Here is a 57,671-nt window from a genome sequence, read left to right as displayed (position 1 = left end):
AAGAGAAAAACAAAGAAGATTGAAGAAAATAACGCCAACGCCTTAACCCGCACAAAAAACAATAGGTCTCAAAGACTTATTGCTTTTATACCGTACCAAAGTAATGTTTCATAACGCAAGACATTATAGAGCGGAATTGTTCTATAATCCGACGTTATATAAAATAGCGAGAAGTTATTGTATATCATTAAAATTTACTAATCCTAAAAAATTTAAAATCAACAAATAAAATCGTAATCAACTTTGAATCTTCACATAATTGTCAACACTCATTTAAAATTTAAACCTTACTTCACATATTGGCAAGATTAGCAATTAAATAAACAATAGTTGTAAGGAAATTTATTCTTGTCTCAATTTCAAAATAACCTTTCCCACGTTCTTTTCTTCTAGTCTAGCAATAAGGTTGAGCATGTAGGAGATTATTTTAGATTTGGGCGCTTTTATAAATTCTCCCAAGCTTAAGACTATGAGGTCCATTTTATCAATAGCATCCTTTTGGTGATCTATACCGAGACCCCAAAGTAAATTTGCGTTATGCCATGATAATTCTCGTGCTTTACCTAAACTAAAGTTTATGATTTGTTCATCTGTATTTTGACCAGCTAAATCAAGTAAAAACAATAAGCTAGACACTCTGCTAAGTCGTTCTTGCATTTCATTAACAATGCTGCCGAGAATACCGTTGACTTTATTAAAATCATTTTCAATTTCCGCTATCTCCTTTCCATACATTTCTGCACTAACTGCTAACCCCAAGTCAAGATTAATATGCGTATTAATTCCCATCATTATATGTTGCAGAATGGTTAATGGCTCGTTTTTATTTTTAAAAGCAAATGCCCAAGTTTTACTTATTGGGGTATTATTTTTATAAGCGTAGTAAGCATCTAAATAATAATTAGCGAATGCCACATCAAATTTTTCCATGCGCTCATTGTCCTCAAAGTTTTTAAGTTGGACTTCTTCCAAGATTTGGGCAGTAACCCTTCTATACAAGTAAGCGAAAAAGCCTATGCGGTCGTTATTTGCAATAGCATCTTCTATGATACTATCTAATTGTTGTAAGACTTCTTGTATGGTAGTTGCGCGGTTGATGGTATTTTTAGTTTAGATTATTGGCTGTTAATACTTCTAATTAAGACCATTAAGGTAATAAAATGAAAGTGATGATTCACTAATGATTTCCTCAAAACCTATGTATGGTGCACGCGACAGCTTTCCGCAGCATCAAAATTTACAGACATTGTTATGCCTTTGATGAAGCACTTGTACAAAATCTAACATATATTGAAGGACCGAAAAAAATAATTACACGCAGGATAATTACTTTATTTATCTCCCTCCCCTAGTACGTAATTAAAATTGCTTAGGACTTGATGCTCTTATAATCTATAGAAATTTTAACTACTCTTTAATTATTTTACGAGTAAATGTCTCGTTACGAGTTTCGATTTTTAGAGTATATATTCCAGAAGAAAAACTGTCCATATTGATTTTTACAGCACCACTTACTACTACGGCAGTTTTTCCAAATATTTGTCTACCCTCTGATGTGTACAAAAACAATTGAACATCCTTTATTGAAGAATCTTCTAAAATAACTGTTACATCACCATTTTTTACTGGGTTGGGATATACGGACAATCCTAAAGTAATTAAAAATGTTTCTTCGTAGATACCCTGACATTCCTTATCTGTGCCGACGGTTAGACTATTTTCAATCTTAGAGAGCGGCAATTCGATTTCGTTATCGTCAGTATTATAAATAGTACCGTTTAAATTAACGCTATAATTAACACCACCACTCAAGTTAAGAATGACCGATTTGCCAGAAACATCCATCTTGGAACCTACGGACAAAGATTCGGGTTCAGTAATTGCAACAGAAAAACATTGTTCAAAATTAGGATGTTCAGTATTTGTGATACAAATATCATAGGTTCCCGCTCCTAAGTTTTCAAAATTGACCGAATTACCAAAGGACTTCGAGTTGCTGACCGAATTACCCGTGAGAACTGCGTTGTAGTCATAAGGCAGCTTCGCAATGATATCAACACTTCCGTTATTACTATTTGGGCAAGATGCCCCCGTAGTTTGGATGGTAAAATTATCGGATGGTAAAGAGAATACTAGACAACCATCTGTATCGACCAAACTTCCCAAAGGAGTTTCTAAACATTGGTCGTTTTCATTGGCAATTCCGTCACCATCAATATCATCATCACAGGAATCACCAACACCATCAATGTCAAAATCCGGGCTATTTAATTCTGAAACAACTACTTGAATGTTTTGAGTACAACCGCTGGCGTCTTTAACAGAAGCATCGTATGTTCTAGAAATTAGGTCGCTAAAACTATTGTTCGTGGAATAATTTGTACCATCAAGACTGAATTCATAAGGTGCAACTCCACCAGAACCGTTTACAACAATATTACCATCATTCAATCCTTTGCAGGTAATATCAGATTTATTTACTTCTATGGCTAAAATTGCGGGTTCAGTTATCGTTATAGTATTTCCAAAGCTTTCTTGGGCATCATCATCTATAACCTTGGTAATATAGTTCCCTGCTCCAAGACCATTAAACAAATTGTTGGTTTGATTAGTAAGTACGTTGTAACTTTCATCTAATAATTCATAAGTGTAAGGTGCTTTTCCACCGACCACATCAATTTGAATAGTTGCGTCCTGAGAACCATTGCACGAAACGGTAGAAATTTGTGATGCCGTTACTTGCAAAGGGGCGTTATTCTCACAAACATCGCCAACTCCATTGTTGTTCGAGTCTTCTTGCAGGGGGTTTGCGGTGTTTGGACAATTGTCATTTTCATTTAGTACAGCATCACCATCAATATCTTCATCACATGCATCGTCAATTCCATCGCCATCCAAATCAGTTATGTTTTCTTTTACCCCAATCGTAACTTGTTTATATACCGTACAGCCCTTACTATTTACTACTGCAATTACATGATTACCTTCTGAAAGCCCATCAATTATATTTAAAGATTGGAAATCCGCACCGCTAAGACCATAATTAAACGGACCGTCGTCTCCCATTACAGTTATCTCAACTTTACCATTTGTAGCACCGTTACAGCTTACGCCGGTGACACTTGTTGATACTTTAAAAATTTCAGGGTTTTCAATATTTATGTATGCGATGTGTTCGTCACCATAATCATCAATTACTTTGGTCGTGTAAAACCCAGCCTTTATGTTTTCAAATAAATTGCTAGTCTGAGTGGTTGTTGGGTTTCCATAAGCATCCAATAAGTGATAGGTGTATGGTTCTTTACCACCTGCTGCCTGCACTTGAATAATACCATCACTCTGGTATGGACAAGAAATAGGTTGAAACTCTACTATTACAGAATTCAATGGTAACGGATCATCAATAAATTCTGTAGTTGCCGTATTTGTAATGATAGGTGGATTGAAATCAAAATAAATATTTGCCAGACTCTCTATCTTATCTCCAATTGAGATATCATTTTTTGGTTTTATTTTAAAGGAAATGTAACCATGGCTTTCCGGTTCGTTGGATTCACTATCCGGCAGAAAAATGTTTTCAAAGAAAAATTCTACATCTTTACCGTTCGTAATTGTGGTTACATTAGAGTGACTAGAAGAAATTGGAACAAAAGTGTTCCAATCTAAGTTTGCGTCTAATTCATGATTAACTCTAACGTTTATGGCAGATGCAGTACCTGTATTTTGAAATCGAATCAAATAGGTCAAATATTCGTCAGCATCTCTAATGAAAATGGAATCGCCCTCTATGATTCTAATATCATTTGGATCGTAAGAACCAATAACAATTTCACGAAGCGTAAAATCATTATCCGGCCATGTAGCATCACCATTTTTAGGGTCAATGCTGGCCTTAAATGTTAAAACATCGAAAAGATTGACCTCGGGAATAGTAGGTATGTTAAAATCCAAAGCCACTTTTCTAGACTCCAAAGGAAGTAGTTGATCGTATAGAAATGTTATGGCGTTTTGCGTTTGAGTTTCAATGGCGGTATCTGCACCTAAAAATTGTAATCGATTATCAAATTCAAAATCAACAGATCCGTCTAAAATTGTTGTACCTGCATTAGTATAAATCAATTCGTAAGAAACATCAAAACCAGGTCTAGGCTCATTTAGCGGCACAATCCTGACATTTAAATCATTTATGGTTTGATTCTTTGTAAAACAGAGGTCAATTTGTTGAGTATTGCCTATACCTGTGAAACTAGTTGTTTCACTTTCTGGATTAGTTGAAAACCAATCATTATAATAGGGTTCAACCGAAACTTCATAATTTCCCTCATCAACAAAAAGTTGATAATATCCGTTACTCAAAGTATACGTGACATAACTATTATCGCCATTTGTTGCAACCACTTTATACTTTGCTATGGCTTTATCAGTATCGCTACAACCATTTTCATCAAAATCGAGTTGTACCTTACCTTTGATTTCATTTTTTTGTTGGCCTAAATTCTTGTGCAGAACAATAGAAAAATCATCTCTATAAAAACTATCATTTGAGTGTACCGTTAATATATCTATTAGACCATCTTCATTTATATCGCCTACAGCTGTAGCCTTTGGGTCTCTAAACCTAATGTTGTCACTCCAATTATCATTTGTAAAAGATTCAATAAAATGGTTCTGTAAAATCCCGAAATTACCAAAACCATCAAGGTTTTCAAACCATGCATAACCATAGTTATAAATAGATTCTCCATTTATAAAATCTTGTTTTTCGGTACTTCCATAAATATCCAGATCGCCATCACCATCTATATCAACAGCAAGCGTACTATTAAATTTTGAAACGGTAGTACTTTCTGAAGCCTCTATATATTTGATGGAACTAAAACTACCTATACCATCGTTTTCAAGCCAGCCTATTCTTTTACCGGTATTAAAAAGAATATCCAAATCACCATCATTATCTATATCTGGAGCGGTTAGGTTGTATAAACCTAAATTTACACCATAACTATCCCCAATGTTTGATATGATAACATTACCATCATTAAAATTGCCCTGACCATCTAAATTTTCATACCACAAAAGTCTTTCATAATTCAAACTAGATGGGCTATCGGAAACTGAAATTGTTGCCAACACATCTAAGTCACCATCTCCATCAAAATCTTCCAACATCATATTTGAATTGGAAAGCATACTATCATTTATGGTAATCTCCGATACACTATTTGACGTATCAAAACCATCGTTGCTTTTAAACCATGCAATTTCTATTGTTGAATTACCACTATTTTGACCACTAGCAGCTACTATGTCCATTTTTAAATCACCGTCTATATCTCCAACGGCGATTTTATAGTAACGACAAGAAGGTTTTTGAAAGATTGTTTTCTGCTCAGAAAAGCCATCAGACCCGTTTATATTTTTATACCAGAAAATACTAGACCCATTGACAAAAGGAGCTATCAAATCTTTATCCCCATCCAAATCTAAATCTTGAAATAATAATGGATTTCCACTAGTAAATGGAATAATTTCTTTTGAAGGACCGAATGTGCCATTTCCATCAATATTTTCAAACCATACCACCGGTTTTAAGTTATCATTTTTTGATGTAACCAAAATATCTAGATCACCATCTGAATCAATATCTTCCAAGAAAGCATCATGAAAACTTGTTCCAGAACCCTCATTAACGCTAAACAAAAGACCCTCTTGAAACTCTATTTGTGCAGATAAGCTAAATGAAATAAACAAAAACAGGAAAGATAGTAGTCGTATTTCCATAAGGTTTATGGTATGAAAGTTTGGTAGGTAGCAATTGCGGTTTTTTAACATATCCTTTTCAAAACGAAAATGTTAAAGGTTTATTTTAATAATTTTTGTAACACCATCAAAGTTCGATCAACTACCAAAGTGCTGAACTTTAGCAATTATTCTTTACTTGAATGAAAGTGCGGAAAATTTAAAAAAGGAATATATATTATTGGAGCTATTGCATAATTATTTACCACTCACACTTCACTTCCCTCCTAACGTCGGGTTATTTAATGAGTGTTTAGTCATTGCTTGTTTATTGTTTTTTAAGGCATTCATGAATCATAAATGAAGTTTCGCTATCGCTTAAGTTCATTCTTCGATTTCATAACCTTTAACAAAAAAAATAAAAAAGAAAAAGAATCAATGAAGATTGATTTCATATTGTAGCTATCAAGCTTCAATAATACAATCTAAAATCTAGTAATTTGCAGACATTGTAATGCCTTTGATGAAGCTCTTCTACAACATCTAACATATCATCGTCTTCTTTAAATAAGTTAAAGAATGCCTTGTCAAGGTTAGCGCTACTTACTCCGTTATATGCATTGCCGTAGCCAGAAATAGCTTTTGCATTAGTGATATCCAAAAAATATTGAGCTTCCTCTTCGTCTAAATCTAGGATTTTTGCATTTGAGAAATGTAAAATTTTTCCTTTTAACCGTCCCTCAAAAATTTCTGCTATTTCTTGTAAACTGTAGTAGTAGTCGTTTAAGCAAATACTATTGGCTTCGCCTGACATAACCAAGTAGATAATTTCATAGTCTTTAAAATTATGATCATCCAAGACCAAAGCATTTAAGCTATCTTCTAATCCTTCAATGGTATCGCAGGTTTTATAAATGCTTGCTATACCATATTTCATGGCCAATTGCACCAAATTTTCTTGTGCTTCGGTAACTTGGTCCGTTTCTATATCTTGAACGCCTTCTAAACAATAAATGAAATTATCTGCATCTATAAATTGTTCTTGGGGTACTTGTTGTCTTTTCTCTAGCAATATTCTGAAATTATATGAACCACAAAATTACGGTAACTCTTTTATTCTTTTTAGCGTTTTCAAATAAAATACAAGTCCATAAACTTGGGTCTTCCTCCTGTCTTTGGTCAGTTAATATGAATTTGTTTTATAAAACAAAAACGCACTTTATAATTTTATAAAGTGCGCTTAGATTATTATTAGCCAATAACAGTCATTTCGTTTAATTCGAAATCTTCAACAGCACCATCCGTAGCTTTCATATATTCAGCTAAATGACTATTGCCCATATGATCTTGCCATAGTTCGCGACTTTCCCAGTTTTCATGAAATAAGAATACATTTGGATTCTCATTGTCTTGATGCAAGACATAATTTATACATCCTTTTTCTGCTCTAGTTATAGGGATTAGTTTTAAAAGTTCTGCTAGTACAAAATCTCTTTTTTCTTCTTTAACTAAAATTTTAGCTACAACGGTTAATTGACTCATAATCTATTGTTGTTTTATATGATTTTTTAATTTACTAATTCTGTTCTGGTTACTACATACAAATATATATCCTTAAATAGTAAGCACTAACATAACCAATGGGTATTAACATTTTACGAGGTTTCTCATAGCTGTTTCATCACATTTAAACTAACTGTAGGTGATTCCGCTTTAAAAATAGATTAAAATATAGCTTTTGAAAGCTCAAAAAACTTTTAGAAGTAGAATTGAAAGAAGGAGAAACAATAATTGCTTTGCGCAAGGCATTATTAGGAATACACTTTGATTTTGAGGCAAACCTCGGAGCATTTAGTCTCGATTATGGAGTAAATTAGTTTTAGTGAAATTTTATGGATTTGGGGCATCGTTTTCTGAAACCAACATTCCTTTACCTGCGGTTACCAAAACAATATATTCTGCTGATACATCTATATCCGTAACAGGTGGTACTACTCTTTTTATCGTATTGTCGGCAATATCTATCCAGTCATTGTCATTAGTTTCTGGTTTTTCATTTCTATATAGAGCAGTATCTTCCTTATTCACATTTTCAGGTTCTGCAAAAACCAAAAGGCGACCATACGGGTCTAAAGCAATAGCTCCAGGGTTATCTGTTGGAACAGATAAATTAGTGGTGGCATTGGAAGTAGATGCATCATCCATTCTCAGTACCACCAATGGCGTTGCAATATACAAACGATCATTTGCCTTATCAAAAGCTAAATATCCCTGGTCTTCACCTGCAGGAGTTGCTAGAATTTGTATCCAGTTTTCACCGTAGTCCGTACTTTTCCAAACACCTGTTTTACGATCATAAACAAAAATGGTAGACCCGCCATTGGATACAACGGAGCAACGTAATCGTCCATTATCTTGAGCACCCATAAATGCCGTAGTTCTTGTATTCCAATTACTCCAACTTCCATTCGTTCGGTCTACGGTTCTAATGCCGCCATTGTCTATTGCCGCAACCAAGCGTTCGGTTCCATCTATCAGATTAATCCATTCCACACCAACGATTCTCTTGGGTGCCGCAGGATTATTTACTTCAATAAGTTCGGGAGACGATGGTGTCTCAGGAGAAGAAGCTACTGCCAATTTTCCTCCATCTGTATTATTATCTCGTTCGCCATCACCAAAAGCTAATTCAGAGCCGTCGGGCGAAAATGTGAGTCCATGGCCTACGGTTACATTGCCTAAGCCAACCGCTTTCCATTCTGACCCTCCATCAATGGACAAGACCACATCATGATCTACGTTACCAGCAGCAATAACACCAGTTGAGTTAATTTCTACATCTCTAAAGGTGAGTATTTGAAACCCGTTTGCAGGTCTCCAGGTAGCTCCTGCATCTACAGTTGTCCAAATGGCAGAAGTGGCACATACTACCCATGCATCTGGGTCATGCGGAGAAATTTGAATGGTTGCTATATCGCAATTTGAGCCTCCTAAAGCCCAACTTCCATGGGTTTCAAAAACAATCAAATTATTATTGCTTCCCCAAGGATTGATTGCTACACCAGATGATGTAGTATTCGTCCAAGTGGAACCGCTATCCTCCGACATCCATATATCACCATCACCCTCTGCAGTACCTACTACGATTCTATCTGTATCCCATGTTCCTTCAACACCATGAACAGCGGTAGACATTACAGATGTTCCAATAGGTCCTGTGATATCACTTAAATTATTGTTCGAGGGCACAAATCTTCTAAGTCCAAATGCTCCACAAGCCAAGTACATTCTATTTCCAAGAACTACAATGGACTCTACAACGTCTGGAATACCGGAAACTTTACTTGCTGATGGATTTCCATCTAGGTTATTAATTTGCCAGAGACCTTTATTCTCTATGGAAGAATCATCTCCCCACAAACCAACATAAACGGTATTAGGGTCCTCTGGAGACATTGCCATGGCACGTACAAAAACATTACCATTAAAAACATCTAATTTGCTCCAGCTAGTTCTGTTGTTTGTGGAAATCCATACGCCATCTTTGTAGGTTCCAGCAACCCAAGTGGAACCACTTACCCACTGAATTAAACTAGGGTCTGTGGATCGTGGTCTACCCGTAGGTAAAGGTGCATTACTGTTTTGAGCAGAAAAAGAAATATTGGAAGAATCGTGATGCCATGTATCGCCTCCGTTTGTTGAGGAAATCACTTCACCACCAGTACCTTTAAAACCAGTGCCACCAACGATTACCGTACTACCATTGACATTAACCGCATTTAGCGCAGCAATTTTTTGATGCGATTCTTCATATCCAAGTCCGCGACCAACTGATTCAAAGTCTTTACCATAATTTGTTGATCTACCGGTTCCACCAATATCGGAGCCATAATATAATTTGCCTTGCACATTAGGGTCCCAGGTTACTACATTAGGGTATCCCCCACCAACAGGACCAGCTTGTCTAAAACTAATAATACCACCTAAATTGGTATCATCATCAGCATTATCATTAATGCCATCATTATCACTATCGGTACCATTGTCGTCCACGCCATCACCGTCAACATCCACATCTGATCCATCGGCAATTCCATCATCATCGGTATCGGGGTCGTTAGGGTCCGGATCTAAATTATCCTCTAATTCGTCATCATCATTATCTGTTGGATCAAGTACATTATCATCAATACCATCTGCATCGGAATCCGTTCCTCCGGTTTCATCTACATCAGAGACATCATTTATGCCATCGCCATCGGAATCTGTACCATTATCGTTTGTACCATCACCATCTGGGTCTACGTCCATTCCATCAGGAATACCATCACCATCACTATCTGAATTGAATGGATTAGGGTCTAAATCATCTGCTAAACCATCGTTATCTTGAAGGACGGTCGTAGTTTCATTTACATATGCGGCAGATTCTAAATCTACATCCTTTTTACAGGCTGAAAATATAGCAGTGCTAATAAATAGGATTAAAAATGTACTTTTTAATGATGTTGAATGTGGTGTCATGCTTAGATTTAAAAGGATAACCAATACTATTAATTATCTATATTAATCTAACGGCCTTGTTTTTAGTTTATTATTAAACTGTTTAGCTATATAAAGTGGGCATAATGCTACTATTTGTCATATGCTGAAGTTTTAGCTAAGAAATTCGGAATTTTGTTATCTTTTGTCTGCTTTTAATACTCTTAAGTCATTACTCCCTTGCCTTAAAGTAGTTGTCTTAAAATCAGTTTAGCAATTCACTTCTGCTAAGTCTTCAAAAGCGTAAAATAAAACGTAGTACCTACGCCCTCTTCACTTTCTAACCAAATGGAACCGTTATAATATTTAATAATTCTTTTAACGATAGATAGCCCTATACCGGAAGAAGAACCGGTACTCTCTAATTTGGTAAAAATTTTAAATATCCGTTCAAAATAAGCGGCTTTGATCCCAATACCATTATCCCTTACAAAAAACTCATAATGGTCACCTTTATCCGTATAGCCCACTTCTACCCTTCCCTGCTCCTCCTTACCATAGTTTATGGAATTTTGGATTAGATTTTGAAAAACTTGTTTAAATCGCCACGTGTTTCCAAACAAACTTGGTAGGTTTTCTTGAACCTTAATTTCTACATGGCCTGGGACTAAAATGGTTTCTAGAACCTCTTCAATTAAAACATTAAAATCTACTTGCTTGTCTTCAGATTCAATTTTATCAATCGTTGAATAATCTAAAATTCCCTTTATTAAAAAGTTCATCTTTTCGACATTAAACAATGCTTGGTGCAAAGGTTGCATGGTATCTTCATCTATAGCATCTGCATTGTCATCTATAAACCAGCTCACCAAGGTGTGAATATTTATGAGCGGTGCTTTTAAATCATGAGATACCACATGAGCATATTCATTTAATTCTTCATTCTGGAGCGATAAGTTTTTTAGTAATTCTTCCTTTTTCTTCTCTTGCTCCTTTATGCGTTCTTCGCTCTCTTTTCGCTGTATGACATTAACCAACATATTGGCATAAACAAAAAGGATATCCTTTTCATTATCATCATACTTATTAATTTTTTTAACTGAATCAAAACCTATAAAACCAATCAGCTCGTTGTTCTTAATTTTCGGAATGGTAATCAAGCTTTTTATGCCCTGTGGTTCTAAAACCGCACGTAAACCATGTTCCCCGTCTTCTGGTAATGTACTTACATCTTCCACAAAGAATGGTTCCCCCTTTTTGTGTGCTTCTATCCACTGCGGAATATAATCTACGGGAATGTCCTGCAAATTATCTATTTCCGGTTCTATGCCTTCAGAACACCATTCATAGGTGTTAGAAGTGGTATTGTTTACAAAATCATAGGAGAAAATATAGCTTCGGTCAGATTCTACAAACGCCCCTATTTGCTGCAAGGAGGCCCTAACTAGCTTATCTATATCCGATAAATCCGAATTAATGTACTTAGTAGAAATACTAATTAAGAGGTCTTGAAAACGCAGTTGCCTTTCAATGATTTTATCTTTTTCTTTCTGATTAAAATCGGTACTGTTATCACTTTCATTCGTTTTTGAAAGTTGATTTTTATCCTGTAGGTCTTTTTTATTCATTCTGGTTTTCCTGATTTAAGATAAATGGGGACTCTTTTACCTCGTAGTTAGTGGTTACTTATCAAGGCATAAAAAACGTGTTACGTTACTTGATGTAATAAAAATAGGTATTTTTTGCACTAAAGCAGCATTAAAGCTGAAAACCGATAAAACGAAAATTGGCTGGTATTGAATTTTGTTATACTCTGTTTTATAGCTGCTCAATTTATATCATATAATAATTAGTATTCGGGAATTTAACCCATATGCTTGTTTCCCAAAAATCATTGGCTTAAAAATCTGCGTTAATATTAGTTTTGATTGGGTTAAGCGTCAGGTAGCATAACATATACCTTGCGTATCACTGTAGAATACCATCTAATTTTTTCGTTCATAGAGGTTTCCTATTTTAATTACAGCCCATCTCCAAGAGCTACCTATACTATCTATTGCTAAAGAACAGGTTATAATCATAGCCAAACCTTCTGGACTATATTGGTCTCAGCATATTGAAAAAAGAGTTTTAACAATCTAATATTATACTATGAATAACAACATTACAAAGTATTTCTTAGCAGGAATAGTAGGAACAATAGTCATGACTTTTATTATGATAATGGCGCCTAATTTGGGCATGCCCGAGATGGCTCCTTGGAAATTATTATCTGGCGCAATGGGCGTACCAATTATAGTTGGCTGGATTATGCACTTTATGATGGGGATTCTTTTTGCACTGGGCTACGGATTTGTTTTTGCGCCTAATGTACACATCAAAAATATTTGGTTAAAAGGGGTCGCTTTTGGTATTGCTGCTCTAGTTATTGCTCAAATAGGAATGCAAGTAATGGGTATGATGTTCAAAATGCCACCAATGGATGGCTCTATGCAAATGCGATTAGTAGCCATGCTTATTGGTCACATTGTATTTGGTGTAGTTACGGTAAAAATAATAGGAAAATAATAGCACAGAGAATTATGAAAAAAATAGACTTCAGTACGTTAAAAGCAGTATTTGTAAACTGTACATTAAAAAAATCGCCTTCAAAAAGCCACACACGCAATCTAATGGATGTATCCGTTAAAATCATGAAATCTGAAGGGGTTGATGTAGAAATATTACGCCTAGCGGATTATGATATTCCGGTTGGTGTGCAACCAGATATGACAAAGGAAGGCTATGATAAAGATGATTGGCCCGGTATTTATGCTAAAATTATGGCGGCGGATATCTTGGTTATAGGTACTCCCATTTGGTTGGGCGAACGTTCATCAGTAGCATCAAAACTTATTGAACGGTTATATGCCATGAGTGGCTACCAGAATGACAAAGGGCAATATGTGTATTACGGTAAAGCTGGAGGTTGTATTGTTACCGGAAATGAAGATGGTGTAAAGCATTGCTCTATGGGCATGTTATATGCGCTACAACATTTAGGATATACTATTCCGCCACAAGCAGATGCCGGTTGGATCGGAAAAGTGGGTCCTGGACCTAGTTATGGTGATACCGAATGGAATGGCGATAGTATACACCCGCCAGTAGGTTTTGATTCAGAATTCACAAACCGGAACACCACTTTTATGAGCTATAACTTAATGCATCTGGCAAAAATGCTAAAAGAGAACAGTGGGTATTCTGCCTATGGGAATTCTAGAAAAGAATGGGATGACGGTACACGGTGGAATTTTGAAAATCCTGAATATAGATAGAAAACGGATGCCCTTGATCATCTAATTTAAAAACATAAAGAGAACTATTATGAGCAAAAATGTATCAGAACAATTATTGGATATTTTAGAAAGTGTTGGTGTAGAAAAAGTATATGGAGTTACAGGTGATGCCCTTAACTTTTTTGTAAAAGCAATAGAACAAAGGGATACTGTGGATTGGATAGGAATGAAGCACGAAGGAAATGCCTCTTTTGCAGCTTTTGGACATAGCCAGACCACAGGTAATTTAGCGGTCTGCGCCGGAACGGTAGGTCCTGGAGCACTACATTTAATAAACGGACTTTATAATGCTAAAAAAGAGCGCACTCCGGTTATTGCTATAACAGGTCAAATCAATCAAAAGCAACAGGGAACTAGTTTCTTTCAAGAAGTAGATTTGAAAAAGGTCTTTGATGATGTTTGTGATTATCAGGCAATTATTGAAACTCCTGAGCAAGCCCCAATGGTCATACAACGCGCCATTAAAATTGCTATGGCCAATAATGCCGTTTGTAGAATTGAGTTGCCAGCAAATGTAGCTGAAATGAAAGCCGATAATCAGCAATTTGTACATCCTATTAAGCAATATGTTTCTCGTTTGGTTCCAGAGGAATCTGTAGTTGTGGAAGCTGCCCAGCTTTTAAATGGTGCCAAAACCGTAGGTATTTTAGCTGGTGATGGATGTCGGGAAAGTAGAGCTGCGGTAATTGAATTATCGAAAAAGCTGAATGCGCCTATAACTCATAGTCTACGTGCCAGTGATATTTTTGACCACGATACAGATAACGTAGTAGGATTGACGGGATTAATAGGAAACCCATCTGGTTACAATGCTGTCATGAAGTGCGATTTGCTATTGATGCTAGGGACCGATTTTCCTTATATTGACTTCCTTCCCCATGATACAAAAACGATACAAGTAGATATCCGACAGGAAAATATAGGTAATAGAACATCTGTATCTCTTGGAGTTTGGAGTGATATCTCATCATTCTTAGAAATCCTAAATCCAAAAATTGAACAGAAAGAGGATACCGGTTTTGTTACTAAGCTAAGAAATAGTTTTGAAGACTGGAGAAAGAATATGAAGGAACAAGCTTCTCCTACTCGTGAGAATGAACCTTTACACCCTCAGATTTTTGCAGATTTAGTAAATGAATATGCTTCCAATGATGCTATTTTTACTGTAGAAACAGGAACATCGGCAATATGGGCGGCTCACCATATATCTTTTCATAGCCAAAGACGCTTGATTGGGTCTTTTAATCACGGTTCTATGGCGGTGGGCTTGCCTTCTGCAATTGGAGCACAAATGGCCAATCCTAAGAAAGAAATTTGGTGTTTAAGTGGTGATGGTGCTTTTAATATGGCGATGCAAGATTTTATTACGGCCGTTAAATATGAACTCCCCATAAAAGTGCTCATCTTCAATAATTCTGAATTAAGCTTTGTAAAACTAGAAATGGAACAAGTAGGCTTAGCCGCTAGTTTAGACGCATTGCATGAAACCAATGTCAATTTTGCAGAGTATGCTAAATTATGTGGCGGAGATGGTGTACGTGTAGAACATGCCAAAGATATTGATGCTGCAGTACTACAGGCTAGAAATAGTAAAAAACCATTTATTATAGATGCTGTAGTTAGTAGCGGTGCTTTATCCCTACCTCCGCATATTGGTATAAAACAAGCTATAGGTTTTGGAACTTCTAAATTAAAAGAAGTTGGGCAAGTTATTAGTGGAGATAAAACCCAATGGGAGAATATGAAAAAGGAGCTACAATCATACTTTGATTAAGGTTGAAACAATATAGCAGTTTAGATAATAGTTTACTACCCATGATATCAAGATTCTTTATACCTGAATTTTTAGGGTGTAAAGAATCTTTTTTTGTTGCACATTGTTGTTGGTGTTGAATTCCTATTGATATAAATTCCCGCTGATGTACAGCTCTTTAAAGAGGCATTTCAACATATGAAGATAGTTTTCTGGCTATACATCCGAATTAATTTTTCATGAAGAGTTAATAGGGTAATTTGCACTCCTCAAACCCCAAATTTGACTTTTTTATGAGACTTGAATTAATTATTGTTGATGACTCTACATTATGGCTGTCATTAGCTGAAAAACTAGCCATAACACACCCATTAGTGCGCAGTGTACTCACTTTTGAAGATTCCTACGATGCATGGGTACACATACAAATAGCTAAGCCGCAAGTTGTTATGTCCGATATAGAAATGCCAGGTATGAACGGACTTTCTTTTCTTGAAATGTTCGGTAATCGCATGCCATTTATATCAAGTTCTACAAAACAGGATTTTGAAGCAGTGGCCAGGGAACTTGGCTGTGTAGATTTTATTAGTAAACCTTTTACGAAAAGTGAGTTTCATAAATCTATAGATTTAGTTTACAATAAGATTTATGGGAGAAAAGTTAATGTATAAATATTGACCTTGTGTGAGCCACGAATCACCTCGTATTTTCATTCTTCATATTTGTCCAAGTATAGCATTTTTCAATAAAGCCTATTTCCGCACATAAATAATTTAGTTAAAATAAAGGAAGCAGCACCACCCGCTTCTTGCTACCACATAAACGAAAGAGAATACTTTTATTTCAATTCAGATTCATGCTTGTATAGCTTATTTAATCTAGTCTTTCGCTATTAATTTGTTCATTAGTATTGGCTGAACAAGAAAACGCTGTTTTTTTAATTTCTGTTTGTACTTTTTTTATAATATAAGGTTCAAATGGCATCAATTATTACTTCTAAATTCATTTATCGCCCTTAAGTTTTTTTCTTTAAACCACCTATTTTAATTACTCCCCAAAATTAATAGTACCATTTGTGATAATTTAGTTTGAGAAGCAAGCAATTGCCGAAAACAAAGCTAGCGTCTTTAGCACGTTTTTGAAATGTAATATATGCTTTTAAGGTTATTTAAAAAATCGTATGAGCAAGTAGAATACTGTCCAATTCCTAACTTTAATCTGTATTACAAACATAAATTTAAAACGTTTCAGATGATTACAGAAAATAAAAGGTTAGATAAAGACAAACCCTATGGAGGCTTAGAAAATGATGTTCCTCAAAATCATGGTGTAAGTCAGGAAGAGTATATTAAAGAAACCAATGAAAAATCAGGTGAAAAAATTGGAAAACCCGTTAATAATGGCGGAGTAAATACAATGGAGTATAACCCACAGTTAGAAGAACAATGGCTGGCAGTTCGTGATGAATATCTTTCTCATTACCCAGATTTGGAAGTTGAAGACACCGTGTATAAGAAAGGAAGTTTTTACTCCATAATTGATAGTATAGCAGAAAGTAGAAAAAGTACACCAAAAGAGATTCATGATGAAATTATGGGCTGGCCCACAACTGGGTAAAAGCATATGTAAATAATAAGTACTTGGTAGTTGTTCTTAATAAGAGCTTACTATTATTTCCTATTAGCTCCAAAGCCTTATATTGAGCTGTAAATTACAATGAAGTACGTTAAAGGCAACAATCAAAGCATGGAGACAGAGCATAAAAACCAGGAAGATCACCAGAAAGAATTGGAAAAAAAATCCAATGAAGTAAAGGGTGGTAATGAATACAGCGAAATTCTTAGTCGTGTTATACATGAGGGAGAAGAGATATTCAAGGTAAAAAATAAAGCTATGTTTCTCAGTGCGTTCATTGCCGGGCTGGAAATTGGGTTTAGTTATTTTCTTATCTGCGCTCTATTCTTTTTACTGAACGGTACTTTGGAAACTGATATCATTTTCAAACTTTTTAGTGCCGTTTATCCCGTTGGATTCATTCTGGTAATACTTGGGAAATCAGCTCTATTTACTGAGCAGACATCCGTATTGGCATTGCCTGTACTTAATGGCCAGCGTAGTATTTGGGCGTTGTTTCGTATATGGGGTTTAGTCATTCTTGGTAATGTAATAGGAGGTATCATATTTGCCCTTTTTATAGGAATCCTTGCACCTCACCTTAATCTTTTTACACAAGAAACTATGGTAGAAATTGGTGGCCATGTAATTGACCAAGATTCATGGGTACTCCTACTGAGTGCGGTAGTCGCTGGTTGGTTAATGGGGTTGTTAACCTGGTTATTAAACAGTACCATGAATTCCCTTACGCGTGTGGTACTAATAATTATGATAACAGGTGTTATAGGTTTTGGAGGATTTCACCATAGTATTGTGGGCAATATAGAAGTCTTTGGAGCTTTTCTACATTCTAGTAGTATTTCTTTTTTGGATTATTTGTGGTTTCTCTTCCTCGCATTACTGGGTAATGGAATTGGAGGAGCAGTGGTCGTGGGTCTTTTCAAATACCGGATTTTTGAATCAAACTACGAGGAAAAAGTATAGCACTGTTTACCAAGCAAAATTGAAGTGAAAACAACCGTCTTTTTTATTATAAATCAATAAGCTAATCCTCTACTCTACCAATACTAAATATCAACAACCGTAATGTTAATGATAATTTGAAATAGACTGATAGGTTTAAAGTTTATAACGACTATTACAATTTATTGAATATTGGTTTAATTTTTTATACCATTTATGACGATGGTCAGACGCTCCAAAAACGGATTTATATAAATTTGATGTTCGGGCAAGTATATTTGAATACTCCCGGCAATCAATTTGTGAAATTACAATTACACAATCATTTGTTACTAGATTTTTGGACCTATTATTACGTTAATTAAAAAGAGTAAAAACATGAGCAAACAACACTTATTATTACCATATAACAAGAAGATTAACCTAGAGAACAGAGTGGTTATGGCTCCTATGACCCGCAGTAGAGCAGACAACGAAGGTAATGTACCCACTGATGATTTACAGGGTTTGTATTACGAGCAAAGAGCTTCTGCAGGGTTGATCATTACAGAGGGTTCACAAGTTTCCCCTGATGCTGTGGGCTACATTCACACGCCAGGTATTTATTCAGAAGAGCAAGTTGAAGGTTGGAAAAAAGTAACCAAACGTGTTCATGATAAAGGCGGAAAAATCTTTATCCAATTATGGCATGTAGGGCGTATATCTCATCCCGATTTTCATAATGGCAAATTACCCTTATCCGCATCGGCTATAAACCCAAACGCTAAATCATTTACACTGGAGGGGTTTAAAGATACGGTTATACCTAAGGAGATGTCTATTGAGGAAATTAAAACTACAGTTAAAGATTTTCAAAAAGCAGCAGAAAATGCGGTAAAAGCAGGTTTTGATGGTGTAGAAATACATTCCTCTAATGGTTATTTATTTCATCAATTTTTTAATGGATGTTCTAATACAAGAACGGATGACTATGGTGGTAGCATTGAAAACAAAACTCGTTTCTTTTTTGAAGTTCTAGATGCGATGAAAGAAGTTATTCCAGAAAATAAAATTGCAGCTCGTTTTAATCCATCATTAGATGGTATGTTTGGAATGACTGTGGATGAAGAAACTATTCCAACGTTTGAATACATTATTAAAAAATTAAACGATTATGATTTGGCATACGTGCATTTATCAGAACCGTTTACAGATGTATCAGAAGTACCTTTTGCAGTAAAAGAAATTGCGAAACATTTTAGACCCTTGTACAATGGAACATTGATGATTAACTCTGGATTTGACCAAGAAAAAGGAAATAAAGTAATAGAAGAAGGCTATGCTGATTTAGTGGCATACGGTAAACTATACATTTCTAATCCAGATTTAGTAGAACGCTTTAAAAACAACTTAGAGTTAGCAGAATGGGACCAAGATACTTTTTACACAACAGGTGCAAAAGGGTATACAGATTATCCAAAAGCTTCCAAAGAATTAGTTTAGTTCAAAAGTTTCTTCAGATCATTTTATAATTTATTGAAACCGGCCAATTCATAATACTCATGAATTGGCCGTATTTATGAACTATAATTTTATTAATATCTTTATCTTCTCAAAATTTTCACTGACATCTCCTGTCAATACTTTATTTACTAATAGCGGTTAGCTACAACCATTCTTCATTAGGGGTTAAAAAAGAAATTTTTATGTATTTCTCAGCGCTAGAAATCAAAATCTTTTCGACAAAAAGGCCAAATTCTTGTTAAGAAACGTACATAGGACGGAAAGTTGTTGTAATGCAATAGGTAAAAAACCATGATGTAATATCTCATTATAATATTTAATCTGCTTTTTTCTATATAATTTAGCAACTTTTTGCGTCAAACTGACGTTAATTTAATAAATAAAATCCCCCACCCCCGATGATTTCAAAAAAGTTTACGAAGTACAAACTCATTTTAGTATTAATGTTTTGTAGCATGACAAGTATTGTCTTTGCTCAAAATGACAGCTATGCTGTCATGGATATTGTTGAAGTAGAATTCAATAGCCAAGTGAATTACGGTAACGCATACATGGATGTAGATGTATGGATTGAATTAAAAAAAGAAGGTTCATCAAGTGAAGTATACCGTATACCCGTATTCTGGGATGGTGGAAATGTCTTTCGTGTTCGTCTAGTGCCTACTTCACCTGGTACCTGGACTTGGAAAGTTATCAATGAAACTGTTGAAAATGCGGATCGGAGTTTTATTGGACGAAGTGGTTCATTTACTGCTGTTGCCGCGAATGTAAGTAGTAACCCCAATAAAAGAGGTTTTATAAGAGTAGCATCCAATAATAGAACTTTGGAGTACGCAGACGGTACCCCATTCTTTTATACTGCAGATACTTCTTGGTCAGCCTTAACAGAAGTATTTGGTTTTAGTACAGCGAATAATATTAGCGGTATATCTTTTCAAGACTATGTGAAAACAAGAAAAGGTCAGGGATTTAATGGGCTTAATGTAATTGCTAGTTTTCCGAATGATAGCTATACTGAATTGTGGGCAGAAAAAACACATCATAAGAAAACAGGTCCCAACGGAGAGGGTCCTTTCGAGTTAAAAAGTACAGGGCAAGTAGACTACCTAAATATTAAACCTGAGTACTGGCAATCAGTGGATAAGCGAATGCAGCATTTATCCGATCAAGGATTTGTAACTTTATTTGAAACCGTAAGAAGAAGCGAACTTTGGTATTTAGGTACAACGCAAGAAAAAGCAGCTTTTTATAACTATGTGCGTTATTTGTGGGCGCGTTATGGTTGTTATAATATGATTTTTAGTTGGGTACATCATGACAGCCAGTCATCAATATATCCTAAATGGGAACAAATAGTTAGTGATGCAAATAGTAAGTTGTATGCTAAGATGGGTGACTATAGAATGCCTTATGGTCAGCCTAGAACGGCAATGTCTTTTAACACATCTCTAAATAATTGGGAAAGAGATATACCTACTGCTCTTGATATACAAAACGTTAGTAATGCAGAAAGAGATGAAACCATGCATGAGTGGCTTCGGAATATATATCATAATCAACCGGCTAAACCTGCTCTTAATTTGGAACCATTTTATCCAGGCTGGGGCTTACATTCTGGGAATGAAATCAATGCAGGTATGAATGATACCACCATGGCACAAATGCAGATGTATGGTTCCGTATTGAGTGGTGGCTTAGCAGGCCACGCTTGGGGAGATGCGTGGTATGCAGGAGCAGCAACTTCAACCTCAAGGAGTTCTGTAGATGGAGGTACCATAGTGCCTAGTAATGACCCTCAGGTTAATGCTTTAAAGCAATTTGAATCGCAGTCTATGGGTCATCTAAAAAGTTTTATATTAGATTCAGACCACAATTATGCTAAATTGGTACCGGCAGCAGATACGAATCTAAGCGACAGCGAAGACTATTTACATACGTTAGCTATAGCTGATGATAAATCGTTTGCTCTAGGATTTTTTACTGCTGATTCTAGGGATAATGCAAAAGCACTTCCCTCACTTAAAAATCTTATAGCGTCTACAACATATCAATATCAATGGTGGGACGTTACCAATGGAGGTTGGATTTCTGCAGGTAATATTACCACTAGTAGCAGTGGTACAATGAAACCACCTATTTTACCAAATAATGATCGCACAAAAAACTGGGCTTATCGAATTCAGTCAACTGATACTATAGAAGAGATTGAGGAAGAAGAAACTGAAGTAGAAGTACCAGTGGTAGAAGTGCCACAAGTAGAAGAACCAGTAGTAGAAGAGCCTAAGGAAGAAGAGCCTAAAGCAGAAGAACCAATAATAGAAGAGCCTAAGGAGGAGCCAAAAGCAGAAGTACCAGAAACTGAAACAAATAATGATTTTGTTCTACGAATTAATTCTGGTGGTGACGAGATGACGCTTAATGGAGATACGTTCTCTGCTGATAATTATTCTGATGCGGGTCTCACCTTAGACAGGCCGCAAACGGGCCTTAATGACCCATTCAAAACTTTCAGATATAGTCGTTCCCAAGTGTTGGGTTATGATATTCCTTTAAAAAATGGGGAATATACTGTGAAGCTTCATTTTGCGGAATTGTGGTTTGGAGCTACAGATGGCGGTAGTGGCGACGTAGGTAACCGGGTATTTGATGTACGTTTAGAAGGAGTATTGGCGGAAGACAATCTTGATGTTTTTGCCCAGGTTGGAGCTGAGGCCCTACTCACAAAGACGCATACGGTAAATGTTACTGATGGAAAACTAGATATAGATTTCTCTTCTTTATCCTCTGATGGAGGAACTAGACATCCAATCATAAATGCTATTGAAATTTTTGGAAACGAAGAAATCGCTCCAATAGTCGTTGATGATGTCATTATCGAAAAAACTACTGGATTAGTAGGTCATTGGCCGCTAGATGAATTAAATGGCATAATCGCAAACGATGCTAGTGGACAAGATCTTAATGGTGCACTTGATCGTGGCGTAACTTTCGATAAGGATAAGACCAATGGTAAAATAGAAGGTGCATTGGTATTTGACGGAGTGGACGACCATATTAATTTACTGGATATTGACAATAATTTGGAATCTAGTTTTTCTGTATCCGCATGGGTTAACCCTAGCAATGCAGAGGGTAGCTACCAAGGCATTATAGGTAGCAGTACTGCTGGCGGTTTTATGATGTTTATAGATAAGGGTCAACTTGCTTTTAAAGTCACTACCAATGAGAGTGGTAGAAAGTTAATTAGTGAAGGGACTATTCAAAACAATGTCTGGCAAATGATTACCTGCACATTTGATGGCAGTGAAATGCGTTGGTACATAAACGGTGAAAATATTCATAGCGAAGCGTTCTCTGGCACCTTGAAAGATAAAGATGTCGCTTGGATAGGATGGTCAGGTTGGAGCGATGAATATTTTGAAGGAGCTATTGATGATGTAAAGTTGTTCAATAATTCATTGACCAAACAACAAGTGTCTTCGCTTTTTGAAGAAGGAAATTCTAATGTAACTCGAGAGAATATAGCTTCCAAAATAGCTATTCCTATGGAAGGCGAATTAGATATGGAAGTGTTCCGTATTTTCCCTAACCCAACAAATGGTGTCATTACCGTTACTGGAATGTTGTCAGGAATGCAATTGGATCTTATTGATTTCTCAGGTAGAAAAGTAGCTTCCCAGACCGTGGCTGTAGATGGTGATATCCAGATGGATTTATCTCCATATGCAAAAGGTGCTTATGTGTTGAATATCTCTAATGGGAAAGAGGTTTTAACCGGAAAGGTTATTCTAAATTAATTTTTTTATTGAATTAGTAAAGGGGCCAAACATTGGCCCCTTTTTAATTTACAAATACTGAAGTTTCTACTTAAAGCAAAAAAAGCAAAGACCAATTAAAGTCTTTGCTTTTTTTATAAATTTACTTTTACTATTATCGTTGAATCAACAGTCTTTTATTGATTTCATCACCATTCATATCTATAGTTCTTACGAGATATAAACCAGAAGATAAATTAATGACGCTAAGCTCATAATTTCTACCCTTATTCACATCTTTAGCATTAACATGCAGAACTAACTTTCCGCTCATATCATAAATTGATATGGTGTCTAAGTCTACCACTTTTCCAAAACTAAGCGATACGTTAACAGAAGCTGGATTCGGAAATAACCTGAATTCCTTTAAAACTTCACTATCAGTCAAAGAATCATTTACGGTAATTGTAATCGAATCTGTTGCAACTTCACCATTATCATCAATGACGGTTAAGGTTGCAGTATAAACACCTGCTTCAATATAAGTGTGGGAAACTTCGAAACCAGTGGATAGAAGTGATTCATCTCCAAAATCCCAAGAATAACTTGCAATACCAGTATCATCCGTGGATTTATCTCCATCAAAATTAACCAATAGTGGACCTATTCCTTCTTTGATATCTACTGCAGCAAATGCCTTTGGTGGGTTATTATCTATTTTTTCAAAAACTACATGAATGCTATGGTTCTCTACTAAGTTTGCGAACTTATACTCTTCAACAAGGGCTGTTGAGACTTCGTCAATTAAAATATCCACCAAGCGGTAACCTTCGTTTGGTACTATTATAAAATCCTGTTCTTGACCTTTAGCTACTTCAATCGCACCATATGGAGAAAGCTCACCACCTTCAGTTCCTGTGGCAGTTATGGTATATGTCTTAATTGCTCCAGTATATTTAAAAACCGCATCAAACGTATGGTTTTCTGAAATATCCTCAAAAGTATACTCAGATAGACCTAGTAAGCTTTTACCGTCCACAATTAACTTATCTATTTCATACCCATCACTGGCTGTTACTGAAAAACGAATACTTTCACCTTCAACAACTGTATTCTCTCCATCGGGCGTTATCATTCCTCCCTCACCTGAAGTAGCTGAAATTGTAAACTGGTTAACACCAATTTCTGTAAACACAGCTTCAATAGTATGGTTGTCATTAACATTCTCAAACGCATAAGTAGGTTCTCCTACCGTAAAGCTATTGTCCACAATAAAATAAGCGAACTTATAACCTTCATTTGGAGCCGCGGTAAACCAGTGGTCTTCTCCTTGCGCAACAGAAACAGCACCACTTGGGGATATTGTTCCTCCTAAACTGGAAGATGACATAATTACTTTGAAAATTTCTTCGAAGGAAGCTTCAATAGTATGCTCAGAGGAAACCGCCTCAAAAGTGAAGCTTTCAACCGCTCCTTGTGATACCCCATCCACCAATACGTCAGCAATTTTATACCCCGCATTTGCAATTATATTAAATTGTTGATTTGCTCCATTTATTACTTCTACTTCGGCGTTTGGAGATATTACTCCATTTTCACCCGCAATTGCGGTAATAACATGAGATGTTGGTTCAGTAACAGTAATGACAAGAGCTTCCGTATTTTGATTACCGTTACCATCAGTAACCCTTAACAACACGTTGTATGTGCCTGCGTCATTAAACGTAAACGTAGGGTCTGCCAAGTCCGAAGTAGAAAAAAGTGCGTCGCCAAACTCCCAACTGTAATCTACAATTCCAATATCATCCGTTGATTCACTACCGATAAAGTTGACTTCTAACGGAGCTTGACCTTCAAGTGGTGTAGCACTTGCAATAGCTACAGGATTTCCAGTGTCATTTATAACCCATGTAAATTCAACATCACTTTTGTTTGTTGGGTCGTTATTATCTGTAGCGGTAACTGTAACATTATATGGACTATTATCACCAACGTTTGCATTGTCCCCTGCCCTACTAGATTCATTTGCAGACGTCAATTGGTTATCTGAATATGTAGGTCCATCTACTTTGTAAAGTGCCATTTTATCAATAGCATGCCCAGCCGAACGTTCCGAAACCTCCATGGTATACGTACCAGGATTCACAAACCAAACGTATACATCATGTGAATCGTTATCACTTGTTCTAGCCTGCCAATCATAAGTTTCAGAAAGACCACCGCTTCTGTATATTTTAAAATAACCATTACTACTACTACCTTCAGGAGTTGTGCCATCTGGTCCAACTGTAATTCTAGAGCTTCCTTTTGGGAAAACAACATTTAGTTGGTCACCCTGTACATTTGAGATTAGACTAGCCTCGTCTACAGGATTTCCTTTATATCCAAAGAACCAGACATCTTCATTGTTAGGGAAACGTAACCAGTTATCGTTCTCGTCCGTTGCAGATTCGCCACTATAGAAACTTCTCCAATCGAATTTATAAACACCTGGAGTACTTACGGTAATTTGATAAGGAATAGTTCCACCGTTTTGACTGTTAAAGTTATTTGTAGTTGCCAAGATTCCAGTAGCACCATTTAAGGTAGTTTCAACCCATCCGGATTCTAAATTCCCAGATTCTGCCTCAATAACAATTAGACCATTTTCCTCAAGGAAAGCTCCGTCACCTGAGTTATTAGAAGAAACTACTGTTCCATTTATAATACCAGTAGTTGCATCGATTATTAAGGTTGGAGGAAGTCCAGTTGCGCTAAATGTTACATTATTTTCTGTTTCTTCAGTTAGGATTTGTAATGATACTTCATCCCCTTCTGCATTGTACTGCGTTCCAGGATCAATAATATTAGAAACACTTTCTCCATTCCTTAGAATAATATCTACCGATGATGACGCTCCATAATGAATGGTTAAAATAGCATTTGTGTCCTCTCCAGAATCGTTCAAAGAAACTGTTAACTGACGTATACTTTCCGCATCTAAAAACACATTTTCTATATTACCAGAGGTAATTGTATAATTGGCGGCATCTGCACCAGTTAATTCTATAGAGCGGATAAACATTCCTATGTTTCCACCTGTTATTTCTATATCAAAGGTTTTAGAATCACCCACTTCAAGGTTGACAACCTCAGGAATGGATAATGCACTTGCTATACTAGCTGAACCAACAGGTAAATCTTCGCCTAAAAATTCCATATTTTTCTGGTTGCCTCCAGCTAGTTTAGGTGAACCGGCCAATACAAACAAACCGTTTCCAGAAACTATGGCTTGCGTACCATGCCTTGCGTTGTTCATATCTGGTAAACGTGTCCATGTTTGAGTAATAGGATCGTACTGCTCCGTAATCTTTAGCGCATTAGAGGTTACCTGACCATAGACCTCTTGATTCTCTACTTCTCCACCAGCAACGATAAGTTTACCATTAAATGTAGCTACTATAGGTGCTGCCCTTGGTGTTGGTATATTTTGATTTGTTGGAAGTGTGCTCCACGTACCTGAATTAAAATCATAAACATCGACCTCTGAAATTGTTGGACTAAAAACACCTCCGGCACCTCCTGAAAGACGACCTCCCATTAAATACATTTTATTATCAACTACACCTGCATGGAAATGGTCTCTTGCTCTTGGAGCATCACTTAAGGGAGTCCAAATACCAGTACTAGGATCGTACTCATCAAACCAGCTAACGTAACCGCCATTATGGCCAATGGTATTCCCGCCAGATATGTAAAATTTGTCATTGTAAACTACTAAACCAGTAGACCCTCTTCTTCTGTTTTCAGGTATTTCGGGTCCTTGAATCCACTCTTCATTAGCTGGGTTAAAAGCCCAAACATACTCAGTCGGCTCTTCGTTAGGATACGAATTACTCTTAAAAGCTCCTATCACCCATATCAATCCCTTATACTCAGTTGCCTGAAAATGGTTGAATTCTTCTGGAGGTGAATTTGGAATTTGGGTCCATGTATTTGTAGTGTAATCATATACATCAATGGTTTTTGCGTTCTCACGACCACCCATTAAATAGAACTTATCCCCTGCTTGTACCAACGAACATTCATGGCGAGCCGTATAATTTTCGTCTTCCTCTTTATCTTTCCACAATAGGTTCTCTATAGTCCATACAAAAGAAATACTCTTAGTAACAGACCCCGGTTTACTTACCACTATGGTTACATTATAGACACCATCATTGTTGGGCCCTCCCGTAATTGCATTTGTTGCTATTGTACCGAATATTTGTCCGTTGGTAGTCTCAACATCAATGCCTTCTGGTTGACCGGAAATAGCGTATGTAAAGTTTTCTTCCGAATCCCCACCTATTGCCGAAATGGTTAAGGCACTTTGGTCACCACTTGCGTTTAATTGATCAGCAATGGGAGTTATGGAAATAGGATCATTCGCCGTAGTACTTGCCATAACCTCTATGGCCTGTAAAACTGGGTTTTCAATTCCAATATGTTCGAATAATATATTCAGTTCTCCATCTGCTACCGTAACGGGATACGAGAGCATACCTGCATTGAACACGTTCCCATTACCTCCAAAAAGGGCAACTACATCTATATCATCTCCTTTGATTTCATTTTCTAATGATATATCAAATACTCGTGCGCCAATGTTATTTGTTGGGCCATATCCATTACCTGTATAAATATTTACTAGATAATTTCCATTGGGCACTGGCAACTTAAACTCCATTTCAGGCCCGCTAGTGGCATCATAACGTTCTTTGCCATACAATGCGTTGAATGTAGTTTCGTCTATATAATCAGGAACAGATGTATGTCTATTTTCATAAAGAAAAGTATTTGTGCCTCCTGGAATGGTTCCCGTATTTACGGAATAGCTACTTCCTGAAGCTGCGCCGTTACCTAAATTGGCTTCCCAGTCTATATTACCGTCAGTGGCGGTTACGGAGTTACCTCCTGCATTTATTCTAGCAACTATGGTATAATTAGGCGCTATAAATTCTTCTAGAATTGCCGTTAAGGGAACAATGAAAGGAGAGTTTGCGCCGTTATGAACGATTTGCAAATTAGCATTTTTGATTCCTGAAATATCATTCGGGAAAAAATTTAAGGGCAATGTTTTGTCTGCTCCAGGCCCTATTACTAATGGTAATGTCAAATTATGGCTAAAAAGTGTAGCATCAATACCTGTAATGTTAACCTCGGTAATTTCTATAGCTCCAGTTGATGGACCACCTTCATTTGTAAGCGTAGGAATAAGTTGCACTTGGTCTGATCCTGTTTCCAAAACACCGTAATCTACTGGGTTTTCTGAAAGTACAAGGTTTGCTTCCGCATCTTCGGTCACCTTTAAAAAGTCCCATGTTGCTGTAAAAGCTTCTCCAGACCCCGAAGTAGAAATAAGACCTACTGCCAGACCTTTGGCATCGTTTGGATTTAGTAACTCAACAGGCAATACAATAGGATTCCCCAATAAAATTACATTTTCACCACCGTCCACAGAATAGTACGGTTGAGCCGTATTTGCAGTGGGGTTTATATTAATGTAAATATCTACGGAAGTTGCTCCTTTGAGCCCGGTTACATCATATTTTTGAGAAGTAACGTTAGAAGCCCCATCTTCTTTTACAACCTCAAAACCATAAAGGTTATCATTCTCCGTTAAGCCATCTGCAACTACTACCTTTAAATAATGATCTTGGTCTCCGTTACCGATATATATACCATATGAAAGACCTGTTGCAGAAGAAACGTTTGCAAAAGGTGTCTCAATTTTGGAATGTATGGTAAACGGTTTTGAGTTGGTGGTTAAATTTACCCCAAACTGAAAAGCATTCTTTTGAGAGTTTGCACCTTCATATGCAGTACCAGATGTAACTGCATCAATTGTGGCTTTACCACCAGCCCCTCCAAAAGATAGATTGTTTTCGTCGTATTGATTAAGGTATTCGGTATTTCCACTTGTATCTAACATCAAACCGGTAAAACCAAGACCAAAAAATCCTGTTCCCGGATCATTGTTCCAAAACGGATAATCGATAGGTAGGTTTGTTGTAGTACCATTATCAGCATCTATAGCAAATGCATCTTGGCTATCTGGGATACCATCATTGTCATCATCCGGATCATTCAAGTCGGATATAAAATCGCCATCATAATCATTCGGTTGGCTACCTCCTGAACAAATATCGGTACCGTTCGCCACTTCATCATCATTTGAATACCCATCGGAGTCATAATCTTCCGAACCTACATATTCCGGATCACTAGGATCTATACACTCGCTAAAATCAGTTGGTTCAAAAACCGTAATATTATCTGCGCCATAGGTAGCGGCCCATATTGTACCAGGAAAAGGGTCTGTGTCACTTTGCGCGATTACATCCAAAGGTGTGGAGCCAAAACCGGTAAGGAAACTATTGTTTTTAGATAAAATACCATTGCCACTTGCGTTCAATTGATACCTATTTATTTTACCATTAAAGGAAGCCGTTAAAAGGTCTCCCTGCATCGCTCCTCCAAAATTACTGGCGGTATATTCACACATACCGTTTGTAGAAGAGTTTACGATATCAAAAATTCGCATTCGCGGGTCTGAGGTGGCTGTTGCTAGATATTCTCCTTGTATGGGGTCATCTGGAAAATCGGAAATATCGAAAGTCGTGTTGAAATATCCTGAAACTCCAGTGAGCAACGTACCAAAATTGTGATTAGCAGAAAGCACCCAATTAGAGCCATCAAACGTATATACTTTTACTCCTGCGCGCGATGAGAAAGCTCTAATTGGAGCAGGATGGCCTGCATAGTAGCTGCCATTAGTATCCGTAATATTACCAACATAATGTAGGGCATCTCCATGACCGCTACTACCCACTTCATTAATTTCGTTGGTTACATAATCTCCGGCAGCTGGGTTGTAGGTTGTATTACTTTGGTCGCCTTTGAACTGATCGTTACTATCATAAATTACGGGTAAACCTCCCCAAGTTGTATTCGGTCCGTTATCAACAGAATATATTCTACCATCCGCTGTTATTACAACGTCGTAACCGTTTCTCCAACCAGTAGAGAAAATTTGTACGGGACCGCCAACTTCTGGAAATGCTTGGTTTAACCCATTATTTCCACCAAAAGGATCACCCAAATCTATAGTAGAATTATACAATGGATGCCCAGCAGTATATGGAAAACTAGAATGTGTATTATCTATATCTAATCTTTCTGGATCGTTTAACGTTGGTAAGTCATAAATATATTTTGTAGTACCCTGGCGCGTATCTATATAAGGGCCACCGTTTGAGGCTTCCATCTGCTCTAATTGTGTCAAATTGACAAGCAACATAGCACCAGATAAATAGGTTTCCGAAGTACCTGCAAAATTATTACTAGGAGCTCCTTTGTTTGCATTACCTCCTTGTTGTAGTAACAAGTAAGTAGTACCGTTACGCTCAAAAATTTCCATTCCATTGGTGGAATGGTTTTCTTCACATCTAGGAAGTCCTCTTACTAAATCTACTTTGTCCCATGCACTTCCTGTCCAAGTAAGGCGTGAAAGAACTCCTGAATTAGTATCAAGATTTTTATCATTACCACTACCACCACCGCCTATTCTGGAGTCAGAAGAACTTACGTAAAGAATAGGAGCAGTTTGTGTTCCTGTGGCAAGAAGCCCTGTAACCTGACGTTCATTCGCTGTATTTATAGTGCCATCATCGTTATGGTTGGGCGTACCCGTCTTAACGAGTGCAATAGTGTTAGCGTTTATAGCAGTATACGTTCCTGAACCAGCTTCTGCTTTATCACGTAGTACCGTGTACTCAAAAATGGTCCCATCTTGTTGAGAAACGTATAGTTTACCGTTAGGTCCAAAATCCAAAGAAGTCGGATTGTTAAGGTTTTCGCCATTAAGCCCTGTAGCATTAAAGCTTTGGGCATTTGTGAATACAGTAAATGTAAATGAGACGAATAAGCATGCAAGTAGGCGCTGCATAGCGTAATGTTTTTTCATAGGTACTAAGATTTGGGTCTGTTATTATCCAATTAAGGACAACAATTAACTATAAAATTAGGTATACCTCATAGCAGCATAAAACAAGTCACGCTATATTCGTTTACTTTCCATTTTTAGCGGACAAATTGCATATCTAAAAAAATAATAGGTGCAAAAAAAAAAGTTTGTTTTCCACTCACCGATAGAAAATGGTGTTTGAGCGACAGAACATTTCCTACAATTCAACGAAGGGTTAATTAGATAGTTTGAAAAAATATGTGAACTAGTTTTTAAGCATATTCGAATCAATCAAAAACGAAACAATATATACTATTTAAGACAAGACCTAAAGGGGAAGATAAGCTGTTATAGTCAGCGTAAACAACTATAAGAAGGTGTTTGAACCCATTATTTTATAAAGATTAGGTAATTAAATATGTTTTTGAATTGTTTCAGCTTCCTGTATGAAGTTTACTGAAGATAGATGTAGGAATTTCCTAGAATGTTACAGTTGAGTTTAAATAAATGGTGATAATTAGTTATCACCATTTATTTAAACTTACTTTCTACTGCATAATCATTTAATTATTTCTGTTTCTATCTTATTCTCTACTATTTTTCCATCTTTATCATAGACGAAATAAGAAAACGAATCTGTATCTATAGAAACACTTTTGCTAAGTTCTCCATTTAAAAATACTAGTCCTGACTTGTCATCACAAGCATATCCCGCTGTAAGCTTCTTTTTTAAAATATTTTTATGATACAAAGGCTTTCTTGATTCCTCCGAGTGGTAATGCGGACAATGACTATATTTAAGAAAGCCTAGGCCTTGAACAATGGTTAATTCTTTTGGTCTTGAATCTGTTGTTCCAGCATTAAACCAACAAAGAGAACCTGCGCTACCGCCAGCCAATACAATTCCTTGGTCGTAAGCCTTTTTTAGTGCTTTATCAATCTCTTGGGCTTTCCAAATAGCCAACATATTCAATGTGTTGCCACCTCCCACAATAACAGCGTCCATGCTTAATAGAATTTCTTCAAATGATTTATCCTGTGTTGATGAGTTTATCCATACTTCTAAAACCTTTGGTTCGATGTTTAAATCTGAACATAATTCATACCAATAATTAATATAGTATGCGCTGTCTGCCGTGCCAGTTGGCAAAAAGCAGATTTTTGGATTTTCTTTTTTAGTGAGTTCCGCAGTATATTTAACGAATTCTTTTGTTATTTGACCACCATATACAAACAATGTTTTGTCTTCTTGACTTGACAGATTGTAAAAGAAAAATAATGTAATAATCACTAGTGCTTTTCTCATAGTAGTATTTTATACGTTTTTCTGGTAACAAGAGGAGTCATAAGTACTTTTCTTTTATCCACTAAGTGCTAACTTATTTTACGATACGACCACCAGTTCATATCTCTTGTTAACTCATAGCCTAGCTTTTCATAAAGTGAAATTGCTAAATTTCCCTTATTTGTATGTAAAATAGGAGTTTTATTCTCTTTTAAAATTTCTTTTGTGGTATGAGCAATTAACTGTTTGGCCAGTCCTTGTCTCGTATATTCAGGATGTGTGACCACAGCACTGACTTCTATAAAAAGATTAGTTTGCATGCGCTGTCCTGTAATAGCTACTAATTTGCCATTCTTGAATATGCCAAAGTATTTGCCCATTTCAAAACTTCTTCTTTTGTAATAACCAGGCATAACCAACCAAACTAACTCATAGATTTCATCAATAAATTCTTTTCCTAACAAGACAATATTTTCAGTTATTGAAATGTCTGTTAGCTTATTTAATACCATTTGGCAACCATCGATTTTTTTCTCTAGTAAAACTTTGGTGTCATCTATTATTGGTGTTTGATTCTCTGAAACGAAGAAAAAATCATCTGTGTTTTTTAGATATGCAATTGAAGCTTTACGTGTTTTTGTTTCATCAAAGAATGCACCAAAAGAACAAATCTCAGGGTTATAAAATTGAACATCATTATGTTCAATAGCAAATTTTTTATGGGTTTCCTTTAAGGAATACCAAACAGGGTTTTTTAATTGTTTTTCTAAATCTATCATTAGAATAAATATAACTAAGATTATATAAAATAATCCTCTAGTTAAATTTATAATTTGATTTTGGTACTGAAATGATTTCCAAAGGCCACCCTTAAATTGTTTGCTCTCTTAATTATTACCAATAAGGGCACTACTCTACCTCAACTTTAGTGCTCTATAATAAATAAGCTTAGCTAGATATTTCCATAAACTCTACTGGTGCCCCATTATGCTTTATGAACGCAACTCGTACACCATCACCGGGAGAAAATGTATCAACCAGTATTTCTCTACCCTCCAATGCTTCTTCTATATTATCTACAAGATAAGCTACATGTGGCAATGTTCGCATCATTTCTGGCATAGGACTATCATCATCAAATTTCACCCATTCAATTTTGTAATCATCTTTATCAAATTCCGTGTAATGAATTTTTCCTGGCTCATAAAACCCATCCCAATCCTTTTCTTCCGTTGTTGGTATGCCGATGTGACTAAATGGATATTTCATAATATAAATGTTTTTTTAACTGTATTATTTGATTAGCGGGGCTAGCATAAATTCAAAACTAAACTTTCCAGGATGTATTAAATACTTGGGTAAGGTTTCGGATAATGTGCCCCCCACTCCCATTTGAATTAAATCTAGATTTAAAGTGTAGAACCCCTGTCTTTTTAAATCATAAGGATGTTTTGCCTCTTCTATATTTGAAGCGGAATATGGCCAAATTGAAAACCCGAACTCTGGGACACCCGTAATTTTCATTCCGGATTTATTGGTAGTTGAAGACAGCTTTAGCCATCTTACATCAGAACGATTTGCATTTTCCTGAGGCTGAATATAATTGTAAAATAAATCATCTGTTTTAAAAGTAAATTCATCTACCTCGGACCCTAGTTTCCTGTCAAGATAATTTTCCCAAGGTCCTCTTCCGTAGAACGAACTGTTTTTATGCGTATCCGGAACACCCATTGTTACGCCATAACGAATAAGGTTTGGCAAGGATTTATCTGCGTCCATAGCCATTTTAACCGTAGCCGTCCCATCAGTATAAAAGGCATACGTTATTTCAAGTTTAACTTCATTTTTAAATGTTTGCCCAACATTTACTTTTACCGATTTATCAGTTTGTGAAAAATCAACAATTGTATTTTCAGCTAAGTGCTTGTGCATGCCTTTCCAAACTTTACTGGAAGCTATAAATGCTTTTCTACTTGCTCCCCTTACATCATTATCTATTGGTGGCCGGTAAAAATTAGGCCGTAAAGGAGATGCCAATTGTTCGGTTCCGTGAAATTCATAAGAGACCAATTGACCGTTAAATTTTGAAACTTTTGCAGAAAAATCTTTTCCTTTAATTGTAACCTCGGTTTTAGTTTCATTAACACTAATTGCATTTTTGGATTTTGAAACATAGTCACTAGATGGTTTTCTAGGTTTCAATACTATTTGGTCTTTTGCAATTTCGTATCCTTTGCTTGTCCACAAGCGGTTTGATTTTTCATGAACACTCAACCTTAACCAATACTCGGCATTTTCTTTAAACGAAATTTTCTTGAATGGAATATTGATTACAGTTGATTTTCCTGCTGCTGTAGAAAGTGATTTTAAATCCCCCGATTGTAGGACTTTCCCGTTTTCTGATAATGTCCATTTCACATCATAAGAAGACAAATCTGTAAAACTAAAGCGATTGATTACTCTTACTTTTCCGTTTAAAACGTCTTCATCCTCAAAAGCAAAAGGTTGAAAGATATATTTACATTCCCACGCATGCGGATTTGGCTTTCTATCCGGGGTAAATACTCCATTAATACAAAAATTTTCGTCATTGGGTTCATCTCTAAAATCACCGCCGTAAGCATAGAATTTCTCTCCATTAGCATTGGTTTTTTCTAGACCTTGATCTATCATATCCCAAATAAAACCTCCTATTAAATTTGGTTTCTCTCTAATATAATCCCAATAATCACCTAAGCTCCCAATAGAATTACCCATGGCATGCGCATACTCACACATGATTATAGGTCGGTCTATATGCGGACTTGTGGCCATGTGTTTTAGCTGATAAATTTCAGGATACATTCTACTTAAAACATCAACATAATTTGGGTCATCAGGATTAGCGTGTGCTGCTCCCCTAAAAACTTTTTGGCCTTCGTCCCCTTCCTTATAATCAGGATCATTGGGATCTCCTTGAGCGCCTTCATAGTGAATAAAACGTGAAGGGTCAAAGTCTTTGACCCAACCTGCGGCGGCTGCAAAAGCAGGTCCGGTACCAGCTTCGTTACCCATAGACCATGAGATGATACTGGGATGGTTTTTATCCCGTTCCACCATGCGAATTACCCTGCTCAGAATAGGAGCTGTCCAATTGGGCTGTTGAGGAATAAAACTTCCTAGATGATGACATTCAATATTAGCCTCATCCATTACATATATACCATATTCATTACATAACTGATAGAAATATGGGTCGTTGGGGTAATGTGATGTTCTAACTGCATTGAAATTAAATTGCTTTAATAACGCTACATCTTTACGCAAATCTTCCCTGGTTAAGGCTTTGCCATGTATTGGATGATGATCATGACGATTAACGCCTATTATTTTAACTACTTCCCCGTTGATCAATAACGCATTGTCCTTACTGAACTCAATATGTCTAAAACCTATACTATGGGTTCTAGCTTCCACCACTTCCCCTTTCGGGTTTTTTATGGCAAACACTAAACGGTACAGATATGGGTCTTCTGCAGACCACTTTCTTGGATACTTGATCATTGCTTCTAATAAAGCAAACTTTGTTATGTCTCGTTGCGCCCATCTTTCATTATAAATAGCTTCTACCGAAGCAGAAAGTGGCTTATCTAAAACCTCTTTGTTTTCTGAATCATAGAGTTGTGCTGTAATTTCCCAACCCTCTAGATTCTCTGGTGAATGGTCTTTAACCCAAATTTCTGGACGAATCTCTAGTTTCGCATCTTGTAAATTGGAATCAAATTTAGTTCTGACAAAAAAATCGTTGAGTGATACCTTAGGTTGCGCCATTAACATGACTTCTCTGTGAAGACCACTTAAACGCCACATATCCTGTGTTTCTAGATAACTACCATCGCTCCATCTAAATACTTGTACAGCCACTCTGTTTCTTCCGGGTTTCACATAATCGGTAATATCAAATTCCGCCGCAAGTCTGCTCCCTTGACTATAGCCTACTTTTTGACCATTTACCCAAATATAAAACGCCGAAGAAACACCCCCAAAATGTATGATAATTGACTGCTCCTTCCACTCCGTAGGAACTTCAAAATCCCTATAATAACTTCCTACAGGGTTATCTCTATAAATTTTAGGAGGACGCGGAGGAAGAGGCCCCATATAAGTCTGTTGACTTTTTGGGATGTTTAAGATATTGGGCGTAAACGGATATATTATGTTTGAATAAATGGGTTGTCCAAAACCTTGTAGTTCCCAATTGGAAGGTACTGTAATATCATTCCATCCTTCACCATTAAAATCTGTTGCCATAAAATCCGTAGGGCGATTTTCAGATGCACCAACATAGTTGAATTTCCATATACCATTAAGTGATTTTACCCTTGCTTTTTCTCGATCTCCCGTTAAAGCATCTGCCGTGTTTTTAAATGAATAACTGGCAGTACGCGCATACATTTTATTGTGCTCAAACATAGTTTCGTTTTCCCAGTCGTTTTGGGCCGCAACAAATTGTAATGTTGTCATTAGAAATAATAAAAAATAAAAATGCTTTCTTTTCATATGCGTAATTATATTGCTTCTTTAATGGACACAGCTACTTACTGTCTGTTGGCAGACCTAAGTTGTATGTGTTACGCAATAGTCTGGTATCTATAAAAATAGAAAAGAGAGCTGAAATGTGTTAAATCGTAATTATCTATTACTAACCTTATTCTAACCTAAAAAAGTGTTTTAAGATGTTTCTTAATAGTATAATCCTCAAGGAAGGCCTAATATGATTATAAGGAGGAATTGAGACTACTTATAAGATTAAATTTTTCGACCTTTAGTAGAAGTTTTAATTTTATTTTGGATTACCAGCAAGCCATCCATATTACATAGGAGGCTTACCTAAAATGTAGGCATTAAAGTAGGCATGCCCGGACCGTTGAGGGAAATGAGTGTTACGGGAGTCGTGAAAAAACGGCTGTTCATGCAGTACGTGTTTTTTTGCAGCGGAGTAACACGGCCTTTAGGTCATTTCCCTCAACGGTAAGGCTATGATTAGTGTGGGGAGCAAAGAAGCAATTCCTAAACCGCCACAGCTCGTAGCCAAATCTTTTTGTTTTGTTTTAATTTTTCTTGTCTAAAGCAAAATCCCAAAGATTTTGCGACCTCATAAAGATACACAGACCTTGGCTTTAAAACCCAAACCCCACATTAATTATAGGCATTGTTGTGCGGCGTATTTTTTGCGTTACATTGGTTTGAAATGTACTTCCATACTCGGTAATCCTGGTGGGTCATTTTGTCCAGAAACAAGAGTTAAAATAAGTTTGTTTTGGTCTATATATTTAATGCGAGAAGTTACTTTTTCTTCAATCGAAAGTTCCACATATTTACCGTCCGAGTTATAAGTCCATATTCCAGCACTATTATCGGCATCTTCTCGAATAAGGTCATACTTTCCATCAGGGTGAAATTTAAAATCAAAATCAGATGCTCCGGGCATTTGTCCGACTTTCATTCCACCCATAAGGGCATATTCAATTTCCCATTGCTTACATAGAACGGACTCCAATTCGGTTTCGTTAATATTTATATCTTGAGCAAAAAGTGTAAAATTCAATCCAATAATGAATCCAAGTAATAATAATTTTTTTCTCATATATTTCTTTTCTAATTTATAAGTTGCTTAATATGACGCACAACGGTCCGGGTATATCTTCCGGTAGGCGCAGCCTCCCGAGTGGAAGATTGCTGCGACTGTTGGAATATATGCCCAGTTGTGTGTAGTTATCTAAAGTAGGCAGTAAAGTCGGCAAAAGCAAGATGGCCTTGATTAAAGTCGCGGCATGCCCGGACCGTTGAGGGAAATGAGTGTTACGGGAGTCGTGAAAAAACGGCTGTTCATGCAGTACGTGTTTTTTTGCAGCGGAGTAACACGGCCTTTAGGTCATTTCCCTCAACGTTAAGTATAAGAAACGTAGGGCAGGTGATAAGCACTTTCGTTTCGGTTTATTACTTAGCTAAATATAAATATTTTGCTTTTATCTTTTCTACTATAAATGCCATATTTTATATTTAGCGACTTTATAAATAAATACGGAACTTTCGACAAGCCTAAACCGCCCTATGTTTTTTATACACTGTTGTAGCTAGTTTTTTATTTCATAATTTATCTCTCCTTACCAAGAAGATTCCCATCCTGTTATTTTAAAGTTTTGTTCTGTAACTTTATATTCATCTTTATCATCTAAAGGTTTAAACCAAAGTTCAATTCTACCAGCATATTGGTAATTTTGAGAACCTTCATAGATTTTGAAATAACCTTTATATAATTTTTCTTCAAGAGTATTTACTGAATATAACCTTTTGTTTAATTTTTTTTCAGAGAGTCTTTCATTTGAAGTAATTTCATACGCTTTTAAATAGAAATTACCTTTCTCTTTAAAACTGTGTTTTATATAAAAGGAATAACTTCCTCCGTATCCAGATATTCTTAATCCACTATTTGAATTTAAGTATTTAACTGATTTAGGTGAAAAATTATAGGGGTCGTAAATTTTTATATTTTCTGGTATTTTTTTATTAGCGCCATAATAATCAATGTTTCCTATAGCAAAAAGTATAAAAGTAGAAACTACGACAATTAGACCTACACCCATTATCGGAAATATAAAATACCATTTTCCTTTTTTTATACATCTAATTCCTGTTATTATAGAGGCAAGAAAATTTATTATAACTAAAATTCCTGAAAAATTAATTATCCAATTTCTTTCAAGTTTCGCTCCAATAAAAAAAATTGCAAAAATTCCTAAATAAACTAAAACTGGAATCCACCACTTCTCAAAATATTGGTTTTGTTTCGTTCTCATAATTAGCTACAACGGTTGAGCTATGAACAGTGCGGGGGCAAACTGGCGTTTGCTTTCCGCCACGCACATAGCGAAATCTTTGGGTTTTGATTTATTTTTTTCTTGTGCAAAGCGAAATCACAAAGATTTCGCGACCTCATAAAAATACGCAAACCTTTCGATTAAGCTCGAAGCCCGTATTGTTTATAGGTTGTGTTGTGCATAGGCTTTTTTTATCCGTTCAGTTATTTCGTCAATTCTCTTTTCTCCAAGTCCAGCTTTTAACACTTCAGAATTATTTTCCACAAGATTTTTAAAAGTCCGTAATTCTTTGCGATTCAGACCCCAAATCTTGATTGGTGTTTTTGAGATAACTGACAGTAGGTCGCCCTTATAAAAATCTCCTTCCGCTAGTGGATTTCTTTCAAGTTTTATCAGTGCGGGTCCAATTAGATATTCAAGTCCGATTTGCTGAGAAATCAGAAGTCTAATTTGCTCAATTGTCAATTGATTAACACTAATTTTTCGATACCTGAAACATTTTTCAATTAAGTCCGTCTGGAATTCGGTCGGCTCCTTCCAGTAATCATTTTCCAGCTCTTCAATTGACTTTGAAACTTCTCCCACGATTTCTTATATAAATAACCGTTACAGTTGTTAGAAATATTGTGCACGCCAGTAGAATAAACCACCAATAAATCAAAACCCAATTAAAGAAATATTCAAATGTCTTAATTATACTTTGATAGCTAAATCCATTAAAATTCAAAACTTCCATTCCTTCCTTAATTGATGTAAGATAAAGAATGAAAGATAGTATCAAACCCCAAGAAAAAAAGGTTTTAAGATTAGTTTCATCTTGTTTAACTTAGATTTTTTAGCTTATGCACAACGGTTGGGCTAAGCGTAGTGCGGTAATAAGGAAACTTTTCGTTTCCGTCTACGCACGAAGCTAAAGCTTATTGTTTTGCTTTTTCTTTTTTTGTCCAAAGCTAAATCCATAAGATTTAGCGACTTCATAAATATACACAGACCTTTCGGTTTAAACCTTTAGTCCGCATTACGTATAGGTATTGTTGTATGTAGGCTTTACTCACCATTCTTTCTCAAATACAATTATATTTCTATTTTTTATATATCCTAACTTAAATAGTTCTTTCGGTTTTGTGTAATAAATCGAATCTAAAGATGTTGTTTTTTCATTACTTAGCTTTGAAGAAAATCCAAAACCATATTTGCCTTTTATTTTCTGAGTCATATTTTTTGTCAACTCAAAGTCGTTTAGTAATTGCTTGAATTCAACTGTATCTTTAACTTTTACAATCGCAGCTTCCCATCCATCGTTCAATCCAGCTAAATTATCTTTTTCGATTATTTTTCCGGATTTTGGAAATTCGCTTCCTGTTAGTGATTCAAATAGTTTAATCAATCTAGAATCACTCGGTTTTTGATTAATACAGCTATTCAACACTAGAAGAACTAAAATTATCTTGAGTAATAAATAACTCTTTTTTTTCATATAAATTTCTTCTTAATCATTCAGCATCTTTTTTTCTAGCTTACATACAACGGTCTCGTATATGAAACGTAGCGTATAAATAGACGCTAACCTTTCCGATTATGCACAAGCCGAATTTTTATGTTTTGTTTTTATCTTTTCTATTTTAAAAGCCAAATTTAAAAATTTGGCGACTTTGCAAATACACACAAACCTCTCGAAAAGCCTATATTAGCTATGTTTTATATACATTGTTAGCTGTAGTTATTCTAGGTTTAAATGTTCTAAATATTCCTCAATATATTTTGGTTTTTTAATCCCAGTTTTATCAAAATGATTTCCTAAAAATGTGTAAAATGAAATAGAAGTATTTAAATATAGTTCTTTTAAATGTTCAACATTTCTTGCTGTTTTTGGTTGAATTGACTTATGGTATTCATTTATAAGAACCTCTAAACCGTTTTTGCCTCTTTGTTTAAAATTCTCTTGATATAAAAGAATTGAATCGATGTTCAATATTGTTAAATCCTGTATTCTTGATATTTCAGATTTATTGAAAAAATTTTCTAATTCATTTCGAAACCACTTATTAATTAGCCTGTTCAATTCAGGTGTATCAAATTGTCTGTCGTGAGTAACAAGTATGGGATAAAATTTTATGTTGTCAGCATTATACGCATCATCTATTTTTGTGTAAAATTTATTTAGAAACCTTTTTATATTCTCAATAATTTGTAAAATAGCTTTATTGCTTGTTTTTCCTTCATTTTCTATCTTCAAGAATTTAGCTTTTAAAGCATCTTTTAAGATTAAATAATCTCTCGACTGTTTTTCTTCGCCTTTGAGTATTACATCTTTACTTTCGAATAAAAGAACTTTGTTTTTAAATCTCACATAATAATCCGGCTCTCCTATATATTTTTTGTTTAAAAACTCATTCCCATTAAATTTTATATACTTTGAATTACTTGGAAACGAATTGTGTAAAAATTTATATAGAAGTATTTGTTCAGAAAAATTGTCACAGTAGCTCGACCTAAAATCTCTTAACCTATTGACTTTGTCAACTTTTTTGTTGATGTCTAAACTGAATTCAAATATTATGCTTTTAAATATACGTTCAACAAGAAATAGTTTGTTAATTATAATATATCGATTATCATTTTTCTTAAAAATGGGATTACTTCTTAATACAACAAAATCTGGCTTTTCTTTTAACTCAATGATGTTACAAAACAAATCTAAAAATGCTCCAACATTTTGGACATCATCATCTTTTAGTTCTATTTCTGAATATGTTTCGTTATCGTGTTTTAAAACAGGAACAATCAGGTTTAATAATGTTGTAACCCATTCTTGCCAATCTTTACAATTATATTTTTTTAAAAATGTAACCATATGATGGTTTAATTCCTTCTCAATATATTTTAAAAATTCTATAGACTTGATTAATTGAGTCAAGAATATCTCAGGTAGTACATAATTGTTTAAATCATAGTCGTGATATGAAATTTGTAAAAGACTTGCACTTAACCTTTCTATAGAATCTAATGTTCTAATCTTTGGGAAGTTTAGTTCTTCGATAGAATCTTGTTGGGAATTAATTAAAAGATATATTTTGAATAACTTTAATTCAAAATCACTTGTTTCAAGTTTCTGTGTATCTTCATTACAACTCTTTAAATATGATAGTAATGTTAAATTACTATGAGTATTTATAATGTGAGTATCTTCATTTTCAATTTTTGAAGTATGTAATTCTGTATTTTCTGGTAAAGTGAACCAATCATTAATCGTGTCCCTCGAAGATTGATTTAATTTAGCTTTAGAGTTAAGCAGAGCACAAATTTTAAATAAATCATTATGATTAAAATCTTTAAGTAATTCTTCAATAGTTTCAGACTCTTTAAAGAAATCCTCATATTTTAATCTTGTAGTAATGTCTGTCATTTTTTTAATTACAGCTAACACATATATATATGTAATTGATCCTCAAGATACAAAAAGAAATAAAAACCTCACTGCCTACTGTAGATAAAGAGATAAGGGCCAATTAATAAGGTAGGCATTCTGTATATCAGTTTTAGCTTTCTTTGGTTTTGATATACAAAATGAGGAATAACCTTTTACAAATTATGGTGTATATGATATTTGTTTTAAGCGTATAGTTTAAAATAAAGGCCTATGATTTTTCATTTACATTAAGGACATTCTTTCACTTTAACAAGGTGTTCTACAGGAAAAACCGAAGGTCCAAATTGATTAAAAATGGCAACATCTGCAGCATCACGACCAAAACCAAGAACTACGTAACCTCCTGGAGAATCTATTTGGGTGGCATCAAAAGTATACCACCGGTTACCAATATAGGCTTCAAACCAAGCATGCATATCCATTGGTTCCAAATTGTACAAATAACCAACAACAATACGGGCCGGGATACTTAAACTACGGCACAGGGCTATTCCCAAATGCGCCAAATCCCTGCATACACCAAACTGTCTATTGTTAACTTGTATGGCAGATAAGGGCTCATTATTACTGCCAGGTAGATACTCAATATTCTCACGTAACCAACTTGTAATTGCTGCTACTTGATTATACCCCATTAATTGACCTTCAGTAATAGCTGCGCCCATTTCATTAAAGCAATCAGACTCGCAATATCTACTGGGTAATAAATAGCTTAATACGGCATCGGGTAAATTCTGTATTTCTATAAATGGAGCACCAAAACCTTGATCAATAAAGTTAGAGGTTACTACATCTGAAGAAGTAGAAATTGAGAACATGCCAGGTTGGGCAATTAATCGTTGGCAAAGATTGCCATAGTTGTCCGTAAATTCAAAAACAGGGGTACTTGGCGTAATTTTATATTCCTCTCTTTCTACCCATTGTTGGCTTCCACTACGTGGCCTCAACATAAGAATAAATGGTGTTGGCTCAAAAATCTCGAACTTTAGGTCACAGCTTGTACGTAAACGCATATATCAATTTTTTCAAGACTCTATTATACAATAAACACTAGCCCAATTCTATGTAAGGTATGAAGTAAACTGCTAACACAAATCTCGGTTATTTTTAATCAGTATCACCTATTTATAGCAACTCTTCGCCACTATTTTTTTTAGTTGATTCTATGCAGTTTTCAGCTATTTGGTTTCTTCATAATTTTCCAAAATTTCCAATACCATTTGGGCAGAATTAACGGATGCTACTTTTACAAATTTGAAATAATCTGAGTGTGCTGCGGTATTGGCGTTATCACTACAGCTTCTAATAACAATAAAGGGCACTTGCAACATAGTACATATTTGTGCAACGGCTGCACCTTCCATTTCTGTTGCCAGTGCATTAAAATTGGTATACAGTTCTTTTGCCTTTATTGGGTCGCTCACAAAGGTGTCTCCGGTAGCGATCGTGCCAATAAAAAAGGTAGGAATTCTATCGTTCAGGGGTTTCAATTTAATTTGTTCTGATGCCTTCTTACTTTGTTCCAATAGATTCGGGTCTACAGTAAGGTACAAAGGATTTCGTTCGTTGTTCTTCGCTAGGTTCCTAGTAGGCCAAGTTTCAAATGACCCCTCTTTTAACTCTCCAAAGTCATATTGAATCATTTTATCTGAGATAACGATATCTCCGGGTTCAATATTAGGGTCCAACCCACCTGCTACTCCTGTAAATAGTAACGCATCTAACTTAAAGTTCGCTATTAGAATAGCGGTGCTATATCCCGCATTTACTTTACCAATACCAGCCTTTAAGAGAACTACCTTCTGCCCTTTCAGTTTCCCGGTATAAAAAGTAACTCCATTTTTATGGATTTCCTTTTTGTTTTTCAGAACCCCTTTTAGCAATTCTATTTCCTCATCCATGGCGCCCATAATGGCTATACGCTGCCCTTGTACTGTACAAACAAGAAGGAGCATAAGAATGAGTACTATTTGTTTTAAAGCCATAAATACAGAAGGGATAAGAGATTAATTATCAAAAGAGCCGGATTAATATCTTCTTTTTTGCCTGAAAAGAATTTAAGTAACGTCCAGCTTAGGAAACCAATAATAATTCCTGTTGTAATACTATACGTAAGTGGCATAAGAATCATAGTAAAAAAGACGGGAATAGCCTCATCTGGCATACTCCAGTTAATTTTGGTTAAGGGTTTCATCATAAAAGAACCTACCAAAACCAACGCAATAGAACTGGCAATACTGGGTACAATGGATAAAAGAGGTGAGAAAAATAAAAAGGGTAGAAATAAAATTCCAGCTGTAATTGCGGTAAGTCCCGTTTTTCCACCTTCGCGTATGCCTACTGCAGATTCTATATATACCGTTCCGGAGCTGGTACCTACAAGACCCGAGAAGATGGTAGTAATAGCATCTGCCAAAAGTGATTTTTTAAGGTTTCTTGGATTCCCGTCCTCATCCTTATATCCAGATGCTTCGGCAAGACCAACGAATGTAGAAAGACTATCGAACAGGTCCGTAAACGCAAAAACAAAAACTACCGGTAGGAAAGCATATTGTATAGATCCGAATAAATTCGCTTTTAGGAAAAGACTAAAATCCGGCATAGCAAATATTCCCGTATAATTAACTAGTGTTGGTACTCCAAAATTTACTATTGAGGCATCTCCCCACCACCTTCCTATGGGCCATGCTAGTGCAGTAGTCAATAGAATACCTATGATCATTGCGCCCTTTACATTTCTGGAAATTAAAATAGCGGTACAACCAAGGCCAATTAAAAAAGTAAGGCAAATGGGGTCTTTTAAGGAGCCTAGACTAACCAGTGTTACGGGGTTGTCTACAATTAACCCTGCATTTTGTAAACCTATGAAGCTAATGAACAGCCCAATACCTGCTGCAATTGCAAAGCGTAATGCGTGTGGAATGGATTGTACTATTTTGTCTCTAACTTTTAGTATACTTAGTATTAAAAAGAGGATTCCTGCCCAAAAAACTGCTCCTAAAGCAGTTTCGTAACTAAGACCCAATCCTAAAACCGCTGTATAAGTAAAGAAGGCATTGAGCCCCATTCCCGGTGCAATTATAAAAGGGTTTTTGGCGTAAATACCCATCATAATACTACCAAAAGAGCAGACAAGTACGGTAGATGTTACGACTGCCGAAAATGGCATTCCGGCTTCTGAAAGAATTGCAGGATTTACGATTATGATGTAAAATGTTGCCAGGAAAGAGCTAATCCCTGCAAGAATCTCGGTTCGTATAAATTTAGTGTTCGCTTTCAAGAGGCATCAAAGTAGTAATAAGTACTTTCTTATTCACCTATTGTTAGCGACTTTCTTGTGCTATTATAAAATGAATAATTGAAGGGTTTTATTTTAAGGAATACCCACTAAATACATTCTTTTATTAAAGAATCTAAAGTTGGAGAATAGCGCAAACTGCACCTTTTTGCTCATCCTCGTTTAAGTACACGATTATTTTTCACATACTGCTTCCCTCCTATTTTGAATTAGAATCTAGGACACGGTCTATAATTTGTATGAAGGCGTACGATTAAATACTAAGGAATATATTTCTTGAATAGATGCTGCATATTACAGGACTAAACCATCATCTAGCCAGCGTTGTAAGAGAATGTCGTTATGAGAAATAGATACCAGGTGAAACTTAGTAAAACGCTTAAAAACACGTGATTCCTTAAGCGTTTCCATACAAACCGATACTGGAGAAAGATAGTTGGAATGGATTAGAAACAATTGGCCTTCACGCTTTAAGAGATAGCCCACATGACCCTCGTCAAAACCAATAAAATAGAGACCTTCTTTTGTCAGGATATCAATCTCTTCAAACGCTTTTTCTGGTGTATCCTGATTTATCAGATTAATTACTGCGCCACAGCTAATCATTTTTGCCTCGTCTACAGGTGATTTTTGCGCCAATTTATAGCGGTTGATATTTATGCCCATATCACGTAAGGTGGTTGATATAAAATAACCACATGCAATTTTACCTTGGTTAGGAACATCTGTATGGCCGCCAAAACTCCAAGGAGTACCATACCAATGTGGTATAATTTTATCTACTAGTTGATTAGCGAAAGCGGTCTTAATGTTGTCAAAAGAAATAGTGCCCAACCGTAGGTCTTCTTTTAAACGGGAACGAAGTTGATCAGCAGCTACTTTGGAATTGGCATAAGAGATAGAAACACTGTCTAAATCTGTTTTGAACTTTAAAATTGTCTCTTTTTCGAAACTATTGATTTCTTTTATGGGCAACGGCTTTTCAATAGTAGATAAATTAGGGTCCACCTTGTCTATTGTAGGTGGCATCCCAGTTGTAAATCCTAAGGAAAATAGTAAAGAAAAAAACAGCATAGATTTTATAGCATTAGGAATCTGACTCTAGTTTCGTAACGTATTATTTAAGAGAAAATTACATTGAAAATGTTAAACTTTTGCTTATCCTATTTTTATGTTCTAAACACTTAGATTTACAGCCCACCAAACATCATAATCTCTAGGAACCAAAGGCCTGTAACTTTGAAAACCTTGGTCCGCAATTCTAAGTCCAATAATCGCATTTTTATCGTCCCGCACATAACTTATGAAAACGAACGAATGTCCATAAGGATCAAGTTTTTTGACATTTACGCCCTGCACTACCTTTTCATAATCTTCTTTATACCTCCAAACTTGCATAAGTGCTCCAGGCCTTAATTGACCACTCCAAATTCCTGATGAATCAACCAAAGTTCCCATACCGGCATAAGCGATAGCGCCGGCATTACCCTTGCCCCTGTATTCTTCCGGAAGGGTTCGCCATTCTGGATCTGTATCAGAAGCGGAAACGTATAATAAATTAAAAACCTCTTTAGGGGTAAAGAATTTAGAGGCCATACGATCTGGCAAATCTTCATAAGGCAAATGACCATGAACTTCTTTATAGGCTTGCTCAAAACGACCTTTGCTTACTGCAAGGCAATGACCTCCTGGCTCCTTGTTTACGCTGGTCACATAGTTTTCTACTATCTTATCTGCAACCGGACTTTTGATATCCAAATAATTAGGGTCTACAAATTCCGGAATTGAAATAGGTTGTGTAAGAATTTGGTTGTCTTCTACTCCAATTGCAACTTGTTCTAATGAATCTATGGCCTTGGGTAATATTGGTATTTCTAGCTCAGGTTTGTGGTGAATATGGCCGTGATCATCAAAACCATAGTCTCCTACGGCACTTCCTGAATTGTTATGATGAATACCATGTACTTGCGGAGTATGTGTATCCGAATCTATGAGAGTTGTTTTCTGCTTATTTTGTTCAGTAGACTTACAGCTCAAGAGTATGAGACTCAGAAGTACAGTGTAAGTAATAGATTTTTTCAGCAACATTTTTGATAAGGTGCTTCTCATTTGTTTAAGCTTGTATTCTCATTTTAAATCGGTTTGGCTAAACCTGATAGTGGAATTGCAAAGGTAAAACAATTACAGACTTATATTTTATATTATGGGGTTCAAAAACTAGAAGAAATTTGTGTACAAGTCCCTAAAATACAGTAATCTTAAATGAATTCTTGAGAAGGATTTAAAGACCATTATTTATGCTTTTGCAATTCATAATGATCTCTTCATTCTTTTCTTGTCTAGGACAAAACTAGATTATTAAGAAATTAACTTTTTTTAAGAATACCAGATGGATTTATGTACTACTTTTGCCGCCTTAAAATCAGTATCAAGAATCTCAAAAAAGGAGATAGCAACCTGCAGTAACAAGCAAGGTGCTAAATAGATAAGCCAATTAATTGGAACAAATGTTAAGTCATATTTCTTTTTATTTGCCGCTATTTTTTTGAAAACATTATAGTAAAATGGCAAGTATAAAAAACAGTACTCACAAATTCTCAGCTTTAATACCCCTATTTGTATTCGTTTTTACTTTTTTAGGTGTTGGTATTTATCAAAATGATTTCTATGCCTTACCTGCTCCTATAGCAGTAATTGTAGGTATTGTTGTGGCATTTTTGATGTTCAAACAATCTATACATTCAAAAATAAGCACTTTATTAAAAGGCTGTGGTGATGATAAAATATTAACCATGTGCTTGATCTATTTACTAGCTGGGGCATTTGCTGCAATTACCAATGAAACCGGTAGTGTAGATTCTATTGTAAACTTAGGGTTAGATTACATTGCCATTCAATATATTTATGTTGGCATCTTTATTATTGCTGGTTTTCTATCTGTTTCAACAGGAACATCGGTAGGAGCTATTGTTGCATTAGCACCTATTGTAGTTGGATTTGCAGATAAAAGTGGTGCTGATTTAGCTATTTTATGCGGTGCGCTTTTAGGTGGTAGTATGTTTGGGGATAATTTATCGGTTATTTCAGATACCACCATTGCGGCCACACAATCTTTAGGTTGTAAAATGAGCGATAAGTTCAAACAAAATATTAAAATTGCGGTTCCCGCTGCCCTATTCACTATTGCTATATTAGTCTTTCAAGGTTTGGGCTTAGAGTCTAAAGAAACTGTAGCTATTGTATATAGTTACTCTATTATAAAAATAATGCCCTATCTATTGGTCATCATACTTTCCATAACGGGTGTAAATGTCTTTGTAACCTTACTGCTAGGTTCTATTTCTGCAGGTCTTTTAGGAATTGTTTATGGTGATTTCACTCTAATAGAATCGACTAAAATTGCCTATACCGGCTTTACAAACATGACAGAAATTTTTCTTCTGTCTCTTCTTACCGGAGGATTGGCTGCTTTGGTTGAAAGAAATGGTGGTATAGAATTTATACTGGTTAACATAAAAAAGCTCATTAAAAATCAAAAAACGGCGCAGTTTGGAATAGCAACATTAGTGAGCACAATTAATATGGCCATTGCAAATAATACAGTGGCAATTATTATTGCAGGTCCTATTGCTAAAACTATAAATGATGAGTATAAATTGGATAATAAAAAAACAGCTTCTATTCTAGATATTTTTGCTTGTATTTCTCAAGGTTTGTTGCCTTACGGGGCTCAAGTTTTAATGATTTTAAGTTTTTCAAAAGGAAGAATAGATTATTTAGATTTAATATCTAATACCTGGTATTTATTACTGTTATTCATTTACACGGTATTATTTATCAGTTTCAAACCTTTAAGAAAGTAACAAAACTAATATGGTGTATTACCTGATGCCGCGTAATGCACACTTCCCTCCTACTTTTTTGGTATAAAAATGCTTAATTATCAGCATAAAAGAAGTTTTCATAGATGAAGCTCAACTTGGGTGTTAAAACTCCGTTGTAGTTGCAAGAATTTTCTTTTAAAAAGTATCTTTATATACCCAATTTAATTTGGTTGAACTATAAGCTAGGGAGCATGCTACTAATTAAGAAAGAAAAGCCTGGTCATAAGTAAATATTGCTTCTAAAAATTAGCTTATAGGTTCGATTATTTAATCATTTTTAAAATTTCAAATTATCTATTATGAAACATTTAATTACAGTATGTGCCGCTGTTTTAATAAGTACAATATCTTATGGGCAGTTACAAGTTTCAGTAAGTTCCGGATATGCCCTAGGGAGTGCCACTATGAAATTAGGAGAAAAAGTGAATGTCTCTGAAACGGAAAACTCTTATGGCAGTTATGGTGAAGGTACCAATGTTCAAATACGAGGAACGTATTTCTTTAATGACTCCTTTGGTGCAGATTTGGCGCTTGGTTATTTAAATGGTTCAGATCAAACTATATCTGAGGTAAATATACCAAGTACCAATGTGGATGCTATTGCTAGAGCTCGTGCTTTTGGAGCATCTGCCTCTGTAGTGTACAGGTTTACCAATAATATTTACGGTCGTTTTGGAGCTTTATTAAAAGTAGGCGGAAAAACAGAGGCTGTAGTGTACCGTAAATCTGTTTTTTCTGAGGATGAAGCAGCTGCTTTTGGAGTACCGGAGGGTTCTTATTCCGAAACTAATTATAAAGAAGATTTTCACGGACATTTTCCTATAGGTTTTGTTGGTGCACTGGGGTATAAATATGAACTAAATTCTAATTTCAGCATTTTTGCGGAGGCAGAATATTACGGCATAAGCTTAAAGCGAAAAGATTCTGAACTATCAGAATTTAACACGGATATTGTTCTCCCTGATGGAACTGTTGCCTCAAGTGCTTTTTACTCGTTGGACAACTTACCTGATGGTGTTAATAAGCAAACTACTTATGTAGACGATTTATCGAATACCAACACAGATACTTCAAAAGTGCTATCTCAAAAGGTACCGTATTCTTCATTCGGAATTAATTTTGGTGTAACGTACACGTTTAAACGTGCCGATAAAAATTTATAGGCATAGGACATATACCTAACGGTCTCAACAAACGGTCCCGATAAGTTCTACTTCAGCGGGACCGTTTGTTTTTAATGAAATAATTGAAACTTATAAAATAGTAAATTTGTAAGTAAACATGGATAATTTTGCCACATTTACCTATGTTTTATAGCTTCCTGATTTTTGGCAGCATGGTTTCATTTTTCTCCTGAAAATCTTCCATATTAGAAAGAATAGTATTCAAAAGCAGCAGAACATCTTCCATATACGGGCCCTTGTTAAGCATTACACATTCCGATTTTAAGGAGGTGACCACATCTGTAATTTCTGATCGGGACGGCAGTCCATTTTTTGCAAGATTTTCTAATACTTGGGTCGCCCAGATTACGGGAATGTGTGCCGCTCCGCATATAGATAATAGTTCGTGTTGTACTTGGCCAATGTCCTGCCAGCCAGTTTCAACAGCTAGATCGCCACGAGCTATCATAACACCAACCTTTTTAACTTGCATAGCTTCTAAAAGGATTTCCTCAAGATTATCAAAAGCAAATTTTGTTTCTATTTTTAAAATGATTCCAAGTTTATCATATACTTCCAATCTTTGTAATTCAGACAACAGTTCTTGTACATCTTTTTTAGAATTTACAAATGAAAAGTTGACGATATCCGCATGTTTGGCTATAAACGCTAAGTCTTCTTTATCTTTTGAGGTAAGTCCGCTAATCCCCAAATTGGTATTGGGGAAATTCATGCCTTTCTCAGCTTTTAATTTAGTGCCTTTTTCTGCTGCTCTTGTTATGAGGACTTCAAATTTATCCTTTGCTACGCACTGTATGGTACCTTCAATCTTTCCGTCATCGAACAATAATAAATCCCCTTTATTCACTCTTTCAAAGATTCCCGAAAATTGACAAGGTATATGGGCTTTCTCTACAACTTCTCCATGTTCATTTACTACAGCGGAGCCACCACGAATGCTGTCATCCGTTATCACTAGAATATCATCTTTATATAGTCTTAGCGCCTTCTGAATTTCAGGTAAAATCCCAATAGCTCCTGTTCTGATTTTGGGCCCTGCCAAATCCATCGCTATTTTTACAGGTGAACCAAGTTCTTCAGCAGCCTTTTTTACATTTGTAATTATTTCTTTCCAAACCTCGGGCGTATCATGTGCACAATTCACTCTGGCGCAATTCATTCCATTTTGCACCATTTTCCGTACCAACCCATAGTCTTTTGCCGCATGAGACGGCATGGTTACCATAATACGGACCCTTCTCCCTTCCGAAGGATTTCCAAAAAGTGCCGCTGTATTGGAATTTAAAAGTTTTTTACTCTTCTTAGTGGACAACTGGGCTTTGGTAAAATTTGCAGGAACACCGTCTGACAAACGATATAATAAGTATAAGACTTTAACTAAGCTGTCTTCTACATGACCTTGTGCGTTTGCAAAACGGGTCATACCCAGGTTTCCTAGCCTTCTTTGGGTCTCCCTTAAATCTGCTTGCCTAAACCCATGATAATGAATGAGGTTTAATGCACTCTTTTTATGATTAGGGTGTATCTGTCTTAAAATAGGTTTTGCCTTCTGCCCTTCGCTTCTAATTTTTTGTAGAATAGCATCTATCTCTTTAATGAGGCTATTTATTTTTTTTGGATTTATATTCATGAGGGCATTTATAAAATGGTTGATTTTGCCCGAAAGATATTAAAGCTTGCCAATTTATTTTATGACAACTGTCATTTATAACACCCATATTTTGAAATTAACGGTCGTCAATTTTAAACTTAACTTTTATTCTTTGTATACCTTCCTTAAGACACTACCGTTCAATCCGTTTAGTAGTATAGATGTAACTTCCTCCCCCATTTCATTCAAATATGGGGCATCTAAATTAACCTCTACAGCTCCGGTTTCATTGGCGTTTACCAAAACAATAGCATGAGAAAAATTTCTTCTATACACTCCACTTTCAACCTGAAAATAGGTGTCGTCCGCTTTCCCAAAATTCCATGTGTATTCTTCTCGCCATGGAGAAGGTTCATTGTAGGCATCGGTAACCTCCTGTTCGGAAAAATAAGTATTCCCATCGTTTACTAACCAATAACTGGCAAAAGCATAATAAAAACCTTGATTGTCGGATGTGGAGCTGTGCGGTTGTACTAGAGTAATTTTGTTCTCTACTTCATTAGTGACTACCTCATTTATTTGCGGAACAAATCCTTCTGTATAATCCGAAAGATAATTTCCATTACTAAATACAAGCCACCACTCGTCTAAACCACCATCTAGATGTTGCATATAACTTTCCCAAACTCCCGGATATAATCTTGTATTGGTAATATTTGCAATTCCTATTTTATTATCCGCCTTAAGTCTGGTGTTTATAGTTGTCAACATTGATTTGTACGCCAATTGAAACTCCGTGTTAGTTTCATAGTTTTTTGGAAACACATTTTCATGGTAGGTGTCTAGTGTATAAATGGCATTGTCCATTAACACTCCGTCCCAGTCATTGGTAACAAGCTCCTCACCTACTTGATTTGCCCATTGTTGTTGGTATTCGGTATTGCCAATATCCATTTGCCAATGGTCAGGATAGCCGGTATATTCCAATCGGTTTTCATTGGTATCCAGTAAAAACCATTCAGGGTGATTGGTGTCTGCGTATTGAAAACCGACTCCAGTGGGCAGGTATTTATTATCTTCTCCATTTTCCACAGCGTAACTTCTTGTTGAAGTAAGGTCTTTATAGACCAATGTTTTTATTTCCGGGTTTACCGCTTTAAATTTTTGTACATATTCATGAAACCAAGCATTCATAACGATTAAATCTCGTTTAGGAGCTTCGGTCTCTATTAATGTATCTGGAATTTCCTCATGGTGCAAATACAACCAAAAAAGCTTTGTTTTATTAATTGTTGTATCTGTAACTACTTCGGCTATATCATCAGTTTCAATAATGTTGTTTTCGTTCTTGTCTTTACTACAACTCACAAAGAACAAAGAAATTCCTATAAATAACAGCTTGAAAAAAGTTCTACTCATTTTAGTGTTTTTAAAATCCCATAGGTATTGGATACATATATTAACCTGACTGGGGCAATGTAATTCGAAAACACTTTAAATGTACTGATTTATGTAGAAAGGGAAGTTTTTATAAACTTACAGGATTATCTAAACAATAGGTATTGCTTTGGTCTTAACTGCAAAACCATCTTAAAATCAATATTGTAAAATCCATAATTTTAATCATTAAAGTCTTTTGGACCTTCTCCAACACCTTCATCGCCAGTGCCAATACTAATATGCCATACTTTGTTTACTGAAGCATCTGAGTTTTCTACATAGTTTAATTTAACGGGCTTTTCATTTCTTAATATATCATACCAATATTGAAAATCACTATCATCTAACATTCCTACAAATAGCGACCCCGCAATATAACCAACCGTATCTGTTGGCCTTGATGGCCAGAAATAAATAATTGCGCTATTCACTACTCCACTTTCGTTTCTACCTTTTAGTGAAAGGTAGAAACGATGAGCGTTTGTATTGGTTCTACTCCTATTGGTACCCACCCTATATTCTGTTACGTTTAAAACTCCCATATGTTCTATATTTTAATTAATATGTTTCTACATCGAAATTAGTTATGGGGTGTTCGTAAAAAATAGATGTTTGTATGAATGGTTGATTTTTTTGTGTAAATATCTGATTACATGCAAAAAAGGGTAATAACCATAATTGGTTATTACCCTTTTTTTAAGATAATCTTCAAAATAAATTCTTGCTCTAAAATATAGTTTTCAAGGCAAACTATACAGGTTTGTGATTATGCATCTTTCCAATAATTGTTTCTAAAGAAGCCGTAAGTTTATCGATAGCTCCAGATACAGCAAGTTCAACGGTATCATCTTGACATGAAACGGCTATAGGTTGTTTACCAGCGATTCTAGTTTCCAACAAACATCGCATATCCTTAACTCCTTCTTTTTTTCCGTTTTCATCAGAGACATGGGCCTCTACTCTAGTAATATGGGATTCATAATTTCTTAACCCCTCTTCTATCATGGAGGTGAAATAAGATTGGCCTCTTTCATTACCGTTTATTGTTTTATCAGTATTAAATAATATTGTCATAATTATATGTTTTAGTTTAAGGAATTGTTTTTAAGCTTTATTTTTTTTGAAATCGTTCACTTTTATGTCAATAGGTGTTAAAACATCCTCGAGAGATATCGTAAATATTTTTATAAAACATTGTGCTATAATGGCTATTGCTTATGATGTAAATCTATAAACTTGAAGCCTCAAAAAAGATGACAAATATCAGTTATAGCGCTTATCTTTTAGTTTCATACGTAATGGTGTACACCTATTCACGAGAAATATCTAACTATTAAATACATACAAGTTTAGAAGGTAATGGATATATTATTCAAAAAAGATTATTCAGAAACATTTATGATTGATTTATAGTTTACCACCAAAAATTGAAGCACTCTAATTTGCACTTTCTAGTGCAATAAAAAAACAGGAGGTTTTTTAAGATCTCCTGTTTTTACTTTATAAAATCCTCTTTGAGGCATCGAATGGATTCGAACCATTATAAAGACTCTTGCGGAGTCTTGCCTAGCCATTCAGCCACAATGCCATAAATTTAAAACTAATTTCATTTTATATTCTAAACTAAAAACCAGTTCAGTTATTTGTTGTTAGGCATTTCTAAAGGTAAAAGAATACTAAATTTAGAGCCCCCATTTGTTGAAGGTTTAATAGAAATCCGGCCTTTATGCAATCCTACTATCTTTTTACAAAATGCTAAACCAATACCTTTGCCATAACTATTATCTGAACTTTGTAATGGTCTAAAAATGTCATCTCCACTATAGTTCTGAAAACCAAGAGAATTATCTTTAAAAGTAATGCGTATATACTCTATATAACGATACGCTCCTTTTAATGCTTGATGATAATTTTCTGTTACCTTACTTGTTGAAATATGAATAGAAGATGGTTTCTCAGGAGACCTGTATTGATAGGAGTTTTTTAAAAGCTCGCTAAACAAAATAGTCAACTTTGGAATATCACCATATACCTCGTTCATTTCCATTTCACCATATATTATCTCTAACGGCAGGTTACCTGTTTTTATTATGGCATCTTTTAATATAGTCTCAAAACTGGCTGTCAGATAATGTAGTTTTTTATAGTCCAGTGCATGATAGACCTGCAAACGTTTAACAAGGGCATGACTATTTTCTGAAATTTGTAATACCCGTTTCAAATAATGCCGGGATTTCTCCTCTTGAGATTTAAGATCGGAAAAATCTTCTAACCGACTTGCAAAAATTGAAATTTTACGAAGTGGTTCCTGTAAATCATGCGCCAAGATTTTGTTGAACTCTATCTGTTCTTTATTTATTCGTGACTGATTTTGTAATTGATCTTCTAGCAATGTCCGGCTAGTTTCTAGCTGGGCTTTTGTTTTGATTAAAAGTTCATTCTCCTGAAGTGCTTTTTCTGCATCTCGCCTAGCGTCCAATATTCTTTTCTCAAAATCATTACGCTTAGACATCTTAAGGCCGGCTCCGGTAACATAGTCCACACCATTTTTTTTTATAAAAGACATGTTGATAAGAACGGGGATTTCCTCCCCCGTTTTTGAGCGAAGAGAAATAAAAATCTCCTCAATATCCTTTTGAATGATGAGCATAGGATAAAAATGAGTCTTGTATAAAATACGACTACCTCCAGACAATAAATCCTCGAACCTTAGGGTATTCAGAATCTCATGGTCCTCATAACCTAAAGCTTCCATCATTAAATCATTTACATAATCTATATGATGATCAGCGACAAAGGAGAACAGAAAGCAGGGAGCATTATCGTTCAAAATTTTTGCAGTTCACTAGGTTCAAATTCTTTTGTAATAAAATTTTTAATGCACTCAATAGTCTCTTCCGGGTGGCTCATGTGCGGACAATGGCCTGTAGCTTTCATAAATACCATTCTACTATCTTCTAATCTTTCGTGAATATATTTACCCACCTGTTCCGGTGCTATATCATCTTGCGCACATTGTAGGATTAGGCTGGGAACTTTTACTTTTTTGAGATCTTCTCTGTTGTCCGAGAAAAAAGTAACCCGCGCAAAACTTCTCGTAATTTTATTATCCATGGAGCAGAAACTACTAGCGAGTTCCTCTGTAAGCTCTGGCTTATCCGAATTTTTCATAACTATAGGCGCCAAATAATTAGACCACTCTACATAATTATTTTCCATTACGTCCAGCAACTCCTCCAAATCCTTTTTTTCAAAACCACCTACATAGTCTTCCTTGTTGATATAACAGCTAGATGGGCAAACGAATACAAGGGAATTGAATAATTCAGGACGTTGAATAGAAGCAAGTACCCCAATCATTGAGCTTACCGAATGCCCAATAAAAACAACATCTTTTAATTGGAGTTCCGTGCAAATCTCTATAATATCTGAAGCATATCCTTGAAGGGAAGCATACTTGCTTTCATTATAGGAAGCCATTTCGGATTTACCGCAACCTACATAATCAAAAAGCACAATTTTATAATCCTGTTCAAATGCCGGGGTTATGTAGCGCCACATGACC

37 protein-coding genes, 1 tRNA gene and 1 riboswitch (1 of these 39 running past the window's edge) are annotated in these 57,671 nt (G+C 35.7%); of the genes, 10 read left to right on the top strand and 28 right to left on the bottom strand.

What is annotated here, in order from left to right:
* Nucleotides 1-342: 342 nt before the first annotated feature.
* The 6 genes from IWB64_RS16295 to IWB64_RS16270 all read right to left on the bottom strand — a co-directional run bounded on the left by IWB64_RS16295 (nt 343) and on the right by IWB64_RS16270 (nt 11,849).
* Entirely contained in the window at nt 343-1,080 is a 738-nt protein-coding gene (locus tag IWB64_RS16295) for a DUF5995 family protein (protein ID WP_317172003.1), read from the bottom strand.
* Nucleotides 1,081-1,407: 327 nt separating this feature from the next.
* Nucleotides 1,408-5,781 (bottom strand): DUF7619 domain-containing protein, encoded by a 4,374-nt coding sequence (locus IWB64_RS16290; protein WP_194535014.1) that lies wholly within the window; start codon nt 5,779-5,781, stop codon nt 1,408-1,410.
* 430 nt (nt 5,782-6,211) lie between these two features.
* Nucleotides 6,212-6,811: a DUF6642 family protein gene (locus IWB64_RS16285; protein ID WP_194535013.1), complete on the bottom strand. Its 600-nt coding sequence runs from the start codon at nt 6,809-6,811 to the stop codon at nt 6,212-6,214.
* Nucleotides 6,812-6,990: 179 nt separating this feature from the next.
* Nucleotides 6,991-7,281: a putative quinol monooxygenase gene (locus IWB64_RS16280; RefSeq protein ID WP_194535012.1), complete on the bottom strand. Its 291-nt coding sequence runs from the start codon at nt 7,279-7,281 to the stop codon at nt 6,991-6,993.
* Between the two features lie 348 nt (nt 7,282-7,629).
* The gene (locus IWB64_RS16275) at nt 7,630-10,263 is read right to left on the bottom strand and encodes a sialidase family protein (RefSeq protein ID WP_194535011.1); all 2,634 of its coding nucleotides are present in this window, start codon (nt 10,261-10,263) and stop codon (nt 7,630-7,632) included.
* Nucleotides 10,264-10,508: 245 nt separating this feature from the next.
* Entirely contained in the window at nt 10,509-11,849 is a 1,341-nt protein-coding gene (locus tag IWB64_RS16270) for a GAF domain-containing sensor histidine kinase (RefSeq protein ID WP_194535010.1), read from the bottom strand.
* A 523-nt stretch (nt 11,850-12,372) separates the two neighbouring features.
* On the opposite strand from IWB64_RS16270, the gene IWB64_RS16265 reads away from it, so the two are divergent.
* From IWB64_RS16265 to IWB64_RS16230, 8 genes are all read left to right on the top strand, one after another.
* Nucleotides 12,373-12,789: a DUF6789 family protein gene (locus tag IWB64_RS16265; RefSeq protein WP_194535009.1), complete on the top strand. Its 417-nt coding sequence runs from the start codon at nt 12,373-12,375 to the stop codon at nt 12,787-12,789.
* Nucleotides 12,790-12,803: 14 nt separating this feature from the next.
* On the top strand, nt 12,804-13,538 hold the full coding sequence (locus IWB64_RS16260) for a flavodoxin family protein (RefSeq protein ID WP_194535008.1): 735 nt from the start codon (nt 12,804-12,806) through the stop codon (nt 13,536-13,538).
* 49 nt (nt 13,539-13,587) lie between these two features.
* The gene (locus tag IWB64_RS16255) at nt 13,588-15,333 is read left to right on the top strand and encodes a thiamine pyrophosphate-dependent enzyme (RefSeq protein WP_194535007.1); all 1,746 of its coding nucleotides are present in this window, start codon (nt 13,588-13,590) and stop codon (nt 15,331-15,333) included.
* Nucleotides 15,334-15,605: 272 nt separating this feature from the next.
* Nucleotides 15,606-15,983, top strand: a complete 378-nt coding sequence (locus tag IWB64_RS16250; RefSeq protein WP_194535006.1) for a response regulator — start codon at nt 15,606-15,608, stop codon at nt 15,981-15,983.
* Between the two features lie 580 nt (nt 15,984-16,563).
* The gene (locus IWB64_RS16245) at nt 16,564-16,929 is read left to right on the top strand and encodes a hypothetical protein (protein WP_194535005.1); all 366 of its coding nucleotides are present in this window, start codon (nt 16,564-16,566) and stop codon (nt 16,927-16,929) included.
* A 99-nt stretch (nt 16,930-17,028) separates the two neighbouring features.
* Entirely contained in the window at nt 17,029-17,910 is an 882-nt protein-coding gene (locus IWB64_RS16240) for a formate/nitrite transporter family protein (protein ID WP_226975917.1), read from the top strand.
* Nucleotides 17,911-18,267: 357 nt separating this feature from the next.
* A complete protein-coding gene (locus tag IWB64_RS16235) occupies nt 18,268-19,371 on the top strand; it encodes an alkene reductase (RefSeq protein ID WP_194535004.1) in 1,104 nt (367 codons plus the stop codon).
* A gap of 476 nt (nt 19,372-19,847) precedes the next feature.
* Nucleotides 19,848-23,189, top strand: coding sequence for an apiosidase-like domain-containing protein (locus tag IWB64_RS16230; protein WP_194535003.1), 3,342 nt, complete (start codon nt 19,848-19,850; stop codon nt 23,187-23,189).
* Between the two features lie 133 nt (nt 23,190-23,322).
* Here IWB64_RS16230 and IWB64_RS16225 read toward each other — a convergent pair whose 3' ends face one another.
* From IWB64_RS16225 to IWB64_RS16155, 15 genes are all read right to left on the bottom strand, one after another.
* Complete coding sequence (locus IWB64_RS16225) at nt 23,323-31,134, bottom strand: PKD domain-containing protein (protein ID WP_194535002.1); 7,812 nt, start codon at nt 31,132-31,134, stop codon at nt 23,323-23,325.
* Nucleotides 31,135-31,693: 559 nt separating this feature from the next.
* The gene (locus IWB64_RS16220; RefSeq protein WP_194535001.1) at nt 31,694-32,440 is read right to left on the bottom strand and encodes a Type 1 glutamine amidotransferase-like domain-containing protein; all 747 of its coding nucleotides are present in this window, start codon (nt 32,438-32,440) and stop codon (nt 31,694-31,696) included.
* A gap of 68 nt (nt 32,441-32,508) precedes the next feature.
* The gene (locus IWB64_RS16215) at nt 32,509-33,198 is read right to left on the bottom strand and encodes a GNAT family N-acetyltransferase (protein ID WP_194535000.1); all 690 of its coding nucleotides are present in this window, start codon (nt 33,196-33,198) and stop codon (nt 32,509-32,511) included.
* Nucleotides 33,199-33,367: 169 nt separating this feature from the next.
* Nucleotides 33,368-33,688, bottom strand: a complete 321-nt coding sequence (locus IWB64_RS16210; protein ID WP_194534999.1) for a VOC family protein — start codon at nt 33,686-33,688, stop codon at nt 33,368-33,370.
* A 24-nt stretch (nt 33,689-33,712) separates the two neighbouring features.
* Nucleotides 33,713-36,922 (bottom strand): glycoside hydrolase family 2 TIM barrel-domain containing protein, encoded by a 3,210-nt coding sequence (locus tag IWB64_RS16205; protein ID WP_226975916.1) that lies wholly within the window; start codon nt 36,920-36,922, stop codon nt 33,713-33,715.
* Nucleotides 36,923-37,634: 712 nt separating this feature from the next.
* On the bottom strand, nt 37,635-38,045 hold the full coding sequence (locus tag IWB64_RS16200) for a hypothetical protein (RefSeq protein WP_194534997.1): 411 nt from the start codon (nt 38,043-38,045) through the stop codon (nt 37,635-37,637).
* A gap of 520 nt (nt 38,046-38,565) precedes the next feature.
* The gene (locus IWB64_RS16195; RefSeq protein ID WP_194534996.1) at nt 38,566-39,258 is read right to left on the bottom strand and encodes a hypothetical protein; all 693 of its coding nucleotides are present in this window, start codon (nt 39,256-39,258) and stop codon (nt 38,566-38,568) included.
* A gap of 183 nt (nt 39,259-39,441) precedes the next feature.
* The gene (locus tag IWB64_RS16190; RefSeq protein WP_194534995.1) at nt 39,442-39,864 is read right to left on the bottom strand and encodes a contact-dependent growth inhibition system immunity protein; all 423 of its coding nucleotides are present in this window, start codon (nt 39,862-39,864) and stop codon (nt 39,442-39,444) included.
* A 466-nt stretch (nt 39,865-40,330) separates the two neighbouring features.
* Nucleotides 40,331-40,756: a hypothetical protein gene (locus tag IWB64_RS16185; protein WP_194534994.1), complete on the bottom strand. Its 426-nt coding sequence runs from the start codon at nt 40,754-40,756 to the stop codon at nt 40,331-40,333.
* Between the two features lie 243 nt (nt 40,757-40,999).
* Nucleotides 41,000-42,685: a hypothetical protein gene (locus IWB64_RS16180; RefSeq protein ID WP_194534993.1), complete on the bottom strand. Its 1,686-nt coding sequence runs from the start codon at nt 42,683-42,685 to the stop codon at nt 41,000-41,002.
* A 251-nt stretch (nt 42,686-42,936) separates the two neighbouring features.
* Nucleotides 42,937-43,722 (bottom strand): transglutaminase domain-containing protein, encoded by a 786-nt coding sequence (locus tag IWB64_RS16175; protein WP_194534992.1) that lies wholly within the window; start codon nt 43,720-43,722, stop codon nt 42,937-42,939.
* A gap of 165 nt (nt 43,723-43,887) precedes the next feature.
* The gene (locus IWB64_RS16170; RefSeq protein WP_194534991.1) at nt 43,888-44,694 is read right to left on the bottom strand and encodes a 5'-methylthioadenosine/adenosylhomocysteine nucleosidase; all 807 of its coding nucleotides are present in this window, start codon (nt 44,692-44,694) and stop codon (nt 43,888-43,890) included.
* Nucleotides 44,685-45,989 (bottom strand): NCS2 family permease, encoded by a 1,305-nt coding sequence (locus tag IWB64_RS16165; protein WP_194534990.1) that lies wholly within the window; start codon nt 45,987-45,989, stop codon nt 44,685-44,687. The genes IWB64_RS16170 and IWB64_RS16165 overlap by 10 nt, the downstream gene beginning before the upstream one ends.
* A gap of 312 nt (nt 45,990-46,301) precedes the next feature.
* A complete protein-coding gene (locus IWB64_RS16160) occupies nt 46,302-47,036 on the bottom strand; it encodes an ACT domain-containing protein (protein WP_194534989.1) in 735 nt (244 codons plus the stop codon).
* Nucleotides 47,037-47,183: 147 nt separating this feature from the next.
* Complete coding sequence (locus IWB64_RS16155) at nt 47,184-48,116, bottom strand: hypothetical protein (protein WP_194534988.1); 933 nt, start codon at nt 48,114-48,116, stop codon at nt 47,184-47,186.
* A gap of 311 nt (nt 48,117-48,427) precedes the next feature.
* Nucleotides 48,428-48,525, top strand: a riboswitch (SAM-I-IV-variant riboswitch).
* 46 nt (nt 48,526-48,571) lie between these two features.
* On the opposite strand from IWB64_RS16155, the gene IWB64_RS16150 reads away from it, so the two are divergent.
* Together IWB64_RS16150 and IWB64_RS16145 are read left to right on the top strand one after the other, a co-directional pair.
* Nucleotides 48,572-49,870: a Na+/H+ antiporter NhaC family protein gene (locus tag IWB64_RS16150; RefSeq protein ID WP_194534987.1), complete on the top strand. Its 1,299-nt coding sequence runs from the start codon at nt 48,572-48,574 to the stop codon at nt 49,868-49,870.
* Between the two features lie 320 nt (nt 49,871-50,190).
* Entirely contained in the window at nt 50,191-51,054 is an 864-nt protein-coding gene (locus IWB64_RS16145; protein ID WP_194534986.1) for an outer membrane beta-barrel protein, read from the top strand.
* A 148-nt stretch (nt 51,055-51,202) separates the two neighbouring features.
* Here the strand turns inward: IWB64_RS16145 and IWB64_RS16140 are convergent, their stop codons facing one another.
* The 7 genes from IWB64_RS16140 to IWB64_RS16110 all read right to left on the bottom strand — a co-directional run.
* Nucleotides 51,203-52,705: a pyruvate kinase gene (locus IWB64_RS16140; RefSeq protein ID WP_194534985.1), complete on the bottom strand. Its 1,503-nt coding sequence runs from the start codon at nt 52,703-52,705 to the stop codon at nt 51,203-51,205.
* A gap of 126 nt (nt 52,706-52,831) precedes the next feature.
* Nucleotides 52,832-54,085, bottom strand: a complete 1,254-nt coding sequence (locus IWB64_RS16135; protein WP_194534984.1) for a putative glycoside hydrolase — start codon at nt 54,083-54,085, stop codon at nt 52,832-52,834.
* A gap of 200 nt (nt 54,086-54,285) precedes the next feature.
* The gene (locus IWB64_RS16130) at nt 54,286-54,648 is read right to left on the bottom strand and encodes a hypothetical protein (RefSeq protein WP_194534983.1); all 363 of its coding nucleotides are present in this window, start codon (nt 54,646-54,648) and stop codon (nt 54,286-54,288) included.
* Nucleotides 54,649-54,856: 208 nt separating this feature from the next.
* Complete coding sequence (locus IWB64_RS16125; protein WP_194534982.1) at nt 54,857-55,180, bottom strand: HPF/RaiA family ribosome-associated protein; 324 nt, start codon at nt 55,178-55,180, stop codon at nt 54,857-54,859.
* A 443-nt stretch (nt 55,181-55,623) separates the two neighbouring features.
* Nucleotides 55,624-55,694 (bottom strand) — tRNA-Cys (locus IWB64_RS16120).
* A 51-nt stretch (nt 55,695-55,745) separates the two neighbouring features.
* The gene (locus IWB64_RS16115; protein ID WP_194534981.1) at nt 55,746-56,936 is read right to left on the bottom strand and encodes a sensor histidine kinase; all 1,191 of its coding nucleotides are present in this window, start codon (nt 56,934-56,936) and stop codon (nt 55,746-55,748) included.
* Nucleotides 56,933-57,671, bottom strand: partial view of an alpha/beta fold hydrolase gene (locus tag IWB64_RS16110; protein ID WP_226975915.1) — the 3' portion only. Its footprint extends 86 nt past the window's final position; the window shows 739 of its 825 coding nt (coding positions 87-825); its start codon lies off the right edge, out of view; the stop codon is at nt 56,933-56,935. Before IWB64_RS16110 ends, IWB64_RS16115 begins: the two co-directional genes overlap by 4 nt.

The organism is Zobellia nedashkovskayae (assembly GCF_015330125.1).
Classification (GTDB): Bacteria; Bacteroidota; Bacteroidia; order Flavobacteriales; family Flavobacteriaceae; genus Zobellia; species Zobellia nedashkovskayae.
The sequence above is the reverse complement of the archived record's forward strand: the minus strand, read 5'-3'. Positions and strand labels throughout refer to the sequence as shown.

Bases quoted from the DNA above. Each gene is read 5' to 3' on its own strand.
- IWB64_RS16270 (WP_194535010.1), bottom strand. From the start codon at position 11,849: ATGAATAAAAAAGACCTACAGGATAAAAATCAACTTTCAAAAACGAAT.
- IWB64_RS16135 (WP_194534984.1), bottom strand. From the start codon at position 54,085: ATGAGTAGAACTTTTTTCAAGCTGTTATTTATAGGAATTTCTTTGTTC.
- IWB64_RS16235 (WP_194535004.1), top strand. From the start codon at position 18,268: ATGAGCAAACAACACTTATTATTACCATATAACAAGAAGATTAACCTA.
- IWB64_RS16195 (WP_194534996.1), bottom strand. From the start codon at position 39,258: ATGAGAACGAAACAAAACCAATATTTTGAGAAGTGGTGGATTCCAGTT.
- IWB64_RS16265 (WP_194535009.1), top strand. From the start codon at position 12,373: ATGAATAACAACATTACAAAGTATTTCTTAGCAGGAATAGTAGGAACA.
- IWB64_RS16140 (WP_194534985.1), bottom strand. From the start codon at position 52,705: ATGAATATAAATCCAAAAAAAATAAATAGCCTCATTAAAGAGATAGAT.
- IWB64_RS16245 (WP_194535005.1), top strand. From the start codon at position 16,564: ATGATTACAGAAAATAAAAGGTTAGATAAAGACAAACCCTATGGAGGC.
- IWB64_RS16185 (WP_194534994.1), bottom strand. From the start codon at position 40,756: ATGAAAAAAAAGAGTTATTTATTACTCAAGATAATTTTAGTTCTTCTA.
- IWB64_RS16200 (WP_194534997.1), bottom strand. From the start codon at position 38,045: ATGAGAAAAAAATTATTATTACTTGGATTCATTATTGGATTGAATTTT.
- IWB64_RS16170 (WP_194534991.1), bottom strand. From the start codon at position 44,694: ATGGCTTTAAAACAAATAGTACTCATTCTTATGCTCCTTCTTGTTTGT.
- IWB64_RS16150 (WP_194534987.1), top strand. From the start codon at position 48,572: ATGGCAAGTATAAAAAACAGTACTCACAAATTCTCAGCTTTAATACCC.
- IWB64_RS16205 (WP_226975916.1), bottom strand. From the start codon at position 36,922: ATGACAACATTACAATTTGTTGCGGCCCAAAACGACTGGGAAAACGAA.
- IWB64_RS16155 (WP_194534988.1), bottom strand. From the start codon at position 48,116: ATGAGAAGCACCTTATCAAAAATGTTGCTGAAAAAATCTATTACTTAC.
- IWB64_RS16220 (WP_194535001.1), bottom strand. From the start codon at position 32,440: ATGAGAAAAGCACTAGTGATTATTACATTATTTTTCTTTTACAATCTG.
- IWB64_RS16250 (WP_194535006.1), top strand. From the start codon at position 15,606: ATGAGACTTGAATTAATTATTGTTGATGACTCTACATTATGGCTGTCA.
- IWB64_RS16175 (WP_194534992.1), bottom strand. From the start codon at position 43,722: ATGCGTTTACGTACAAGCTGTGACCTAAAGTTCGAGATTTTTGAGCCA.
- IWB64_RS16125 (WP_194534982.1), bottom strand. From the start codon at position 55,180: ATGACAATATTATTTAATACTGATAAAACAATAAACGGTAATGAAAGA.
- IWB64_RS16180 (WP_194534993.1), bottom strand. From the start codon at position 42,685: ATGACAGACATTACTACAAGATTAAAATATGAGGATTTCTTTAAAGAG.
- IWB64_RS16275 (WP_194535011.1), bottom strand. From the start codon at position 10,263: ATGACACCACATTCAACATCATTAAAAAGTACATTTTTAATCCTATTT.
- IWB64_RS16145 (WP_194534986.1), top strand. From the start codon at position 50,191: ATGAAACATTTAATTACAGTATGTGCCGCTGTTTTAATAAGTACAATA.
- IWB64_RS16230 (WP_194535003.1), top strand. From the start codon at position 19,848: ATGACAAGTATTGTCTTTGCTCAAAATGACAGCTATGCTGTCATGGAT.
- IWB64_RS16130 (WP_194534983.1), bottom strand. From the start codon at position 54,648: ATGGGAGTTTTAAACGTAACAGAATATAGGGTGGGTACCAATAGGAGT.
- IWB64_RS16280 (WP_194535012.1), bottom strand. From the start codon at position 7,281: ATGAGTCAATTAACCGTTGTAGCTAAAATTTTAGTTAAAGAAGAAAAA.
- IWB64_RS16225 (WP_194535002.1), bottom strand. From the start codon at position 31,134: ATGAAAAAACATTACGCTATGCAGCGCCTACTTGCATGCTTATTCGTC.
- IWB64_RS16255 (WP_194535007.1), top strand. From the start codon at position 13,588: ATGAGCAAAAATGTATCAGAACAATTATTGGATATTTTAGAAAGTGTT.
- IWB64_RS16210 (WP_194534999.1), bottom strand. From the start codon at position 33,688: ATGAAATATCCATTTAGTCACATCGGCATACCAACAACGGAAGAAAAG.
- IWB64_RS16260 (WP_194535008.1), top strand. From the start codon at position 12,804: ATGAAAAAAATAGACTTCAGTACGTTAAAAGCAGTATTTGTAAACTGT.
- IWB64_RS16160 (WP_194534989.1), bottom strand. From the start codon at position 47,036: ATGCCACCTACAATAGACAAGGTGGACCCTAATTTATCTACTATTGAA.
- IWB64_RS16290 (WP_194535014.1), bottom strand. From the start codon at position 5,781: ATGGAAATACGACTACTATCTTTCCTGTTTTTGTTTATTTCATTTAGC.
- IWB64_RS16215 (WP_194535000.1), bottom strand. From the start codon at position 33,198: ATGATAGATTTAGAAAAACAATTAAAAAACCCTGTTTGGTATTCCTTA.
- IWB64_RS16240 (WP_226975917.1), top strand. From the start codon at position 17,029: ATGAAGTACGTTAAAGGCAACAATCAAAGCATGGAGACAGAGCATAAA.